This window comes from Dongia sp. P2_B8, assembly GCF_056404715.1.
Map to the genome: position 1 here is coordinate 1 of NZ_JBFUDM010000008.1, position 56,643 is coordinate 56,643.

56 protein-coding genes and 1 pseudogene (1 of these 57 only partly in view) are annotated in these 56,643 nt (G+C 61.7%); 10 read left to right on the forward strand and 47 right to left on the reverse strand.

The window, feature by feature from the left end:
* Position 1 precedes the first annotated feature (1 nt).
* The 4 genes and pseudogenes from tuf to rpsL all read right to left on the reverse strand — a co-directional run bounded on the left by tuf (position 2) and on the right by rpsL (position 3,989).
* Positions 2–1,192 (reverse strand): elongation factor Tu, encoded by a 1,191-nt coding sequence (gene tuf, locus AC1DWZ_RS19895; RefSeq protein WP_477170690.1) that lies wholly within the window; start codon positions 1,190–1,192, stop codon positions 2–4.
* A pseudogene (gene fusA, locus AC1DWZ_RS19900) lies at positions 1,192–3,114 on the reverse strand (elongation factor G); the annotation flags it as partial. The gene tuf and the pseudogene fusA, both read right to left, overlap by 1 nt.
* Positions 3,115–3,134: 20 nt before the next feature.
* Complete coding sequence (rpsG, locus tag AC1DWZ_RS19905) at positions 3,135–3,605, reverse strand: 30S ribosomal protein S7 (protein WP_303980740.1); 471 nt, start codon at positions 3,603–3,605, stop codon at positions 3,135–3,137.
* Between the two features lie 12 nt (positions 3,606–3,617).
* Positions 3,618–3,989, reverse strand: coding sequence for a 30S ribosomal protein S12 (gene rpsL / locus AC1DWZ_RS19910; RefSeq protein ID WP_133613816.1), 372 nt, complete (start codon positions 3,987–3,989; stop codon positions 3,618–3,620).
* Between the two features lie 587 nt (positions 3,990–4,576).
* Here rpsL and AC1DWZ_RS19915 point away from each other — a divergent pair.
* From AC1DWZ_RS19915 to AC1DWZ_RS19925, 3 genes are all read left to right on the forward strand, one after another.
* A complete protein-coding gene (locus AC1DWZ_RS19915) occupies positions 4,577–6,304 on the forward strand; it encodes an SUMF1/EgtB/PvdO family nonheme iron enzyme (RefSeq protein WP_477170691.1) in 1,728 nt (575 codons plus the stop codon).
* A gap of 211 nt (positions 6,305–6,515) precedes the next feature.
* Positions 6,516–7,340, forward strand: a complete 825-nt coding sequence (locus AC1DWZ_RS19920) for an alpha/beta fold hydrolase (protein ID WP_477170692.1) — start codon at positions 6,516–6,518, stop codon at positions 7,338–7,340.
* Positions 7,341–7,439: 99 nt separating this feature from the next.
* Positions 7,440–8,945 (forward strand): diguanylate cyclase domain-containing protein, encoded by a 1,506-nt coding sequence (locus AC1DWZ_RS19925; RefSeq protein ID WP_477170693.1) that lies wholly within the window; start codon positions 7,440–7,442, stop codon positions 8,943–8,945.
* Here AC1DWZ_RS19925 and AC1DWZ_RS19930 read toward each other — a convergent pair.
* From AC1DWZ_RS19930 to folK, 15 genes are all read right to left on the reverse strand, one after another.
* The gene (locus tag AC1DWZ_RS19930; protein WP_477170694.1) at positions 8,914–9,270 is read right to left on the reverse strand and encodes a hypothetical protein; all 357 of its coding nucleotides are present in this window, start codon (positions 9,268–9,270) and stop codon (positions 8,914–8,916) included. The two genes, AC1DWZ_RS19925 and AC1DWZ_RS19930, sit on opposite strands and share 32 nt — an antisense overlap.
* The gene (locus AC1DWZ_RS19935; protein WP_477170695.1) at positions 9,267–11,564 is read right to left on the reverse strand and encodes an FdhF/YdeP family oxidoreductase; all 2,298 of its coding nucleotides are present in this window, start codon (positions 11,562–11,564) and stop codon (positions 9,267–9,269) included. The genes AC1DWZ_RS19930 and AC1DWZ_RS19935 overlap by 4 nt, the downstream gene beginning before the upstream one ends.
* Positions 11,565–11,897: 333 nt before the next feature.
* Positions 11,898–14,141, reverse strand: coding sequence for a DNA topoisomerase IV subunit A (parC, locus tag AC1DWZ_RS19940; protein ID WP_477170696.1), 2,244 nt, complete (start codon positions 14,139–14,141; stop codon positions 11,898–11,900).
* Positions 14,142–14,280: 139 nt separating this feature from the next.
* On the reverse strand, positions 14,281–14,826 hold the full coding sequence (locus tag AC1DWZ_RS19945) for a GNAT family N-acetyltransferase (RefSeq protein WP_477170697.1): 546 nt from the start codon (positions 14,824–14,826) through the stop codon (positions 14,281–14,283).
* Between the two features lie 3 nt (positions 14,827–14,829).
* On the reverse strand, positions 14,830–16,071 hold the full coding sequence (locus AC1DWZ_RS19950; protein WP_477170698.1) for an NAD(P)/FAD-dependent oxidoreductase: 1,242 nt from the start codon (positions 16,069–16,071) through the stop codon (positions 14,830–14,832).
* 111 nt (positions 16,072–16,182) lie between these two features.
* Positions 16,183–16,500, reverse strand: coding sequence for a hypothetical protein (locus AC1DWZ_RS19955; protein ID WP_477170699.1), 318 nt, complete (start codon positions 16,498–16,500; stop codon positions 16,183–16,185).
* A gap of 47 nt (positions 16,501–16,547) precedes the next feature.
* The gene (locus tag AC1DWZ_RS19960) at positions 16,548–18,071 is read right to left on the reverse strand and encodes an RNase A-like domain-containing protein (RefSeq protein WP_477170700.1); all 1,524 of its coding nucleotides are present in this window, start codon (positions 18,069–18,071) and stop codon (positions 16,548–16,550) included.
* A gap of 91 nt (positions 18,072–18,162) precedes the next feature.
* Positions 18,163–18,888: a DNA repair protein RecO gene (gene recO, locus AC1DWZ_RS19965; protein ID WP_477170701.1), complete on the reverse strand. Its 726-nt coding sequence runs from the start codon at positions 18,886–18,888 to the stop codon at positions 18,163–18,165.
* An 18-nt stretch (positions 18,889–18,906) separates the two neighbouring features.
* Positions 18,907–19,845 carry a GTPase Era gene (era, locus tag AC1DWZ_RS19970; RefSeq protein ID WP_477170702.1) on the reverse strand — a complete coding sequence of 313 codons (939 nt, stop codon included), beginning with the start codon at positions 19,843–19,845 and terminating at the stop codon, positions 18,907–18,909.
* 40 nt (positions 19,846–19,885) lie between these two features.
* Positions 19,886–20,656 (reverse strand): ribonuclease III, encoded by a 771-nt coding sequence (gene rnc / locus AC1DWZ_RS19975; RefSeq protein ID WP_477170703.1) that lies wholly within the window; start codon positions 20,654–20,656, stop codon positions 19,886–19,888.
* Between the two features lie 3 nt (positions 20,657–20,659).
* A complete protein-coding gene (gene lepB / locus AC1DWZ_RS19980) occupies positions 20,660–21,463 on the reverse strand; it encodes a signal peptidase I (RefSeq protein WP_477170704.1) in 804 nt (267 codons plus the stop codon).
* Positions 21,464–21,632: 169 nt separating this feature from the next.
* The gene (acpS, locus tag AC1DWZ_RS19985; RefSeq protein ID WP_477170705.1) at positions 21,633–22,034 is read right to left on the reverse strand and encodes a holo-ACP synthase; all 402 of its coding nucleotides are present in this window, start codon (positions 22,032–22,034) and stop codon (positions 21,633–21,635) included.
* 8 nt (positions 22,035–22,042) lie between these two features.
* Positions 22,043–24,184, reverse strand: coding sequence for a RelA/SpoT family protein (locus AC1DWZ_RS19990; RefSeq protein ID WP_477170706.1), 2,142 nt, complete (start codon positions 24,182–24,184; stop codon positions 22,043–22,045).
* Positions 24,185–24,295: 111 nt separating this feature from the next.
* Positions 24,296–24,685, reverse strand: a complete 390-nt coding sequence (gene rpoZ / locus AC1DWZ_RS19995) for a DNA-directed RNA polymerase subunit omega (protein ID WP_477170707.1) — start codon at positions 24,683–24,685, stop codon at positions 24,296–24,298.
* A gap of 146 nt (positions 24,686–24,831) precedes the next feature.
* The gene (gene folK / locus AC1DWZ_RS20000) at positions 24,832–25,389 is read right to left on the reverse strand and encodes a 2-amino-4-hydroxy-6-hydroxymethyldihydropteridine diphosphokinase (RefSeq protein WP_477170708.1); all 558 of its coding nucleotides are present in this window, start codon (positions 25,387–25,389) and stop codon (positions 24,832–24,834) included.
* A gap of 149 nt (positions 25,390–25,538) precedes the next feature.
* Here folK and AC1DWZ_RS20005 point away from each other — a divergent pair, with 149 nt between their 5' ends.
* Together AC1DWZ_RS20005 and AC1DWZ_RS20010 are read left to right on the forward strand one after the other, a co-directional pair.
* Positions 25,539–26,159, forward strand: a complete 621-nt coding sequence (locus tag AC1DWZ_RS20005; RefSeq protein ID WP_477170709.1) for a LabA-like NYN domain-containing protein — start codon at positions 25,539–25,541, stop codon at positions 26,157–26,159.
* A 17-nt stretch (positions 26,160–26,176) separates the two neighbouring features.
* The gene (locus AC1DWZ_RS20010) at positions 26,177–26,824 is read left to right on the forward strand and encodes a uracil-DNA glycosylase (RefSeq protein ID WP_477170710.1); all 648 of its coding nucleotides are present in this window, start codon (positions 26,177–26,179) and stop codon (positions 26,822–26,824) included.
* Between the two features lie 176 nt (positions 26,825–27,000).
* Here AC1DWZ_RS20010 and smpB read toward each other — a convergent pair whose 3' ends face one another.
* Together smpB and dapA are read right to left on the reverse strand one after the other, a co-directional pair.
* Positions 27,001–27,477, reverse strand: a complete 477-nt coding sequence (smpB, locus tag AC1DWZ_RS20015) for an SsrA-binding protein SmpB (RefSeq protein WP_477170711.1) — start codon at positions 27,475–27,477, stop codon at positions 27,001–27,003.
* 32 nt (positions 27,478–27,509) lie between these two features.
* The gene (gene dapA, locus AC1DWZ_RS20020; protein ID WP_477170712.1) at positions 27,510–28,388 is read right to left on the reverse strand and encodes a 4-hydroxy-tetrahydrodipicolinate synthase; all 879 of its coding nucleotides are present in this window, start codon (positions 28,386–28,388) and stop codon (positions 27,510–27,512) included.
* Positions 28,389–28,667: 279 nt separating this feature from the next.
* Between dapA and AC1DWZ_RS20025 the strand changes: the two genes are divergently transcribed.
* Positions 28,668–30,731 carry a lytic transglycosylase domain-containing protein gene (locus AC1DWZ_RS20025; RefSeq protein ID WP_477170713.1) on the forward strand — a complete coding sequence of 688 codons (2,064 nt, stop codon included), beginning with the start codon at positions 28,668–28,670 and terminating at the stop codon, positions 30,729–30,731.
* A gap of 74 nt (positions 30,732–30,805) precedes the next feature.
* The gene (locus AC1DWZ_RS20030; protein WP_477170714.1) at positions 30,806–31,828 is read left to right on the forward strand and encodes a threonine ammonia-lyase; all 1,023 of its coding nucleotides are present in this window, start codon (positions 30,806–30,808) and stop codon (positions 31,826–31,828) included.
* A gap of 20 nt (positions 31,829–31,848) precedes the next feature.
* On the opposite strand, the gene AC1DWZ_RS20035 is transcribed toward AC1DWZ_RS20030, so the two are convergent.
* The 26 genes from AC1DWZ_RS20035 to AC1DWZ_RS20160 form a co-directional block, all read right to left on the reverse strand.
* The gene (locus AC1DWZ_RS20035) at positions 31,849–32,307 is read right to left on the reverse strand and encodes a bactofilin family protein (RefSeq protein WP_477170715.1); all 459 of its coding nucleotides are present in this window, start codon (positions 32,305–32,307) and stop codon (positions 31,849–31,851) included.
* On the reverse strand, positions 32,291–33,922 hold the full coding sequence (locus tag AC1DWZ_RS20040; protein ID WP_477170716.1) for a M23 family metallopeptidase: 1,632 nt from the start codon (positions 33,920–33,922) through the stop codon (positions 32,291–32,293). Before AC1DWZ_RS20040 ends, AC1DWZ_RS20035 begins: the two co-directional genes overlap by 17 nt.
* A 334-nt stretch (positions 33,923–34,256) precedes the next feature.
* Positions 34,257–36,155, reverse strand: coding sequence for an adenylyl-sulfate kinase (gene cysC, locus AC1DWZ_RS20045; RefSeq protein ID WP_477170717.1), 1,899 nt, complete (start codon positions 36,153–36,155; stop codon positions 34,257–34,259).
* Positions 36,155–36,949, reverse strand: a complete 795-nt coding sequence (gene cysD, locus AC1DWZ_RS20050; protein ID WP_477170718.1) for a sulfate adenylyltransferase subunit CysD — start codon at positions 36,947–36,949, stop codon at positions 36,155–36,157. The genes cysC and cysD overlap by 1 nt, the downstream gene beginning before the upstream one ends.
* Before the next feature lie 115 nt (positions 36,950–37,064).
* On the reverse strand, positions 37,065–37,304 hold the full coding sequence (locus AC1DWZ_RS20055) for a hypothetical protein (RefSeq protein WP_477170719.1): 240 nt from the start codon (positions 37,302–37,304) through the stop codon (positions 37,065–37,067).
* A 1-nt stretch (position 37,305) separates the two neighbouring features.
* Complete coding sequence (locus tag AC1DWZ_RS20060) at positions 37,306–37,683, reverse strand: hypothetical protein (RefSeq protein ID WP_477170720.1); 378 nt, start codon at positions 37,681–37,683, stop codon at positions 37,306–37,308.
* A gap of 3 nt (positions 37,684–37,686) precedes the next feature.
* Positions 37,687–37,935 carry a hypothetical protein gene (locus AC1DWZ_RS20065; protein WP_477170721.1) on the reverse strand — a complete coding sequence of 83 codons (249 nt, stop codon included), beginning with the start codon at positions 37,933–37,935 and terminating at the stop codon, positions 37,687–37,689.
* Between the two features lie 23 nt (positions 37,936–37,958).
* Positions 37,959–38,168: a hypothetical protein gene (locus AC1DWZ_RS20070; protein WP_477170722.1), complete on the reverse strand. Its 210-nt coding sequence runs from the start codon at positions 38,166–38,168 to the stop codon at positions 37,959–37,961.
* Positions 38,169–38,172: 4 nt separating this feature from the next.
* Positions 38,173–38,691, reverse strand: coding sequence for a DUF4376 domain-containing protein (locus AC1DWZ_RS20075; protein WP_477170723.1), 519 nt, complete (start codon positions 38,689–38,691; stop codon positions 38,173–38,175).
* Positions 38,691–40,193: a hypothetical protein gene (locus AC1DWZ_RS20080; protein ID WP_477170724.1), complete on the reverse strand. Its 1,503-nt coding sequence runs from the start codon at positions 40,191–40,193 to the stop codon at positions 38,691–38,693. Before AC1DWZ_RS20080 ends, AC1DWZ_RS20075 begins: the two co-directional genes overlap by 1 nt.
* Before the next feature lie 29 nt (positions 40,194–40,222).
* Positions 40,223–40,858: a hypothetical protein gene (locus AC1DWZ_RS20085; protein WP_477170725.1), complete on the reverse strand. Its 636-nt coding sequence runs from the start codon at positions 40,856–40,858 to the stop codon at positions 40,223–40,225.
* Positions 40,855–41,373, reverse strand: a complete 519-nt coding sequence (locus AC1DWZ_RS20090; protein WP_477170726.1) for a hypothetical protein — start codon at positions 41,371–41,373, stop codon at positions 40,855–40,857. The genes AC1DWZ_RS20085 and AC1DWZ_RS20090 overlap by 4 nt, the downstream gene beginning before the upstream one ends.
* An 11-nt stretch (positions 41,374–41,384) precedes the next feature.
* Entirely contained in the window at positions 41,385–41,810 is a 426-nt protein-coding gene (locus AC1DWZ_RS20095; RefSeq protein ID WP_477170727.1) for a hypothetical protein, read from the reverse strand.
* A 2-nt stretch (positions 41,811–41,812) separates the two neighbouring features.
* On the reverse strand, positions 41,813–44,083 hold the full coding sequence (locus AC1DWZ_RS20100; RefSeq protein WP_477170728.1) for a phage tail protein: 2,271 nt from the start codon (positions 44,081–44,083) through the stop codon (positions 41,813–41,815).
* Between the two features lie 3 nt (positions 44,084–44,086).
* Positions 44,087–44,662: a phage connector family protein gene (locus tag AC1DWZ_RS20105; protein WP_477170729.1), complete on the reverse strand. Its 576-nt coding sequence runs from the start codon at positions 44,660–44,662 to the stop codon at positions 44,087–44,089.
* A 73-nt stretch (positions 44,663–44,735) separates the two neighbouring features.
* A complete protein-coding gene (locus AC1DWZ_RS20110) occupies positions 44,736–45,161 on the reverse strand; it encodes a hypothetical protein (RefSeq protein ID WP_477170730.1) in 426 nt (141 codons plus the stop codon).
* Positions 45,162–45,232: 71 nt separating this feature from the next.
* Positions 45,233–46,093, reverse strand: coding sequence for a phage capsid protein (locus AC1DWZ_RS20115; protein WP_477170731.1), 861 nt, complete (start codon positions 46,091–46,093; stop codon positions 45,233–45,235).
* 173 nt (positions 46,094–46,266) lie between these two features.
* Complete coding sequence (locus tag AC1DWZ_RS20120) at positions 46,267–47,091, reverse strand: hypothetical protein (RefSeq protein ID WP_477170732.1); 825 nt, start codon at positions 47,089–47,091, stop codon at positions 46,267–46,269.
* The gene (locus AC1DWZ_RS20125; RefSeq protein ID WP_477170733.1) at positions 47,081–47,371 is read right to left on the reverse strand and encodes a Bbp19 family protein; all 291 of its coding nucleotides are present in this window, start codon (positions 47,369–47,371) and stop codon (positions 47,081–47,083) included. Before AC1DWZ_RS20125 ends, AC1DWZ_RS20120 begins: the two co-directional genes overlap by 11 nt.
* Positions 47,368–48,960, reverse strand: coding sequence for a portal protein (locus AC1DWZ_RS20130; RefSeq protein WP_477170734.1), 1,593 nt, complete (start codon positions 48,958–48,960; stop codon positions 47,368–47,370). The genes AC1DWZ_RS20125 and AC1DWZ_RS20130 overlap by 4 nt, the downstream gene beginning before the upstream one ends.
* Before the next feature lie 115 nt (positions 48,961–49,075).
* A complete protein-coding gene (locus tag AC1DWZ_RS20135) occupies positions 49,076–49,762 on the reverse strand; it encodes a hypothetical protein (RefSeq protein WP_477170735.1) in 687 nt (228 codons plus the stop codon).
* Positions 49,763–49,771: 9 nt separating this feature from the next.
* On the reverse strand, positions 49,772–51,055 hold the full coding sequence (locus AC1DWZ_RS20140) for a terminase large subunit domain-containing protein (RefSeq protein ID WP_477170736.1): 1,284 nt from the start codon (positions 51,053–51,055) through the stop codon (positions 49,772–49,774).
* A gap of 288 nt (positions 51,056–51,343) precedes the next feature.
* Positions 51,344–52,720 (reverse strand): MFS transporter, encoded by a 1,377-nt coding sequence (locus AC1DWZ_RS20145; protein ID WP_477170737.1) that lies wholly within the window; start codon positions 52,718–52,720, stop codon positions 51,344–51,346.
* Positions 52,721–53,067: 347 nt separating this feature from the next.
* Positions 53,068–53,337 carry a hypothetical protein gene (locus tag AC1DWZ_RS20150; protein WP_477170738.1) on the reverse strand — a complete coding sequence of 90 codons (270 nt, stop codon included), beginning with the start codon at positions 53,335–53,337 and terminating at the stop codon, positions 53,068–53,070.
* Positions 53,334–53,894, reverse strand: coding sequence for a hypothetical protein (locus tag AC1DWZ_RS20155; RefSeq protein WP_477170739.1), 561 nt, complete (start codon positions 53,892–53,894; stop codon positions 53,334–53,336). Before AC1DWZ_RS20155 ends, AC1DWZ_RS20150 begins: the two co-directional genes overlap by 4 nt.
* Complete coding sequence (locus tag AC1DWZ_RS20160) at positions 53,891–54,160, reverse strand: hypothetical protein (RefSeq protein WP_477170740.1); 270 nt, start codon at positions 54,158–54,160, stop codon at positions 53,891–53,893. The genes AC1DWZ_RS20155 and AC1DWZ_RS20160 overlap by 4 nt, the downstream gene beginning before the upstream one ends.
* Before the next feature lie 372 nt (positions 54,161–54,532).
* On the opposite strand from AC1DWZ_RS20160, the gene AC1DWZ_RS20165 reads away from it, so the two are divergent.
* From AC1DWZ_RS20165 to AC1DWZ_RS20175, 3 genes are all read left to right on the forward strand, one after another.
* A complete protein-coding gene (locus AC1DWZ_RS20165; RefSeq protein WP_477170741.1) occupies positions 54,533–55,219 on the forward strand; it encodes a LexA family transcriptional regulator in 687 nt (228 codons plus the stop codon).
* A gap of 172 nt (positions 55,220–55,391) precedes the next feature.
* Positions 55,392–55,694, forward strand: a complete 303-nt coding sequence (locus AC1DWZ_RS20170) for a hypothetical protein (RefSeq protein WP_477170742.1) — start codon at positions 55,392–55,394, stop codon at positions 55,692–55,694.
* Between the two features lie 231 nt (positions 55,695–55,925).
* Positions 55,926–56,643, forward strand: the start of a protein-coding gene (locus tag AC1DWZ_RS20175) for a TonB-dependent siderophore receptor (protein ID WP_477170743.1). The gene runs 1,670 nt beyond the window's last position; only the first 718 of its 2,388 coding nucleotides appear in the window; its start codon is at positions 55,926–55,928; its stop codon lies beyond the right edge, outside the window.

The following is a 56,643-nucleotide window of genomic DNA, read 5'->3' on the forward strand; positions in this document are numbered from 1 at the left end:
CTTACTCGACGATCTTGGCGACGACGCCGGCGCCGACGGTGCGACCGCCTTCGCGGATGGCGAAGCGCAGACCTTCATCCATGGCGATCGGGGCGATCAGGTTGACCACCATCGCGATGTTGTCGCCGGGCATCACCATTTCGGTGCCTTCCGGCAATTCCACCGTGCCCGTCACGTCCGTCGTGCGGAAGTAAAACTGCGGGCGATAGTTGGAGAAGAACGGCGTGTGACGGCCACCCTCTTCCTTGGTCAGAATGTAGGCTTCCGCCTTGAACTTGGTGTGCGGGGTGATCGAACCGGGCTTCGCCAGAACCTGGCCGCGCTCGACGTCCTCGCGCTTGGTGCCGCGCAGCAGCGCACCGATATTGTCACCGGCTTCACCGCTGTCCAGCAGCTTGCGGAACATTTCAACGCCGGTCACCGTCGTCTTCACCGTCGGCTTCAGGCCGACGATCTCGACTTCCTCACCGACCTTCACGATGCCGCGCTCGACGCGACCCGTCACCACCGTGCCACGACCYGAGATCGAGAACACGTCTTCGACCGGCATCAGGAACGGACGGTCCTTGGCGCGTTCCGGCTGCGGGATCGAGGCRTCGACCGCCTCCATCAGCTTCAGGATCGCRTCATGGCCCAGCTCCGGGCTCTTGTTCTCAAGCGCCATCAGCGCCGAACCGCGGATGATCGGAATCGTCTCACCCGGGAAYTCGTACTTCGTCAGCAACTCGCGGACTTCCAGCTCAACCAGGTCGAGGAGCTCAGGGTCGTCCACCATGTCGCACTTGTTCATGAACACGACCAGTGCCGGCACGCCGACCTGACGCGCCAGCAGGATGTGCTCGCGGGTCTGCGGCATCGGGCCGTCGGCCGCCGACACCACCAGGATGCCGCCGTCCATCTGCGCCGCACCCGTGATCATGTTCTTCACGTAATCGGCATGGCCCGGGCAATCAACGTGCGCGTAGTGGCGGTTCTTCGTCTCATACTCAACGTGCGCCGTCGAAATCGTGATGCCACGAGCCCGCTCTTCCGGCGCCTTGTCGATCTGGTCATAGGCCGTGAACGTCGCACCGCCCGTCTCCGCCAGAACCTTCGTGATCGCCGCCGTCAGCGACGTCTTGCCGTGGTCAACGTGGCCAATCGTGCCAACGTTGCAGTGCGGCTTGTTACGCTCAAATTTAGCCTTCGCCATACACGGGCGTTGCCGCGGCTGTCCATGCCCTGGACCTGGCCACGACGAGAATTCAGATCGCCGATGACGTCGCCCATGTAATCCTCGGGCGTCACCACTTCGACCTTCATCATCGGCTCGAGCAGCTTCGGACCAGCCTTCGGAATACCTTCGCGGAAGCAAGCGCGCGCCGCGATGTCGAAGGTCAGCACGTTCGAGTCAACGTCATGATAGGCGCCGTCGATCAAGGTCGCCTTGAAGTCGATCAGCGGGAAGCCAGCGATGACGCCGGTTTCCTTGGCGAGCTTCAGGCCTTTTTCGACACCCGGCACATATTCGCGCGGCACCGAACCACCGACCACCGAGTTCTCGAACACGAAACCGGCGCCAGCTTCCAGCGGCTCGAAGCGGATCTTCACACGGGCGAACTGGCCCGAACCACCGGTCTGCTTCTTGTGTGTGTAGTCCTGCTCGACCTTCTTGGTGATGCTCTCGCGATACGCCACCTGCGGCGCACCGACGTTGGCTTCAACCTTGAATTCACGACGCATACGATCGACGAGGATTTCGAGATGGAGTTCGCCCATCCCTTTGATGATCGTCTGGCCGCTTTCCGGGTCGGAATTGACACGGAAGCTCGGATCTTCCTGCGCGAGGCGGTTCAATGCCACGCCCATCTTTTCCTGATCGGCCTTTGATTTCGGCTCCACCGCGACTTCGATGACCGGCTCCGGGAATTCCATGCGCTCGAGAATGATCGGGTGCGCGGGATCGCAGAGCGTATCGCCGGTGGTGGTGTTCTTCAGACCGCAGAGGGCGACAATGTCGCCGGCGCGGGCTTCCTTGATGTCTTCGCGGCTGTTGGCATGCATCAGGAGCATGCGGCCGACACGCTCTTTCTCTTCCTTCACCGTGTTCAAGACGGTGGTGGCCGAGTTGAGGATACCGGAATAGATGCGCACGAAGGTGATCGAACCCACGAACGGGTCGGTCATGATCTTGAAGGCGAGGCCGGAGAAGGCTTCTTCATCCGAGCTCTTGCGGGTCAGCTCGGCATCGCTGTCGACGGCAACGCCCTTCATGTCCGGCACGTCCAGCGGTGACGGCAGGAAGTCGACGACGGCGTCCAGCATCGGCTGCACGCCCTTGTTCTTGAAGGCGGAACCGCACAGTACCGGCACGAAATTGCCGTTGTTGGTGCCCTTGCGGATGAGCTTCTTCAGCGTATCAACATCCGGCTGCTTGCCGTCGAGATAGGCCTGCATGACCTGGTCGTCGAGCTCGACGCACATCTCGACGAGACGGGCGTGATATTCTTCGGCCTTTTCCTTCATGTCGGCAGGAATATCGCCAACCGTGAATTCGGCACCGAGGCTTTCATCCTTCCAGATGAGGCCCTTCATGGCGACGAGATCGACCAGGCCGGCAAATTCGCTTTCCGATCCGATCGGCAGATGAATGACCAGCGGCTTCGCACCCAGGCGGTCGACGATCATGTCGACGCAGCGGTAGAAGTCGGCACCGATGCGGTCCATCTTGTTGACGAAGCAGATGCGCGGCACACCGTACTTGTCGGCCTGGCGCCACACCGTCTCCGACTGCGGCTCAACGCCAGCAACCGAATCGAACACCGTCACGGCACCGTCGAGCACGCGCAAGGAACGTTCGACTTCGATGGTGAAGTCGACGTGGCCCGGGGTATCGATGATGTTGATGCGATGGTCGTTCCAGAAGCAGGTCGTGGCAGCCGACGTAATCGTGATGCCGCGCTCTTGCTCTTGCTCCATCCAGTCCATCGTCGCCGTGCCTTCATGCACTTCGCCGATCTTGTAGGACTTGCCGGTGTAATAAAGGATGCGCTCGGTCGTGGTGGTCTTGCCGGCATCGATGTGGGCCATGATGCCGATATTGCGGTATCGCTCGAGCGGAGTGGTGCGCGCCATGATCTTAGGTCCTTCCGCCCTTACCAGCGATAATGCGAGAAGGCCTTGTTGGCCTCCGCCATGCGGTGGGTGTCTTCGCGCTTCTTCACCGAGGCGCCGCGATTGTTGGCGGCGTCGAGGATTTCGGCAGCGAGGCGGTCGGTCATGGTCTGCTCAGAGCGACCACGGGCAACCGTGATGATCCAGCGAATGGCCAGCGCCTGGGCGCGGTCCGGGCGAACCTCGACCGGCACCTGATAGGTGGCACCACCGACGCGACGCGAACGCACTTCCAGGTGCGGCTTCACGTTGGTGAGGGCTTCGTGGAACAACTTGATGGGATCGCCCTTGGACTTCTTCTCGACGCTTGAGAGAGCACCATAGACGATCGTTTCTGCCGTCGACTTCTTGCCGGCATACATAAGGCTGTTCATGAACTTGGTGAGCACGATGTCACCGAATTTGGCATCCGGCAGAACTTCGCGCTTTTCAGCTGCGTGACGACGCGACATCTCGTGATCTCCTTACTTCGGCCGCTTGGCGCCGTATTTCGAACGACGCTGCTTGCGGTCCTTCACGCCCTGGGTATCGAGCGTGCCGCGGATGATGTGATAGCGAACGCCGGGCAAATCCTTTACGCGGCCACCACGGATCATGACGACCGAGTGCTCCTGCAGGTTATGGCCTTCGCCCGGGATATATGAGGTGACTTCGAAGCCGTTGGTCAGCCGCACGCGCGCGACCTTACGCAGCGCTGAGTTCGGCTTCTTCGGCGTCGTGGTGTAGACGCGGGTGCACACGCCACGCTTCTGCGGGCTCGCTTCAAGCGCCGGCACCTTGTTGCGGGCCTTCAACGGCTCGCGGCCCTGGCGGATCAGCTGGTTAATGGTCGGCATTAGTTCTTCCTCACCTCGTTGCGCGTCCGGGCCGAGCCCATTGGCGCAGATTTGCGACATGCAAATGTTGCCATATGCAAAAGCGACCTCATCGAAGGCCGACGCTTTCGCGTCTCGATGCGGTCGAAAAAACGCCAGATTGCTCATGCTCAGAGGCAGAGGAGCCCTATGTCGCTTCAGATGCTTAAGTCGGGACAGCGTCTAGACTGAAGGGCGCTTCCGCGCCGGGTCATCTACCACCAGCCCCCTTAAAGGCGGGCGGAATATATTGATTCGATATCCCGGGGTCAAGCAGAAGAATCCGGGGTGAAATCGACATTTTTCAAGGGCTTAACCTGGATGCAGCACCGCACGCATGGCTACCATACGATGGGGGCGTAGGGGTCTTCCACCCCTATGCATAGACCGACCCGGTGTTTCCAATCCGGCCGACCCCACAAATGGGTACTTTAATTACCTAAAATACTATCGATCTCGAGGCAACCGGAGTCGAAGCAGCTTGTCACCGAGAAGGCTGGGGGCCTAGCCTCCTCATGCCCGCTCAAAGATAGTCCCAGAGATAGTTGGGAGATAGCCGGGGAGCCCGGATGCGCAAAGCGATCCAGATCCCATGTTACCGGGTCTTCTTCTGCCTGGTGTTCGGCGCTTGGCTGGCCGGCTGGGCACCTTGCCCGGCCGAAGCGGCGCCCCGTGTCGCCCTGATCATCGGCAATGGCGGCTATGGCGAGGCAATCGGCAAGCTTGCAAACCCGACCCACGATGCTGAACTGGTCGCCCAGGCCCTGGCCGAGGTAGGCTTCGATGTCACGACCGTGCTCGACGCTGATCAAAAGGGCATGAAGCGCGCCATTTCCGAATTCGGGAAGCGGCTGGTCGCTGCCGGGCCCGAGGCCACCGGCCTTTTTTATTATGCCGGACATGGCGTGCAGATCAGCGGTACCAATTATCTCATTCCCCTCGATGCCAAGATCGACAGTGAAGCCGATGCGGACATGGAAGCGGTCGATGCCGGCTGGGTCCTCAGGCAGATGGAGTTTGCCGGCAATCGTGTGAATGTCGTGATCCTGGATGCCTGCCGCAACAATCCGCTGTCACGCGGTTTTCGCTCTGCAACCAACGGCCTAGCGCGCATGGATGCACCGAAGGGGAGCTTCATCGCCTATTCGACGGCGCCTGGCGAGGTGGCGCTCGACGGCAGCGACGGCAATAGCCCCTATGCGACCGCTTTGGCAAAGGCCATCGCCGGCAAAGCGACGCCGATCGAAGAAATGTTCCGGAATGTGCGGGTCGATGTGATGGCAGCAACGGGCGAAAACCAGATTCCGTGGGATTCTTCGTCGCTTACTGGGGCCTTCTATTTTCGCGAAGCTATTGTGCCGGCAGAACCCGGCGCGGCGACCGCGGCTCCTGCGCCGGCAATCGTCGCCGAAACAACCGACAGCGCGACACGCAGCCAGATGGGTCAAGGGCTCCCGCCTGCCGGCACTGTCTTTCGCGACTGCCCGGATTGCCCTGACATGGTGGTGATCCCTGCCGGCCGCTTTGTCATGGGCGCACCCAAAGAAGATGAAGACCGGCATCAGGATGAAGCACCAATCCATAAGGTCGCGATCGGCACACCCTTCGCCCTCGCCACCACGGAAGTGACGCGCGACCAGTTTGCCGCCTTCGCTGAAGATACCGGCCACGATATGGATGACGGTGATTGCTATCTGGCCGATGACAAAGGCGGTCACAGCGATGACAAAGCGAACTGGCTGGCACCCGGCTTCGCCCAGACCGGCAGCGAACCCGCCGTCTGCGTGAGCTGGCGCGACGCCGAGGCTTATGCCGCATGGCTAAGCGATCGCACCGGGCAGAATTATCGTCTGCCCACGGAGGCGGAATGGGAATATGCCGCCCGCGCCGGCCGGCGCGGTTTCTTCCCCTGGGACGAGGACAGCGATGACGATGCCTGTCGCATCGGCAACAGCTTCGACAAACAAGGCCTGACGCATTTCCCTGCTCAGGAACCTTCACCCTGCGATGATGGCGTGATTTTCACGGCGCCCGTCGGCAGTTATCAGCCCAACCGCTTCAAGCTGTTCGACATGGCGGGAAATGTCTGGGAATGGGTCGAGGATTGCTACCGGCCCAACTACAAGAATGCACCTTCGGACGGCAGCGCTGTCATCAGCGATTCCTGTGCAGAACATGCGGCACGCGGCGGCAGCTGGATTGACGGGCAATGGGATTTTCGCTTTGCCCGTCGCTACAATGTCGATGGCTGGGGTCGCGAAAATATCCTGGGCTTCCGCTTGGCGCGTGATCTCTAAATCCCGTGGAGTGGCCGCCCGACAATCTGCGATCGGCGCCAACCCCAGCGCGTGCGCCAATCGACGGTCCGGCCGGATAATCATCCAGTTCGTCTGGCAATCTTCATTTTTAGATATCGTTAACCGGAACTGTTTCATTCTGGAGAGGCGACCGGCCGAAAGGTGCCGCGGCTCCAAAATCTAGCGTACATCAGTAGAGAGACGGATGCGCATGGCGACGAACTTCCAACTACCTATGGAGCTCAGCCGCAAATGCCGGATGCACCGGGTGACGGCACGCGGCCAGACGGGACCGCTGCTGGTCCTGATGCATGGTTTCGGCACGGACCAGGATATCTGGCGCCGCGTCCTGCCCGGCCTCATCGATCGCTTTCGCATCATCACCTACGATCTTGCGGGTGCCGGACCCAATGCTGGCATGACGTTCGACCCGCTGCGTTATGCCGATATCGAAGCCCATGCCGACGATCTGCTGCTCATCCTGGACGAACTTGGAATCGAGCGCTGCTACTATGTCGGGGCATCGCTGGGGGCCATGATCGGCGCCTTGGCGGCGATCGAGCAACCGAATCTGTTCCGACGGTTGGTCATGTTGGGTGGTTCACCCCGCTATCTCAATGACGACGGATATGTCGGTGGTTTCGATCAACCCTCGATCGACGGTCTCTATCGGGCCATGAGCAGCAACTATCATGAATGGGTGTCGGGCTTTGCGCCTCTGGTCGTGCGCGGTGGCAACGATGGGGTCCGGGAGTTTGCTGAAAGCCTGATGGCGCTGCGGCCGGACATGGCGCTGTGCATGGCCAAGTCCATTTTCCAGTCCGACCTCAGGGATCGCATGCCCCTCATCAAGGTGCCGACCACGATCCTGCAAATGCAAAGCGATATCGCCGTACCTCTGGATGTTGGTCAATACCTGCATGCCCATATTGCCGGATCGACTCTGGAGGTCATTGCAGCGGAGGGTCATTTTCCGCATATTTCCGGACCTGCCGTCGTCATCGACGCCGTGCGCCGACATCTGCAGGAGACCTAGAATCTGATGGTTGTGTCGGCTGCTGACCGCGCTCAAATCGATAACATTCACTCGCTCTTAGGCCTTTTAGGCCGCGAGAGCGGGGCTAGTGGTGTTGCCTTGCTCGGCTTCGAGACGAGTGGCGAATCCGTATTGGTCCTCGGCTGCGAACCGCAAAGCCTGGCCGGCCGGCGCATTACGGTCAGTGACCGCTTCATCCAGATCGCTGATCGCGGTGTCATCGGCAGCGAAGAAATCATCATGCCGACCACTTTCACCCGCTGGCTGGGACAACGGCCTCGCCATGTTGCGCTGCAGACCTTGCAATTTCCCGCGTTCACCGGCTACCTGCTATTCTGCTGGCAGGAGGATCTACGTAGCGACCTGCCCCTTGCGCGCATCATGGCCGGTGCCAACAGCCTGTTGCCGCCCTTGCTTGAGCGGCATCTGGCGACGCTTGAGCAGCGCCGCCTCGCCGACCAGTTCAATGCGATCATGAGCAATGTCGGGCTCGGCATTGCCTTTACCGATGCCACCGGCCACAGCACCGTCAATCCGGTCGCGGCCAACCTGCTTGACATTCCCAGCGGCTCCGGCGATGCGGCGACTTTGGCTGCTGCCATGCATGAGAAACGCACCCATTGCATCGTGCGGCCTAGCCACGACGTCGAGGGCGGCGGCATGGCCGCGGCGTCCGGCACCAATGCGCAAGGTCCGACTGAATACTGGCTGTTTCCAGCCAAGAAGGAAGATGGTGCCAAAGTTGTCCGCCTGGAAAGCCATGCGGTCGGTGATTTGCAGAATCCCGGCCGCTTCTGGATGTTCACGGATGTGACCCAATTGTGGGACGCAGCCGAACGCATGCAGTCGATCAACAACGAGCTGCAAAGGAACAACACGCGGCTGGCTGCCGAGATCGAGAAGCGCGCCCAGGTCGAGACCGCTTTGCGAGAGCGCGAGGCGGAACTGCAGCGGTACGCCGAAGATCTGGAAATGAGCCGCTCCTCGATCGAACAGCAGGCCCATCATGCCGTTGAGCTGGCCGAGGAGTTGGCGCAGCAAAAGCAGGAACTGGAAGATTCAAAGCGCCAGAGCGACTACCTCGCCAATCACGATCCGCTGACTGGCCTCTTCAACCGCCGCGCCTTTCGCCATCACTTGCAGCAGATGATGGACATTGCTCGCGGCACCAGAGCCCAGGTCGCAGTGCTGTTCATCGACCTCGACAAATTCAAGGCAGTCAACGATACGCTGGGTCACGATGCCGGCGATCAGTTGTTGAAAAAAGTGGCCACCGTGTTAACCGAAGCTCTGCGCGACACGGATCTGCTCGCGCGCTTTGGCGGCGACGAATTTGCCATTGCAACCCGCATTCCTGCGTCCGGTGATCTTGCCAAGATCACGGGCCTCGCCGAGCGCATCCGGCAGAAGCTGCAGATCCCGATGCCGGCACCCACCGGTACCATCGATGTCTGCGGCACGATCGGCATCGGTCTTTACCCGGCAGATGCCGACGACATGGACAATCTGTTCATCCGTGCCGATCAGGCCATGTATGCCGGCAAGAAGGCCGGCCGCAACCGCGTAGTCCTGTTCAAAGACCTGCCGAAGGCACCTGATCAATAAGATGGCTCGAGCGCAGCAAGTGCGCGAAACACGTGGCGCTCTTTTCGCTGGGGTCAAACGTCACACGCTGCGTACGCCGGTCGCGGGCAGTGATATCGACAAGTCCGTGTTGGACCGACAATTCGGTGAGTGCACGAAGCACCAGCGCATGCGCGATGTCAAAGATGCGAGCGAAGCTGCGACTGTCACTGGCAATGCCCAGATGCCTTGCCGCCAGGATACCGGCTGCGAGCGGTGAAAGAGGGGACGACGCCGCCTGCCGAATCGCCGCTACCAGCGACAGGTAATCCGCCTCGGTCACATCCGTGTTCGGACCCTCTGTCACGCTGCTTTCGCCCGCGCCGCAAAGCGCACCAGGACGGATTTGGAGGCTGGCGTATCCGACATATCGCCGGCAGTACCGAGCGGCACCAGCACGTTGAGTTCCGGATAGTAGCCAGCGACGCAACCGCGCGGGATATCATAAGGTACCAGACGGAAATCCGCTGCCACGCGCGGCCTTCCGTCTTCGTGCACGCCGATGACGTCGACGCGGTCGGCAATCTTGGCACCGATGGCCTCGATATCCGCCTTGTTCATGAAGACGACATTGCGTTCACCATAGATGCCGCGATAGCGATCATTCATGCCATAGACGGTCGTGTTGTACTGATCATGGGAGCGGAAGGTCTGCAGCACGAAGATACCCTCGCCCGTCCGCGCCGTCTGGTGTTCGACCGATTCCGGCAAGGCGCCGGCCCAGAAGGTGGCGCGGCCGGTCGGCGTATGCCATGCACGCGCAGCTGCCATATTGGGCAAGTAGAAGCCACGCGGCTTGCGGACGCGGACGTTGTAATCCTCAAAACCTGGAAGGACACGGGCGATGTGATCGCGGATGACGTCGTAATCATCGGCAAGCGCCGCCCAATCGACTTTGGCTGATCCCACTGTCGCTGCCGCCATCCCAGCGACGATGGCGATTTCCGAGCGCAACTCCGGCGAGGCAGGCTCGTTGATGCCGCCGGAGCCATGCACCATGCTCATCGAATCCTCGACCGTCACGATCTGCGAAACGCCTTTGGAGTTAAGATCGATCTCCGTGCGGCCGAGACAAGGCAAAATGAAGCTCACCTCGCCTGGCAGCAGATGCGAATGATTGAGCTTGGTACCGATATGGACGGTAAGTTTCTGGCGTCCCAGGATCTGCGCCACCAGGGCACTGTCCGGCGTCGCACGGGCGAAATTTCCGCCGAGCCCGATGAACGCCTGCGCGCTGCCATCCAGCATGGCACCGATCGCGCCCAGCACATTGTGACCGTTCTCGCGCGGCGGCTCAAAATCGAACTCGTGCGCCAATGCATCCAGGAAGGCTGCTGGCGGCTTCTCATTAATGCCGACGGTGCGATCGCCCTGCACATTGCTATGGCCACGGACAGGGCAGAGGCCTGCGCCGGGACGGCCGAGATTGCCCCGCAGCAGCATGAAATTGGTGATCTCTCGGATTGTGATCACCGAATGCCGATGCTGGGTCACACCCATCGCCCAGGTGCAGATGACGTTCTTGGCGTTGAGATAGATGTCCGCCGCCCACTCGATCTCGGCACGGCTGAGGCCGGACTGGTCCTCGATCTCGGCCCAGGATGTTGCTTCGACGGCAGCGCGGTAGGCGTCGAAATCGGCTGTGTGTTCTCTGAGGAAATCATGGTCAAGCAGGCTCGGCTGACCTGCAGCCAGTGCCACCACATCGGCGGCGAGGGCCGCTTTGCTCATGCCGCGGAATGCCGCCATGTCGCCACCCAGGCGCGGCTGCAGATAGTCGCTGGCGATGGCCGTGCTGCCGCCGCGCAGCATCTGCAATTTGTCCTGCGGGTCGGAGAAGCGCTCCAGTCCCCGTTCGCGGATTGGGTTGAAGACCACGATCCGGGCGCCCCGCATCGCCGCCTTACGCAGGTCGCCCAGCATGCGCGGATGGTTGGTGCCAGGATTCTGCCCGACGACAAAGATGGCATCCGCCTGTTCGAAATCCGCCAGCGTCACCGTCCCCTTACCGACGCCGATCGCCTGGCGCATGGCAACACCACTCGCCTCATGGCACATGTTCGAGCAATCGGGAAAATTATTCGTGCCGTAGAGGCGGACGAACAACTGATAGAGGAAAGCCGCCTCATTGCTGGCACGGCCCGAGGTATAGAACTCGGCGCGATTGGGGTGATCCAGGCTGTTGAGGACACGGCCGATCTCGGCAAAGGCATCGTCCCAGCTGACGCGCAGATAGCGATCGCTGGCTGCGTCATAGCGCAGCGGATGCGTGAGGCGCCCCTGATGCTCAAGGTCGTAATCCGACCATTGCCTTAGCTCGCTCACTTTATGCGCGGCGAAAAAATCTGGCGTGGTGCGCTTGTCGGTGGCTTCCCAGCTGACTGCCTTGACGCCGTTCTCACAGAATTCAAAGGAAGAGCCATGTTCCGGATCGCCCCAGGCGCAGCCCGGGCAATCGAAGCCGTCCGGCTGGTTCGCCTTCAGCATCGTCTTGGCGCCGGTCAACGGCGCACCGCCCGCCAGCAGATGCTTGCCGCAGCTCTTCAGCGCGCCCCAGCCACCTGCGGCCTTGGACTTCTTGCCGATAAATTGCCGACCCATGTGACGCACAGCTCCTTGCCAGCCCCCGATCGGAAACAAGCACGGCCGCCCGCGCGTGCAGGGCACGCGTGTGGTCGACGTTTCCGTCCCATGATGGCTGGAGCTTCGTGAAATGCGGCGAGACAGCGCGGTCTGGCGACCGACTTCAGGATACGCACGCAATGAGCTTGGCTTCTTGTTCTTGCCGATGAATATAGCCCGCCAGCGCGGCGTTCCAAGTCAAATCGCGACACATGCGCACACGATCGCGTCAAAATATGCTCTTGGAACAAGTACTTGATAAGCGGCCGCAACGTCGTGATCAGCGGCGCTTATCAAAGCACTCAAATGGCCCTATCCGAACTTGTTGGCCTTCGGAAAGCCATTGGGCGGCAAGCGGCCGGCCTGGGCACGTTCACCGATCCAATCCTTGAGGTTGCTGTGTGTTTCGGTGCGGATCTTGTCGCCGAGGCGCCAGGTCAACCCTTCGGCCTTGGTATAGACCTTGGCATCCGAGAGACCGCCATCCTTGTACTTCTGCAGCATGACGCCGCGACCGCGGGTCATTTCCGGCACTTCATTGAGCTTGAAGATCAGCAGTTTCCGGTTTTCGCCGATGACCGCCAGCATGTCGCCATCCGCCGGTACGCAGACATTGGCTTCGATCCCCTCCGGCACGCTCAGCACCTGCTTGCCGTTCTTGGTCTGGGCGATGATTTCGTCGGTCGAGACCACGAAGCCGCGCCCGTCATGTGCGGCCACCAGTAGTTTGGCGCCGGGCTTGTGGATCATCATGGCGACGATGTCATGTTCGTTGCCGAGATCGACATAGAGGCGCACAGGCTCGCCATGACCGCGGCCGCCCGGCAGCTTGTCGCACGGAATCGTGTAGAACTTGCCATTGGTGGCAAAGATCACCAGCTTGTCCGTGGTTTCGGCCTGCAGCTGGAACTTCGCCCAATCGCCTTCCTTGAACTTGATCTCGGCGCCTTCGTCGACATGGCCCTTCAGGGCGCGGATCCAGCCCTTGGAGGAACAGACCACGGTAATGGGTTCGCGCTCGATCATGGCTTCCAGCGGAATGACCATGGCCGACGGCGCCTCGCCCAATTCCGTGCGGCGCTTGCCCAGAGCGGTCTTCGGTCCATAGAGCTTTTTCAGCTCCTGGACTTCCGTGCCGATCGCTTCCCATTGCTTGTCATCGGAGGCGAGCAGGCTCTGAAGCGTCTTGCGCTCGGCCGACAATTCCTTGTGCTCGCCCTTGATCTCCATCTCCTCCAGCTTGCGCAAGGCCTTCAAGCGCATGTTGAGGATGGCATCGGTCTGGATGTCGGAAAGCTTCCACTTCTTCATCATGACGGCCTTGGGCTCGTCTTCGAAGCGGATGATGCGGATCACCTCATCGATATTGAGATAGGCGACCAGATAGCCGTCGAGAATTTCCAGGCGCCGCTCGATTTCAGAAAGGCGGAATTTCGAGCGCCGCTGCAAGACCACGCGGCGGTGATCAAGATAGGCCTGAAGGACCTCGCCAAGGCCCATGACGCGCGGTGTCTGGTTGGCGTCGAGCGCGTTCATGTTGAGGCTGAAGCGGGTCTCGAGGTCCGTCTGGCGGAAGAGCTGCTCCATCAGATGCACAGCCTCGATATTCCTGGATTTGGGCGTCAACACCAGCCGGATATCGGTCGTCGACTCGTCGTTGATGTCATCGAGGAACGGCAGCTTCTTGTCCTGCAGCAGCTCGGCGATCTTTTCAATGAGGCGCGACTTCGCCACCTGATAAGGGATCTCGGTAACGACGATCTGATAGCCGCCGCCCTTCAGATCCTCCGTCTGCCACTTGGCGCGCAGGCGGAACGAGCCGCGGCCGGTGCGGTAGGCCTCGACGATGGTCTCGCGCGTTTCACAAAGCAAACCGCCGGTCGGGAAGTCCGGCCCCGGCATCAAATTCACCAGCGTCTCGATGCGAGCATTGGGCGTCTTGAGGAGATGCGCCAGGCAATCGCAGATCTCGGCCACATTGTGCGGCGGGATGCTGGTCGCCATGCCGACCGCGATGCCTTGCGATCCGTTGGCCAGCAGATTGGGGAAGGCCGCCGGCAGCAAGGTCGGTTCCTGATTCTCACCGTCGTAAGATGGGCGGAAATCGACCGTATCCTCATCCATGTTCTGCAGCATCAGGGCCGCGGCTTCGGTCAACCGCGCTTCGGTGTAGCGCATGGCGGCCGGATTATCGCCGTCGATTGACCCGAAATTGCCCTGGCCCTCGACCATCGGATAGCGGACCGCGAAATCCTGTGCCAAACGCACCATTGCATCATAGATCGAGGCATCGCCATGGGGATGGAACTTACCCATGACGTCACCGACCACGCGGGCGGATTTCTTGAAGCCGGATCCCGGATCAAGACGCAATTGCCGCATTGAATAGAGGATCCGCCGGTGCACCGGCTTAAGCCCATCGCGCACATCGGGCAGCGAGCGGGACATGATCGTGGACAAGGCATATGACAGATAGCGCTCGCCCAGGGCCTCGGCGAGGTTGGTCAGCTTGATCTCGCCAACAGGCGGCGGGGTGGTGGCGGCTTTTTTGGCCATGCGGGTGATCTACTTTTCGGCTAGGTCGCGATTCGGGCGCCATCCTAGGCAGCATCGTCCCCGCGTCAAGCCTGCGCCAACGCTTTCTTTTATCATGCGATCAAGATGTTAGAGGAAAGGCCCAGCTCAGGACTGGGAATTACAGCCGATCCAGCATCAGTTGCCGATGCTGTTTGGGATGCGACTCGTGCCCGATACGGAGCGCATCCTGCTCCATCCCGAACACCTCAAAACCTAGCCGATCGTAGAGCTGTTCCGCGGCCGGATTGGGAATGGTCAGGGTCAGTTGGATCTGCCGCATGCCCGCCAAGTTGCGCGCGTAGTCGATGACATCGACCATCAAGGCGGTGGCAACACCCTGGCCCTGCCAGTCAGGCGCCACCGACAGGCCGATCACTTGCCCGATATGCTGGCGCTTGACCCCTGCCTCGCGGCGGAAACCGACGGCACCAATGAGTACGCCCTGCATGTCGAAGGCACCCTGCCAGCGGTTGAGCGGTGTCGGACTGAGCCGCCGTTCGGAGGTCGCCAGCGGCTTCAGCGATTCTTCGCCGGCATCGGCACGGAACAGGGTCGGATAGAGCCGCAGATTGTTGAGCCGGAAGGCGCGGTACTGCGTCGCGTCGGAGGGCAGCAGCAGCCGGAGCGAGAACCCACCATTCGATGGCTTGTCTGGCGCGCGCATCTCTCAGAACCGGTCGATACGGAAGGGCTGCATGTCGAGCCCCGGGTCGCGGCCCGCCGCCAGGTCGGCAATGATCCGCCCGGTGACCGGTCCCAGCGTGAGGCCGATATGGCCGTGACCGAAACCGAAATAGGTATTCTTGAAACGCCCGCCCTGGCTGATCACGGGCACCGAATCCGGCATCGAGGGACGGAAGCCCATCCAATCGCTCCGCCCGGTTTCGTCCATCTCGCCGAACATGCGGCGGCCGTGGATCATCAGCTTTTCGGCCCGCGCATAATTGGGTGCTGCCTCCAGCCCGCCCAGCTCCACCGTGCCGGCAAAACGCAAACCGACGTCGAGCGGGGTGATGGCAAAGGAATGATCGCCGGAATAAAGTGGCATCCGCGGCCGCTTCTGCGCATGTGGCAAGGTCACGTGATAACCACGCTCGGTATCCAGCGGCACCTTGTGGCCAAGCTCGGCACTGAGCTTCTTCGACCAGGCACCAGCCGTTACCGCAACTGCATCGCAGGGGTAAGTCTTGCCACCCGCCCGGACGGCAGTGGGGCCATCCGGCCCAATCTCAAAACCTTCGACCGGCGCCTTCACCAACGTTCCACCCTGTGCCACGAACTGGTTAGCAAGGCGCTGCACCAGCGCAAAATTGTCGGTCACATAGCTGTTTTCCGGATAGTAGACCGCATGGCGATAGATCGGCTGCAGGCTGGGTTCGAACTGGCGGATCTCCTCTTGGCGCAGCACCTGGTATTTGACGCCGCGCCGCGTCTGCAAATCCAGATCCCACTGATAGTTTTTGAATTTCTCTTCACCCTCGAAGACGCCGAGCCAGCCGGTCTCCTTGATCATGAGCGATTGACCGGCGAGGGCCGCCAGTTCCTTATGCGCCGCCAGTGCCTGCACCAGGGCGGACCGTAGGGTGATCGAGATCTGCTCGACCCGCTTTTCACCGCTCGCCGCGATGAAGCGCAAAAGCCAGGGCGCGATCTTTGGCAGATAGGCCCAGCGGATGGCCAGCGGCCCCAGCGGGTCCATCAGCATCTTCGGCACATCCCACAACACGCCGGGCGTCGCCACGGGAATGCAGGATTCGGTGGCGATGACGGCAGCATTGCCCTTGGAGGTTCCTTCGCCCGGATCGCCCCGGTCGATCACGGTCACGCGGTTTCCGTCCTTCTGCAGATAAAGGGCGGTGGAAACGCCAACGATGCCGGCGCCGATAACGATGAAATGACGATTGCCCATGACGGCCCCGAAATACCTGTTCGGGCCGGAGCATGGCGAAGGCAGCAGCGCAAATCAAGGTTGCTGCAACCGGCCGCCGGTGGCGTGCCGTTGCAGCCCGCGCCAAAACGCTTACTTGGCCGGATGCTTTGCCAATCCGGCAACAAGCCCTTTGTGCAGCGTCGCCAGGAAGTCGCGGGCCGCGTCTGGCGTGGTGAGATCGTAATTGGTAAGATCGCTGAGATCGTCGTGATTGGCGGCCAATTGATTGCCCGTGGCATCGATCTGATTGGCCGCCACAGCACGTGCGGCTTCGCCAGCCACCTCATTATATTCTCGGACGGCCCGGTCGAGCCAGTCGGCGTAATATTGATTGGCCGCCACATAGGTCAGGAGCTGGTAAAGCTCCGGAGAATGCCGCTCAAGCGATTGCTCGAATTGCTTAGACATGGACTCGTTTCCTTTTAGCTGGGGGCGAAACGCATCGCGGCCCTCTCTCAATTGTCCGGGTAAGCCGTAAAATAATAGAAACCTCCGCGCCCGTCTTTGCGCAAAAGGATTTTTGCCGAATTTCTCTGCATCACATTTCCTGCCTTGTCGACAGATATGCCGATGGCGGCATTCCCACTGTACGACAATGTCAGCTGGTCGCCACGCGGCGCTTTCAGCCAGTCCAATATCACTTTGCTGTTTTCAGTGATCGAGGTATGGATCACCCGTTCAGCTGTCTCCATATCGGTGAAGGTTGACGAATAGCGAACACGCGGCTCTTCCTGGAATCTGGCCCGCAGCTCTTCTTGCGTCTTGCCGACATGCTTTGAGATGACATGGCCGTCGGCGCCTTCATTCCCCTTGATGGGTCGCTTGAAATACGCCTCGAGCGAAGCCGGGTCAGCCGGATCGAAGTCGGCTGGCCTGAAATCGGGCAGCGCCAAATCCGATGATACCGATCCCGGCTGTGTCTGTTCCGGCATCGCGCCTGCGTCAGTGCGCGAGGCGTCCGCCATATCCTCGGCCTGGCCGGCAGCCTTCGCTTCGACTTTCGCCATGCCTTCAACGGCATTGTCGACGTTCTTGAGGGTGCTCGCGAGGCTTGGCACGAAGGGCAGAAGTCCCATCAAAGTCTTGCCTGCATTGGTCAATGTGCGTGTGCGCGGATCATCGATGTACATCTTTGCATCGCCGGCGAGACCGAGAAGATCGCCGGCGCCAGGAACAAACTGCGGGGCAGATTCAATGAGAGCGCCAACGACACCGGATCTCTCGGTGGCCGCTTCAGTTCGCGCCTTTTCCTCGATCAGATTCCTGTCGTAGGTCGCACCGAAATCGCCGGCACTAAAGAGCGCGTTGCCGGCCGCAGCGATGTTATCGGCATATCCAAGCGTCGCGCCATTGGCGAGCAGACGAACGCCGTCGTCGATATGCTGCAGCACTTCCTGTGGCGACAGATAACCGGCTTCTTTCTGTGCAGCTGCCATATGAGCAAAGCGGCCGATGCCGGGTTTCGTCTGATCAGCGGTTGCGGGTGTCGCCTGTGTTGCCGGCCTTTCGACATCGGCGATGACCGGTGCCTTCTGCTGTGGAGGCTGCGCATTGTCATTGGTTGCTGGCAGCCGTGCCGGCTGCGCGGCCTTCTCGTGCCGCGCGGCGATCACATCCTCGCCAGGCATTTGCGGTCCGGTCAGCTCGGCGGCCTTCACACCTTGGAATGCGCGCCGGCGGTGGTCGCGTACCTCCTGCGGTTCGATCGTCTGCATGTTGGCAAACCGGTATTGCCCGTCGGGACCGCGAAAGATCGGGGCTGTCGGGCCGCCCAGATCGTTCAGCACGAGATCCCGTGTCTTGTCATCGACTGGGCTGCCGCGATGCCAGTCCGTGGCATGGACGCCGTTGCGGTAGGCTTCGACCGCCCAGCGCTGTTCTGCGTCCGGCGAATTGAATTTGAAGGTGCCGTTCTGCCACGTGCCTAGCTGGCTGTCGGCCGACGTCGGCGAACGTTTCGGACTGTTCAAGGGAGGCATGCGATTCACCCCAATTGCCTGGACAAATTTACGTATAACACATAAAGCGTAAGCGTGTCAAGAACAAAATGGGAACTGTAAGCTAGCAACGCTAGCGATTTAGCCTTTCAACCAGGCGATCACGCGCACTCAGGCGTTTTTCAGCTCCGGCGGTTGGTAACAGATGCGCATGCAGGAAATGTCCGGTGAGGCGCAGGCCCTGCGCCAGAGAGGTGGCATCGGCAATGATATCGTCGGCCAGCAGAAAAGCCGGCAAAGGCAGCAGACGTTCGGCATAGCGCCCTGCCCCTTCCTTGCTGACAGCGCGGCCGGTTTTGGGTGAGACGAAGACCAACCCGTCGGTTGCCCCCGTGACGGCACAGCGGCCAAGATCGAGCCCGAAGCCGAGATCTGCGAGAAGCTTCAGCTCCCAGCGCAGATAGAGCCCGCCCCAATCCGGCACGGCCGCCACCAAGCCGGCAATGAGCACGGCAAAATCCTCATAGACATCCTGGTGCGGCTCGCGCTCGGGCAAGGTGGCATCGATGACGCCTGCCGCGGCACTCAGGGCGGTCAGCCGATCCGCATCGTCCATCAAATGGGCGATATGTGCCTCGGTGAGTTCCGCCTGGAAATTGCCAAGCTGTTCGGAGAGCCGCGCCCGCCAGGTGACAGAGAGCGCGTTGCCGGTCTCAAAGGAGGCGCGTTGCTTGCGCGCCGCGCCACCGCGCACCAGGCCCATATGCCGGCCATGCTCGCGGGTAAGGCATGAGAGAATGATGTCGCCTTCACCATGGCGACGGGCGGAAAGGACGAAGGCGGTGTCGGTGAAGTCCACCCGTACCTCGGTGTTTCGTCAGCTCTCGAAATCGAGGCCCATTTCGCGGTAGCGCTCGGGATCTTCGGCCCAGCTGCCGCGCACCTTGATGAACAGGAACAGATGCACCTTGCGCTCCAGCATCTGCTCCAGTTCACGCTGTGTGGCTTCGCGCACCGCCTTGATGCGGGCGCCACCCTTGCCAATGACGATAGCCTTCTGGCCTTCCTTGGCCACGAAGACGATCTGCGTGATCTTGACCGAGCCATCCTTGAATTCCTCCCAGCCTTCCGTCTCGACGGTAAGGGCGTAGGGGATTTCATCATGCAACTGGCGGAAGAGATGCTCACGCGTCACTTCGGCAGCGAGGAAGCGCTGCGGCGCGTCGGTGATATGGTCTTCCGGGTAATGGTGCGGACCCTGCGGCATGCGGCGGCAGAGTTCGGCCACCAGATCCTCGACCCCATCACCATTCTCGGCAGAGATCATGAAGGTATCGGTGAAGAGATCGCCTTCCTCATTGCCGAGCGCGTTGATCTCGGCGGTCTTGGCCAGCAGCCGTTCGCGTTCCTTCACCTGGTCGATCTTGTTCAGGACCAGGACAGCCTTGCGCTTATGCTGCTTCAAGCCATCGATGATGCGCCTGGTATCGTCATCGATGCCCTTGCGGCTGGCATCCACCAGGAGGAGGACCTGATCGGCATCCCCCGCCCCACTCCACGCCGCTGCCACCATGGCGCGGTCGAGCCGGCGCTTGGGCGCAAAGATGCCTGGCGTATCGACGAAAATCATCTGTGCGGTGCCGGCGGTGCCTTCCTTCATGACGATGCCCAGCACCTTGGCGCGCGTGGTCTGCACCTTGGGACTGACGATCGATACTTTCTGGCCGACGACGCGGTTGACCAGCGTCGATTTGCCGGCGTTGGGGGCGCCCAGGACTGCGATGAAGCCGCAGCTGGTAACGGAATCGGAACTCATAGCGAGCCTGCTTTCTATAGACGCGCCATCAGGCCGGTCCTCAATTCGGACCAACCTCTACGCTCATATCTTGGACCAGACCCAGCGGTCGCACCAGGGCCAGCAATTGCGTGGCGGCAGCCTGTTCGGCGGCCCGTTTCGAGCGACCGGCGCCACGGGTTGGCGGATGGCCATCGACATGGGCCTCGACCTCGAACACCGGGTCATGGGGCGGGCCTTCGCTGCGGATGACCGTGTAGCGCGGCAAGCTGAGGCCCGCAGCCTGGGCCCATTCCTGCAGCGCTGTCTTCGCATCCTGCGGCGGATTGAGTTCGGCGGACATCATCGGCCGCCAGTGCCGTTCGACAAAAGTCCGCGCGCATTCGATGCCACCATCAAGATAGAGGGCACCGATGATCGCCTCGCAGGCATCGGCGAGCGTCGCCGGATTTTCCCGGCCACCGCTTTCCTCTTCACCCTTGGAGAGGGTGAGGAAGCGGCCAAAGCCGAGATTGAGCGCCACCTGCGCCAACCCATCCTGGCGCACCAGAGCGGCCAAGCGCTTGGCCAGCGCCCCTTCATCTTCCAGCGGGAAGGTCGCAAACAGCATTTCAGCGACAATCAGACCCAGCACGCGGTCGCCAAGGAATTCCAAACGTTGGTTGTCGGCAAGTTTCGCGTCAGCAGCCGCACTCTTGGCCGTGCGGCGCGTGCGCTTCACACGGCCGCGCCCGGTGGCGCTGGGATGCGTGATAGCCGTTTCCAGCAGGTCCGGCTGCGCAAAAGCGTGGCCGACAATCTGCGCCAGTTCGGCGATGGCGCCCTTGGCCACCAATCACTCCACAAGATCGGCGAGGCGCCGCCAGCGGAGGGCTGTCACCCAGGTAATGGGATTGGTCAGCTTCAGCGTATTGTCGTAGGACCAGAACAGCACCTCGGCCGGACCGATCAAATTTTCCGCCGGCACGAAACCGACATTGCCCATCTGCGCCGGGTCGGTGATCCGTGTGTTGGCATCGAATTGCACAAGGCCGTTCATGACGCGGCTGTCGCTCGAACGGTCGCGGTTATCGCCCATCATGAAGTAATGCCCTTCCGGCACGACATAGATGGGGGTGTTGTCGAGATCACCCTGATCGCCGCGCGCCTCGATGATGCGGTGGCTGACGCCGCCCGGCAGGGTTTCGATATATTGCGGCACGGGGGCAGCGACGATGCTGTCAGCATCGACGAAATCCTCGATGCGCTGGCGCTTCACCGGCTGGCCATTGATATAGAGCAGGCCTTCCTTGACCTGGACAGTATCGCCGGGGAGGCCAATGAGGCGCTTGATGAAATCGGTCTGCGGCTCGCCGGGCGGGCGAAACACGATGACATCGCCACGTTCCGGCTTGTCTTCCCAGATGCGGCCCTTGACCGGCACGATGCCCCACGGAAAGGAATAGCGGCTGTAGCCATAGGCTGTCTTCGAGACGAACAGATAGTCGCCGATCAGCAAGGTGGGGATCATCGATCCCGACGGGATGCTGAAGGGTTCGTAGGCGAAGGTGCGGATGACCACGGCGATGACCGCGGCCCACACGATGGTTTTCACGGTCTCAGCGATCTGGCTGGGCTCGGAATCTGTCTTACGCGCCATGGTGGGTATAGCGGCCTTTGGACATGGGATAACACGCCCTTGCGGCGCGCCTTTAGGGCCGGATCAAGCCAGCCAGACCCCTTAAAGTCAAGGCTTTCAGCCCGGCTTTTTGTCGCGGCACGGCGGTTTTTCCAAGCTTTTTCGCTGGTTTAGGCCGTACGGTCGATTTTCAGGGTGCCGGATTGGCCGAAATGATGACGATGGCCTGGGCGAGCGGGAAATCATCGGTGATGGTAAGGTCGATCTGCACCACCATGCCAGGCGGCGTGATCTCCTGCAGGCGCCGGAGCGCGCCATTGGTCAACTTCAGGGTCGGCTTGCCGCTGGGCAGGTTGACCACCCCCATATCCTTCATGAAGACCTGGTCGCGAAAGCCGGTACCGAGCGCCTTCGAGCAGGCCTCCTTGGCGGCAAAGCGCTTGGCATAGGACGCTGCCCGCTGCGCCCGCCGGTCCGATTTCTGCCGCTCCACCTCGGTGAAGACACGCTGGATGAACCGGTCGCCAAAGCGCTCGATCGATTTCTCAATGCGCCGGATGTCGATGAGGTCGTTGCCGATGCCGAGGATCATGGAAGGCTCTATCCCCGCGCCCGCTCGACCGAATTGACCGAAGGGGTTGCGCGCAGGGCAGCGATGATGTTGGTCAGGTGCTTGAGATCCGTGACCTCGACATCGACAATAATCTCAAAGAAATCGATCGATCGATTGACGATCTTCAGATTCGAAATATTGCCGCTGTTCTTGCCGATGACGGTAGTGAGCGATCCCAGGCTCCCCGGTTGATTGGCGATGACGACATCAAGGCGCCCGGTGTGCTGCTCCTGTGCGTTCTTGTCTTGGTCCCAGGCGACATCAAGCCAGCGTTCCGGCGTGTCGGCAAAACTCTCCAGCGTCTCGCAATCGATGGTGTGGATGGTGACGCCCTTGCCGGTGGTGACGATGCCAACGATACGGTCACCGGGCAGCGGATGGCAGCAGCCCGCAAAATGCATTGCCATGCCGGGAATGAGACCGCGGATCGGAATCGCATGACCACCCTTGGCCTTTTTGGGATCGCGCTTCAGCGGTACGATCTTGTCGTTGGGGATCTGCGTCTTGTTGCCGGGGAAGACGGAATTCACGACTTCGCGGGCGCCAATGATGCCTTCGCCGACCTGGGTGATGAGATCCTCGATCTCCTCAGCCTTGAACTTCTTCAGGACGCCATCGATCGCCTTCTCGGCATATTCATAGCCGGCATGGGCGAATTCCTTGTGCAGCATGGCGCGCCCAAGTTCCAGATATTGCGCGCGCTGCTGGGTGCGGATGAATCGGCGGATGCAGGCCCTGGCCTTGCCGGTGACGACGAAACGCTCCCAGGCCGGCGACGGTGTCTGCGCCTTGGAATTGACGATCGCGACCTGGTCGCCATTCTGCAATTCGGTGCGCAACGGCATGATGCGCCCATTGATCTTGGCGCCGACACAGGTATCGCCGACCTCGGAATGGACCGCATAGGCGAAATCGACCGGCGTCGCGCCGCGCGGCAAGGCGATGAGATCGCCTTTCGGTGTGAAGCAGAACACCTGGTCCTGGAACATCTCGAGCTTGGTATGTTCGAGGAACTCTTCCGGTCCCGAGGCATGCTCCAGAATGTCGAGAAGTTCCCGCAGCCAGCGATATTGCCTGCCGTCGATCTTGGTAGCGCCCTGCTTATAGCCCCAATGTGCAGCAACGCCCATTTCAGCGATTTCATGCATATTGTCGGTGCGGATCTGCACTTCGATGCGCATGCGCTGCGGGCCGATGATGCCGGTATGGAGCGATTGGTAATTATTGGGCTTGGGCGTCGAGATGTAATCCTTGAAGCGGCCCGGGATCATCGAATATTTGCCATGGAGCGCACCCAGCGCCTGATAGCACTGGCCGATATCCTTGACCATCACGCGGAACGCCATGATGTCCGAGAGCTGCTCGAACTCCATGCGCTTCTTCTGCATCTTGCGCCAGATCGAATAAGGCGTCTTCTCGCGGCCTGACACGTCGGCGTCGAGATCCGCCTCCTTCATCGTCTTCTGCAGCTCGGCGATGATCTTGGTGCAGATGTCGGTGCCCTGCTCGCGCAAATAAGAAAGGCGCTGGATAATCGACTGATAGGCATCGGCATTGAGCTCTGCGAAGGCCAGATTTTCCAGCTCGTCCTTGAGCTGATGCATGCCCATGCGCTCGGCGAGCGGCGCATAAATTTCCATCGTCTCAGCCGCAATGCGCCGGCGTTTATCCGCATTCTTGATGAAATGCAGCGTCTGCATGTTGTGCAGACGGTCGGCGAGCTTCACCAGCAGCACGCGAATGTCGTTCGACATGGCGAGCACCAGCTTGCGGAAATTTTCCGCATGCTTGGTATTGTCGGATTGCAGCTCGAGGCGCGAGAGCTTGGTGACGCCATCGACCAGCTGCGCCACTTCCGCACCGAACATCGACTGGACCTGTTCCAGCGTCGCTTCGGTGTCTTCGACCGTGTCGTGGAGGAGGCCGGTGGCGATCGAAGCGGAATCGAGCTTCAACCGCGTCAGGATTTCGGCAACACCCAGGGGATGCGAGAAATAGGGATCGCCCGAGGCGCGCGCCTGGCTGCCATGGGCCTTCATCGAAAAAACATAGGCGCGGTTGAGGAGGTCCTCATCCGCGCCTGGATCGTAAGATTTCACCCGCTCGACCAGTTCGAATTGCCGGATCATGCGGTCCTCAACTTGGATCTCGCCGCACGCTCGGCGCTCTCAGCTGTAATTGGGTGAAACCAATCCTTTCCGTATTTCAGGAAGCTGGCAACCGACGGAAGCGATTTCCGCTCAGTTGCCGTCATCGGCCTCCGCGGCATCCTCGAACTCGCCGTCGATGGTCATATCGGCTTCTTCGGCTTCGTCGTCCGAAATCTGTGCCTGTTGCATTTCGGCCAGCAGATCGCCGGCGCCAGTGCCAAAACCGGTACCTTCTTCTTCCGGCTCGTCATTCTCGACATGCTTCTGCAGGCCGGTGATGAGGCTGTCGGTGAGATTGGCCAGCACCACGGTCTCGTCCGCGATTTCGCGCAGCGCCACGACCGGGTTCTTGTCATTGTCACGGTCGACCGTGATCTGCGCGCCGGCCGAAACCTCCCGCGCCCGCTGAGCAGCCAGCATGACCAGCTCAAAGCGGTTGGGGATTCGTTGAACGCAATCTTCGACTGTTACGCGCGCCATTTTCGATAGTCTCCAGGAATTCGCCTAATTGCCTGAACTTACTCTATTGATTTTCAGGGTTCAAGCAGCGGGGCCGTGCCGCGGCAGGGCAGCCATTATGCCGCAGGCGCATGGCGCGATCCATGCCGGTGACCCGTCCAAGGGCCTCAAACCAAACGGATTTCCTGCCCCGGCGGCATGTCACGGATGAGTTCTGCCACCGTGCGACCCAGGACCGGGTGCCGCCAATCCGGGGCGATGGCCTGCAGCGGCAGCAGGACAAAGGCCCGCTCCGCCATCCGCGGGTGCGGCAAAAGCGGGGGATTTGGCCCGCCATTGACCCGCTCACCATAGGCGATGATGTCGAGATCGAGGGGGCGCGGCGCATTGGCAACCGACCGCACGCGCCCACTCTCAGCCTCGAAACGCTGCAGGATAGCAAGGAGTGCTGCCGGCTCCAGCGAGGTTGCCACCTCGACCACGCCGTTCACATACCAAGGCTGGTCATCTACGCGTGGGACCGGGGCCGATTCATACCAGGGCGAGCGGCGCAGCAGCTTGACCCCGGCCGCCGCAATATCGACGAGCGCCGCCTCCAGCGTCTCGACCGGGCTGCCGGCCGCGCTGGGCAGGTTGGCACCAAGCCCGATATAGATCCCGCCGCCATCGATTCCCCCACCATCGATTCCAGGCAACCTGTCGCTGTGATTTGACGTGCGAATCATCCGACTCTTCCGGCGCGCGGCGACACGGTTTCATTAAATCTTGCTTGGCGCCGCCTATCGGCACTAAGGTCCGCCCAGTACGTCTTATAAAGACGCCAAAATTTCCACACAGCATATCTTTCAGTCATATTTCCGACGAGGACAACATTATGGCCCTTCGCTTTTACGCCCAGGAACGGGTTGGCCTTTTCATCGACGGCGCTAATCTGCATGCCGCAGCCCGCGCCCTTGGCTTTGACATCGATTACAAGCGCCTGCTGAAGCATTTCCAGGAGCAGTGCCGCCTAATCCGCGCCTTTTATTATACCGCCTTGGTTGAGGACCAGGAATATTCGCCGCTGCGCCCGCTGGTGGATTGGCTCGACTATAACGGCTTCACCATGGTGACCAAGCCGACCAAGGAATTCACCGACGCCATGGGGCGGCGCAAGATCAAAGGCAATATGGATATCGAGCTTGCCATCGATGTCCTGGAAATGTCGGCCCATCTCGACCATGTGGTGCTGTTCTCCGGCGATGGCGATTTCCGCCGCCTGGTGGAAGCCGTCCAGCGCCGCGGTGTCCGCGTCTCCGTGGTCTCGACCGTGCGCTCGAACCCGCCGATGGTGGCCGACGAATTGCGCCGGCAGGCCGACATGTTCGTTGAACTGGAAGACCTGGCCTCGATCGTCGCCCGCGCCCACAACCCGCGCACCACGCCGGTCCGTGAAGCACCGAAAGAGCAGCCCGGCCGCGAAGCGTCGGCTGACGACGAACCGCAAAACGCTTAAGATCAGCCGCCAACATCATGCCAGCCGCCAACGCGATTGTCGGGCCAGCGCCAGACTGCCAACTCTGTCCGCGCCTGGCGGAATTCCGCGCCGACAACCGGCGCAAGTTACCCGACTATTTCAACGCGCCGGTCCCGGCCTTTGGCGATGCCAAGCCAAAGTTCCTCATCGTCGGCCTCGCCCCCGGCCTGCACGGCGCTAACCGCACCGGCCGCCCCTTCACCGGCGATTGGGCGGGCGATCTGTTGTTCGCCACCTTATTGGAGTTGAAGCTGGCGACGGGCGTTTATGACGAGCGGCCGGATGACGGCCTGATATTGAAGGGCTGCCGCATCGTCAATGGCGTGCGCTGCGTCCCGCCCCAGAACAAGCCGACACCGATCGAAATCCGCACCTGCAATATTTTCCTGAAAGCGGAGATCGCGGCTTCGCCAGCGCGCGTCTATCTCGCTTTGGGCGCCATTGCCCATGACGCCGCACTGATGGCGCTCGGTGAAAAACGCAGCGCCTTCAAATTCGGCCATAACCGCCGCCATAACTTAAGCGACGGCCGCATCCTGATCGATAGCTATCACTGCTCGCGCTACAACACGAATACCGGCGTGCTCACGCCGAAGATGTTCAAGGAAGCGATGGCGCATGTGAAAGAAGCGGCGGGACTATAGCCCCCTCACCCCAACCCCTCTCCCGCAAGGGGAGAGGGGCTTTTGCCACGCTCCCACATCCAGATAGGTTTACGTCGCTGGGCGTTGCCGCCAGATCTCATTCCCTCTCCCCTTGCGGGAGAGGGTTAGGGTGAGGGGGGTGTCAGAGCAAATTCGTGCGCGTGCGAAGGCTGCGCTCAATCCCCGCCGCGGTTCCTGAGCATGCGGCTCTGGTCGCGCTTCCAGTCGCGGTCTTTGATCGCGGCGCGCTTGTCGACTTGCCGACGGCCTTTGGCGATGCCGAGATTGCATTTGGCGCGGCCGCGTTCATTGAAATAGATCGAGAGTGGCACCACAGTCACGCCGTCGCGCTGCGTAGCGTTCACCAGTTTCACGACCTCGCGCTTTTTCAGCAGCAATTTCCGCGGCCGGCCAGGCTCGTGATTGAAACGGTTGGCCGCCTCATATTCCGGGAAATGCGCATTGAGCAGCCAGAACTCGCCATCGCGCTCGGCGGCAAAGGCCTCGGCGATACTACAACGGCCAAGGCGCAGCGACTTCACCTCGGACCCCATCAACGCAATGCCGGCCTCGATCTCGTCACTGATCGAATAATCGTGGCGCGCCTTGCGATTTTGCGCGGCGAATTTGTTGGTCGAAATATCTCGCGCCATGATTGTTCCGCTTCACTGCCAGCTGAATTCGGCTATTGGCCGATCAGGCCAGCCTTCTTCAGCGCAGCCTCGACCTTCTGCTTCGACGCTTCGGAAATCGGCGCCAGCGGCAGGCGCAGATCCGACTGGATATGCCCCATCAAGGAGAGCGCATATTTCACCGGGCCGGGGCTGCTTTCGCAGAACATGGCATCGTTGACCGGCATCAGCCGCTCGTTGATCTCCATGGCCTTCTTGATGTCGCCGGCACGCCAGGCGGCATGCATCTGCGAGGTGAGCTTGGGCGCCACGTTCGAGGTAACCGAGATGCAGCCGACACCACCCTGGATCAGGAACGGCAGGGCTGTCGCATCTTCGCCGGAGAGCTGGCAAAAATCGGCCCCGATCGCGAGCTTGGTGCGCGCCGGCCGCGCGAGGTCCGCCGTCGCATCCTTGACGCCGATCACGCGCGGCAGCTGAGCACAGCGCGCCATGGTATCCACCGACATATCAACGGCACTGCGCGGCGGCACGTTGTAGATGATGATCGGCAGGTTGGTGGCGTCGTGAATCGCCTTGAAATGCTGATATTGGCCTTCCGGCGTCGGCCGGTTGTAATAGGGCAGTACCACCAGGGCGGCGCTGGCGCCGGCCTTTTCGGCATGGCGCGTGAGGTCGATGGCCTCGGCGGTCGAATTCGACCCCGTCCCGGCGATCACCGGGACACGGCCCTTGGCCACCTCGACCGCCAGTTCGACGATACGATGATGTTCTTCATGGCTGACCGTCGGGCATTCGCCAGTGGTACCGACCGGGACCACGCCGTCGATGCCTTCCGTGATCTGCCAATCGACGAATTTCTGGAACGCAGCCTCGTCCACCGCATTGTTGCGGAACGGTGTGACCAAAGCGGTCATCGAACCCTTGAACATGGCGCACTCCATCAATTTCGGCCCGGGACCAGCATTTCACTGCCCGGGCAACTTTCAATCGGGCCCGGAAAATAGCTTCTGTCTCTGGGGTCTGCAAGCGTTCTGCCGTAAAAACCGACGAATCGCCACCTGTGACTATTGATCTCCATTTACCGCTTAGAAATGAATGTTCTGCATTACTGTGTGATGGGCAACACATTGAATCCATTGAGCGTCAATGAATCCGCTCCTACAATGCGGGGGCTGTGTTCGCCGATTCGCGCGCAGCCGAGCGAGGAAATGACCCACATATCTCTGAATTTCGGCCCGGTATCTTTCACCAGAGCCAAGGCCCTGGCCCGTCTCTTCGGGATCTCTTCCTTGTTGCCACGCCTGATCGGGGCCTGCCTTGTCGCTGTTGTCCTCACGGCGGGCTGGTCGCAGGCCAGCCGGGCGGAGGACATCGCCCTCAGTGCCAAGGACAAACGGCTCTATCAGCAGGCCTTCCAGGCGATTGATAATGATCGTTGGAAGGAAGCAAGGCGCCTTGCAGACCTTGCCAAGGATCCCTTGCCCGGCAAGGTGATCCAGTGGCTGGACCTTACCCGTCCCGGTCCCGGCCGTTCCTTCGATGAAATGACCCGGTTCCTCAAGCAGAATCCGGACTGGCCGCTGCGCGACACGCTGACCGCCCAGGCCGAACGGACCATGCCGGAGATCTATCCGACCGCCTCGGTCCTTGCTTGGTTTGGCACCCGCGACCCGCTGACGGCACAAGGCGCCATCAAGCTCATCGGCGCGCTGCGAGCCGACAAACAGGTCGAGCGCGCCCGCAAGGTCACGATCCTTGCCTGGACCACCGAAGATTTCGCGCTCGACCAGGAGAACACTTTCTTGGCGCGCTTTGGCGACCTCCTCACCATGGCCGATCATGTCGTGCGCCTGGATCGCCTGCTGTGGGAGGATGAGCGGGACCAGGCCCTGCGCATGCTGAAGCGCGTGGACTCCGGCCATGCTGCCCTTGCCAGCGCCCGTATGCGCCTCCGTGACCAGAAGGTCACGCCCGATGCGGCCGGCGGCCTGGTGCCGCTGGAACTGCGCGACGATGCCGGCCTCATCTACGAGATGGCCCGCGCCTGGCGCAAGAAGGGCCAGATCGAGCGCGCGCTGCAGCTGCTCGACCCGCCACCGACCAATGTTTCACGCCCCGACCTCATGTGGGACGAACTCTACCGGGCCGCGCGAGAACTGCTGGCCAATGGCGATGTCAGCGCTGCCTATCGTCTCGCCGCCGCGCATAATGCCGATACAGGCGATGCCTTTGTCGAAGGGGAGTGGTTTGCTGGCTGGGTGGCACTCCGCTATCTCGACGAGCCCGACGTCGCCATGAAGCATTTCGCCAACCTCCATGGCGGGGCGAAATCCGTCATCAGCAAGACCCGTGCTGCTTATTGGATCGGCCGCGCCGCCGAAGCCAAGGGCGACATGGCGACGGCTACCGACTGGTATCGGAAGGCCGCCAAGAATCTCAGCATCTATTATGGCCAGCTTGCCGCAGCACGCCTCACTGATCCCAAGCACCTGGTGCTCGACAGCGGCATCCGCCCGACCGCCAACGAGAAAGCGACCTTCGCCAAGCAGGAACTGGTCAAGGTGGTGCGCTTGCTCGGCAAGATCGGCGAAGAGGATCGTCTCCGTCCCTTCGTCATGACGCTGACCGCCCGCGCCACCAAGGTGACCGACTATGCCTTGCTGGCGAGCCTCGCCAAATCCGTGAAGCGCGATGACCTTGCCATCGCTGTCGCCAAGGAAGCCCGGCAGAAAGGTTTCGAGCTTTCTGAATATCTGTTCCCGACCATCAAGCTGCCTGCCGGCAAACTGCCCGAGCCGGCCTTGGTGCTCGCCATCATCAAGCAGGAAAGCGCCTTCGACGCCAAGATCAGCAGCCCGGCCGGCGCCCAGGGCTTGATGCAGCTGATGCCCTCGACCGCTCGCCCGCTCGCCAAGGAGCTCGGCGTCAAGAAGCTGCAGGAAAAGAAGCTGACCAGCGATCCCGCCTTCAACGTGCGCCTGGGGCGGCTCTATCTTGAGAAGCTGATCGACCGGTTCAACGGCTCCTACATCATGGCAGTGGCCGCCTATAATGCCGGCCCCAGCCGGGTGCGTGACTGGGTCATTCTTTATGGCGACCCGCGCCTGCCGGAGACCGATGCCATCGATTGGATCGAGAACATCCCCTTCAACGAAACGCGGAACTACGTCCAGCGCGTGATGGAAAATCTGCAGATCTATCGCAGCCGCCTCTCCGACGGTGGCGCCCGCATCGCGCTGGAAGACGATCTCAACCGCCCAGCGATTAATTAGGGCATTAACTCGTGCGATCAACTGGGGCGATCGACTAAGCTCCAACCAAGACCACCAACTGAGGGTTTCCCAAATTGAGCCAGGCAATGCAGGCCGCCGCACCATTCGCTGCGACAGCGGCTGATATCCGAACTGCCGCCGAGCGCCTGCGCGGCCGCGCCGTCCTTACACCCCTGCTCGACTTCCCCTTGATCAGCGAACGGCTCGGCTTTCGCCTGCTGGTCAAGGCGGAAACGCTGCAGATCACCGGCTCATTCAAATTCCGCGGCGCCTGCAATCGGCTGCTGGCAGCCAAAGCGTCAGATCCAGGCTTGCGTGCCGTCGTCGCCTTCTCGTCGGGCAATCACGCCCAGGGGGTCGCGGCGGCTGCCAAGCTGCTCGGCTTCAAGGCGACCATCGTGATGCCCTCCGATGCGCCGGCGATCAAGGTCGCCAATACCAAGGGCCTCGGCGCCACTGTCGTGCTTTACGAACGGCACAAGGAAGATCGCGAGGCGATCGCCCGCAGCATTGCTGCCAAGGAAGGTGGGCTCATCGTGCCGCCTTACGACGATCCCTTCATCATCGCCGGGCAAGGCACAGCGGGCCTCGAGCTCTGCGCTCAGGCCGCCTCCCTCGGCGTAACACCTGACGTCGTGCTGGCACCATGCAGTGGTGGCGGCCTCGTGGCCGGCATCGCGCTCGCGGTCAAGGACGGGCATCCGCAGGCTGCGATCTATGCCGCGGAGCCGGCTGGCTTCGACGATCTCAATCGTTCGCTGGTCGCCGGCGAGCGCCTTGGCAACGCGCCCGGCAAGCCCTCGATCTGCGATGCCCTGATGGCGGAACGGCCAGGTGCCCTCACCTTCCCCATTCACCAGCGCCTGCTGGCCGGGTCAAAAGTCGTGACTGACGACCAGGTTCTGGACGCCATGAACTTTGCGCTTCGGCATTTGAAACTGGTGGTGGAACCGGGGGGTGCCGCCGCGTTGGCGGCAGCTTGGGCGATGCGCAGCGATCTGGCCGGCAAAAATGTCGTCGTCATCTGCTCCGGCGGCAATGCCGATCCGGATATGATAAAACGGGCCGCCGATAGGGACGACCCGCTTATCTCATAAACTGCAATCGGACGCGAAGATCAGCCGGAAACGGCTTTCTTCTCGACCACTTCCTTGACCGGCTCGACGATATTCGCGGCAACCGCAGTCACCGGATGCGTGTCGGTGCGGCGGCACATGCCTTCAAGATAGGCGCCCTGCTCGATCGCGAGCGACTTGTGGAGGATGTCGCCGGTCACCCGCGCGGTCTTCTCCAGCACCACCATGTCGGCCCGGACCTCGCCGTTGACGAGGCCGCAGATACGAACGGACTCAGCCTGCAGGCCGCCCTGGACAGTGGCGCCTTCGCCGATCGTGATGTTGCGGCTCTGAATATCGCCTTCGACCCAGCCATCGATCTGGACGTCGCCGCTGCACACCAGATCACCGGTGATACGGAGGTCTGCGCTGATGATGGAGGGAATACCAGCCTTAACGCTTGGGCGCGGCGAATCTTGAATGCCGGCCGGCTGCCCAGACTTGTTAACCTTTGAAAACATAGCGACCTGCCTTGAGAAAGCCCATGGGATCGAGCGGTTTATCGTTGTAGCGAACTTCATAGTGACAATGCGGCCCGGAAGAGCGCCCCGAAGAACCGAGCTTCCCAACCACTTGCCGGTAGTCCACCACATCCCCGACCTTCACGGCAACTGAATCCAGATGGGCATAAAGCGTATGTATGCCAAGGCCATGGTCAATTTCGACCACCCGGCCGTAATTTCCCTTCCAGCCGGCATGGACCACCGTGCCCGGTGCCGTCGCCAGCACGTCGGAACGCAGCGTCCCCACCATATCAAGGCCCTCATGGCGCGCGCGGGCGCCGTTGAACGGGTCGACCCGGGCACCAAACCCGCTGGAGATGTAATAATGGTCCACCGGCGCGGCCAGCGGGACCGAGCGCAGGACGACCTGCATCTTTTCCCAGCGGGCGACTTCGTCATCCAGCGTCGCCACATTGGTCAGCAGCTTCTGCTCGGTCTCGTCGGCCCCCGTCGCCGGATCCGGCAGGAACGGACCGCCCTTGCCGATCCCGTCTTTCTCGGCGGCGGAGATCATGCTCTCCACGTCGAGGCCGGTCATGACCAGCGTCTTTTCCATTTCCTCAAGGCTGTTGCGCGTCCGCTCGGTAACGCTGGCCACGAAATTGGCCTGGCTTTCCTGGACCGACGCCACCTTGTCGCGCAATTCGTCGATCGTGCGGCCAAGGTCCGACCGGCCGAGCTGCAGCGTGTTGCGCTGATTGATGACCGTGGTAAGCGCCAGCTTCGTCTGTGCCACCTGACGGGTCAAATCCGCATTGTTCGCCTGGGCGACCTGCAACTCGCTCTGCAGGGAGTCGACCTTCGCCGTGAGGCTCGCAACCTGTGCCGTGGCGGCCTGATGGTCGCGCCGCAAAATGGTCAGGCGGCCGGTCAGGTCAGCCACTTGCGTGGCCAGGCTGCCATTGCTCTGGCGGCTTTGTTCCAGCAAAGCGGTGAGTTCATCGCGCTCGGTCGCCATCCGGCGCCGATCACCCTCGATGCCACGGATTTCGGATTTGAGATCGGCGATCTGGTTGGTCAGCGACTGGTTGCGCGCGGCAATGCGCTTCAGGTCGCTGTCGAACGCCAGGAGCCGGTTTTTCAGGGCTTCACGCAGTTTTGCACGGAGCGGGTCCTCGCCCTGGACCATCGCCTTGTTGACAGCCTTGCCGTCAATTGGCGCCGGTCCTTCGATCTGGGTCGCGATCGAGCGCAGACCATCACGCATGCCGGCATCTTCGGCCGAGAGACCCAGCAGATAAGCCTCGTCATCGCCAAGCTTGCCGGTGCTGCCCTTGAACTGGTCGAAATAATCGGCCACCTCAGCCAGCAGGCCGGTGTAGGCGCCTTCCGCTTCGCGCACGGCAATATCACGGCCATGCAACGTCACCTGCTGCATGGCAAGGCCGATCGAGGTCGCCAGCGACAGGATGGCGATGCCGCCAAACAGCGTCGCGCCCACCATCTGGCTGCGTGTCGACAAACGGACATATTTGATTTTGCCATCGCTGCGTACGATCAGTTCGCGCGGCGAGAAATGCTTCGACAAGGACGCGGCAAGACGCGTCCCAAATTGATGCGGCGAGAATTTCACAGGATTTTTCCCGGTTACCACGATCCCATCCCCACGGTAGGACGCTCAATTGACCCATAGCCGCCCTAACGCTTACCGGCCGACCCGCTAACCCCTCGGATTGCCGGCGCCATAGGGCGCGTGACACATACCGGACCAAGTAACTTGGCCCCCCTGACGATCGCTTCCAAGCACCTGTTCGGCGTTGGGCAATCGTTAATTTATTATTAGCAGAAGTAACTTAGGCGGACCCTCCAGGGGACGCAAGCCGAATCAACCCCGTGACACTGTCTCCGCCCGATCTGTCACAGGAGATTATTGTTTTTCAATATGTTATCGGCAGGCTGTGACGAGCCTAAAGGACTCGGCGGAAGCGGCCTTCGACATAGCTCACGACCTCGGCCACCGCGTCGCGAATACTCAGCTTTTCCGTATCTACAACAAGTTCGGGATGCAGCGGCGGCTCGTAGGGCGCACTGATCCCGGTGAACTCCGGAATTTCGCCGGCCCGGGCCTTTTGGTAGAGACCCTTGGGATCGCGCCTTTCACAGGTCGCCAGATCGGCCTTGATATAGATTTCATGGAAGCTGGCGCCGCCTTGAACGGCAGAGGCAATTTGTGCTGCATCGCGCGCGCGCTGCCGGTCCGTGCGGTAGGGCGAGATGAAGGCAGTGATGACGATCTGGCCGGATTCTGCGAACAATGCGGCCACTTCGCCAACGCGGCGGATGTTCTCGGCCCGGTCGTCCGGCGCAAAGCCCAGATTGGCGCTGAGGCCACGGCGCACATTGTCGCCGTCCAGCACGAAGACATGAAAGCCGCGGCGGAACAATTCCTGCTCGACCGCCATGGCGATGGTTGATTTGCCGGCGCCAGAGAGGCCCGTCAGCCATAGGACACCGCCCATATGGCCATTGCGCAGCTTGCGCTGCTCGGGCGTCACACCGTGAGCAACTTCCGTCAGATTGCTCGACCGCACGGTCACCATGCGGCGCTGGTCGGGATAGTCGTCGAGCGCGATCGTGCCGCCGGCCAGGATGTTGCGGCCGTCAGAGAGCACGAAACGACCGGTCTTCGGATTGGCCTCCACGCCGTCCAATGCCAGCAGGGCTGTCGACCGCAGAATGACTTCGGCAATGTCATTGCGCTCGACAATGTCGCTGGGCCGGGCACTGAAACTCTCGGCGTCATAGATGCATACGATGCTCTCGACCACGACATTGACGTCCCGGGTCTGCAGGCGCAGGCGATAAGTCTCACCAAGTTTCAATTGTGTCTTGGCCAGCCAGAACAGCTTCGCCTTGAAGACATTGGTCTCGATAGGCGCTGCGTCGGCATGGCTTGCGATCTCACCGCGCTCGATGAACAATTGCTCATCCAGCGTGATGCCAACCGATTGCCCGGCCTCGGCATCCTCGCGCGCGGGCGCCGACCAGCCTTCGATCGAGGCGACCTTCGCCATCTTGTTGCTGGGCGAAAACAGCAAAGTGTCACCGACCCGCAGGCGACCGCTGGCGATCCGGCCGGCAAGAATGCGCCGCTCGTCGAATTTGTAGATGTCCTGGATGGGAAGGCGCAGCGGCAGAGCCGCCAACGGCGCGGCCGGCGTGAAGCTGTCCAAAGCATCGACCAGGGTCGGTCCTTGATACCAGGGGGTCCGTTGGGATCTCCCAACGATGTTATCGCCGTCGCGCGCGGCAAGCGGGATGATGTAATTGGCCTTGATGCCAAGCGAACCCAAATACGTGCTGTATTCCCGCGCGATCTCGGCAAAGCGTGTTTCCGAAAAATCGACGAGATCCATCTTGTTGACCAGGACGGCGATCTGCTTGACGCCGAGCAGGTTCAGCAAAAAAGCATGGAGGCGCGATTGCTGCTGGATGCCCTGGCCGGCATCGATCAGCATCAGGGCCGCTTCGGCACTCGAGGCACCGGTGATCATGTTCTTGATGAATTCCCGGTGTCCCGGCGCATCGATGATGGTGTAGTCGCGTGCCTTGGTCTTGAACCAGATCTGTGCCGTGTCGATGGTGATGCCCTGGTCGCGTTCCGATTGGAACGCATCCATCAGGAAGGCCCATTCGAACGGCATGCCGCGCCGTTCACACATGGCCTTGATCGCCTCGAACTTCCCGTCGGGCAAGGAACCGGTGTCATGGAACAGGCGGCCGACCAGGGTCGACTTACCGTGGTCGACATGGCCGACAATGACGATCCGCATCAGGTCGCGCGGCGCTGGCATTGCGGTGCCCATCACATGTACCCGGCTGCGCGCAGGCGCTCGAACGCATCTTCGGTTTCCCGGTCCATGGCGCGCCCGGAGCGTTCCGATGTCCGCGTCGTTTCCAGTTCGGTGATGATCTCGGCGATTGTCGCCGCGTCGCTTTTGACCGGGAAGGTAATGTCCTGGTCGCCCAAGGAGCGATAGCGTTCCCCATTCCTGGCAAAATAGAGATCGACCATCGGGATACCCTCGCGCTCGATATATTTCCAGATATCGAGCTCCGTCCAGGACAGCAGGGGGTGGACCCGCAGATGCGTGCCTGCCGGCAGGTCAGTATTGAAATAGTCCCAGAATTCCGGTGGCTGGTCACGGAAGTCCCAGGCTCCACTCTCGCCGCGCGGACTGAACACGCGCTCCTTGGCCCGGACACTTTCTTCGTCGCGCCGAATGCCGGCGATGATGCCGGTAAAGCCGTATTTGGCGAGCGTGTCCCGCAGCCCCAGCGTCTTGCGCGCCGCCGAGCGCGCATTCTTTGGCAGGGTAGGATCTGTTGCTTCCACGGGCGGGCACAGTTCGACGATCAGATTGAGGCCCCATTCTTTCGAATAGGTCTCGCGAAAGGCATACATCTCCGGGAACTTGCGTTCGGTATCGATGTGCATGACCGGAAACGGCACATGACCGAAGAAGGCCTTGCGCGCCAGCCACACCATGACATTGCTGTCTTTGCCCAGCGACCACAGCATGCCGAGCTTATCGATACGATTGAACGCTTCCCGCAGAATATAGACGCTCTGCGCCTCAAGTTGGTCGAGATGATCCATGGCGGCGATTTTCGGCCCCAAACCGGCAATAGTCAGATGAAGACGTTGCCCCGTCATTATAGGATGTCTGGGCAGGGGGCAATATTCTCCAGTGAAATATGCGCAAATGCGACTCCTAGCCGCCCTGGATGCCCGCTGAGCCCGTCTCACCAACCCTCGTCTCGCCATGCTCTGGCGACAGAGCGTGCCGCAAGGCGGCGAAAGCCAGGCGGCGCGCGTCTTCCGCCAGCCGCAGGTCGGATTCCGTAATGCTTTGGCCAGCCTGTGCCTTGACGGCCAGATTGCCTAGTTGCGCCAAGTAGGGGGCCAGGGTCGCGACGGCCTGGACGATCATGGCGACTGTTGCGGCATTCATGTCATTGGCCTCCGCTGATGGCCGGCAGCATCGGCTGCAGCCCGCCCAGTTGCTGCTCGGCTGCGTCCAGATTGCGCGATGCCATTTCCGGCAGACCGGCACGAAGCGCCGACCCCGCGCCGTCGAGGGACAGTTCCACCGCGTCGATCGTCTGGCCGATGGCTGCGGCCGTCTCGCTGCCGGGTTCGATTGCCCGGCTCTGTGTCGCCGTGACAAGTCCTCGCGCTGCGCTGGCTGCCAGGAGATTGGCAGCCGTGAGCCGCGCCGTCAGTCCCGCTTTCAGTCCGTCCGGACTGGCGGAACAACCGGCTATCAGCAGAATGGGCAGTACGATGATCAGGCTAAGACCGATCTTCCGGCCAATATGAATGATCCGCATGGCTCAGGCACCCATTTGGGTTGATGCGTCGCTGGCCTGCTGGGGCTCCAAATTAGGTACGCGATAGACCACCAGCCCCACCAGCAACGACACCAGCGCCATTTGCGCACTGTCTGGCATGGCGATGCGCGGCCCGTTCCACAGCGCGTCGGCAGCAATGCCGACCAGCCAATCGGCCAGGGGTGCCGCAATAGCAGCTGCCCAGGCCTTGTTGATCGTGCCGATGGCGGCGACGCTCTTTGCAATCATCATCTTTCTCCTGTCAAAATCATGACCTAGGCACCCAGATCGAGGAGCTTGGTGAGCCATCCGCCACCGGCGCCGGATATGCCGCACAGCACGACCAAGGCACCGACCATGAGCCAGCGCAGCCGCTGCAAATCTTCGATCCGGTCGCTCAGACGCGCGACGGCGTTCTCCAGTTTTTCGACACTGACCTGCAGGCGCCCGATGGCCTGGGATGTCTCGTGCAAATCACCTGTCATGGCGTCACCATCCTGTCTCGAAATTGTAGCCGGCGATGTCGGCACCGGTACCCAGGGCACGCAGCGCATCAACATGCAGCCATTTCACGCACCGCAATCGATAGACCTCAGCCTTGGCGGCCTCACCCAGCGCGACCATGTCATCCGGCGTCGGCACGGCGAGGAAGCTGTCGTCCGCCATGCGCCAGGCGAAATCGGTCGGCCATGCCCGGCCCACGGCCTTCGCCCAGCGCGCCTCATTGCCCATGGTGGTGAGGTTGGCCTGATCCTGCTCGCGGATCTGCAGAATCTTGCCGCCATAGCTCATGCCGGCCGCCAACGCGGCTTCATAGCGCAATGCGACGGCATCGATGACACTCTGCCGGATGATCTCCACCGGCCATTCCCAGCCGGTGCCGCTCCAGATCTGCCGGCCGTCATCTGGTGCCGATGCGGCGGGCAGAGCATTGGCGGGCAGCGCGGTGCTAGGTCCGAACGAACCCAGGCAGCGCCCGGATAGGGCGTCAAAATAGAAGGTCTGCATCACTTCCTCCACGCCTTGATGACCAACTTCCAATTGGCGGCAGGCATTGCCGTGACAACGCCGGTCGTCGCATGCGCGATCCACCACTTCGTTGCCCCTTGGACCGATCTCAAATTGGTCGCGTTGGCAAAAACCTGGACGTTGTTGCTTTCGTATCCATTGTAGAACGTGTAGGCGACTTCGATTTCATCACCGACCGCATGGCCAAGATCCGCCGTCTTGCAGCGGATGATGGTCTTGATGCGATCCGGCACGCCGCCCAGTCCATGGGCATCCGTCGAACCGGTGGCAGCGGCGATCGAAAGCTCCGCCGTCGTGTAGCTGTATTCACCGGCAACGGTGGCCCACACCGCCCCATCGCACCGAATGACCACCCGGTCTCCCGGCCGCAACGCACGCGTGGCCAGGCCGTCCAAAGTTTCACTGCCGTTCGGATCTATCGTGACATCGCCGCTTGTCGCAGCATTGCGGATGACCAATGTGGCACCGTTGCCTGCACTCGCGGCGGCGAGCAGGCTCAGCGTCGCACCTGCCGTGGTGAAAATAAGTTCACCACCTTTGTCCGCTACCTGCATGGCATAGCTGCCCGTCTTGACGCTGACGGGTATGCTGAGGCCGGTGCCGCCGCCGAACCAGCCGGGCGGTCCTGACACGCACCGCCAATTGTCGCCCCCTTCGCAGCGGAACCGTGCGATGTCGCCGGCTGCGGCCGAGATGTTGACACCGCCCGGCAAAACGAACGATGTCGCGTTATGCGTCAGGGTGAGCGCCGCTGCAAAGCGCAGCTCGATTTCGGTTCCCGCCGGTTCGCCGGCCCACAGCGCAGCGATGCCGGTATTTCCGGTCACCGTGTAATAGCCACCCAGGCTGCTATCGCCGGGCTTTGCCAATGCAGCAGCGCTGGCAATGTCGGCGCCTTTGCGCCATAGCGCCGCTAGGCCACGAGGCGTCACGGATTCCATGGCGGTCACACCCGTGCGTGTTGCCGCAATGCCGGCGTAGATGGCCGTATCGGCCGCGAGACTCTTGTTTTCCAGACCGGAAAGATCGGACCGCCAGCCCAGCAATGTGTCGGCTTCCGGATTCGGCAGGGTCAATCCGGTCACCGCGCTGGTGGGGCTGAGTGCCGCGGAGCGTCCGACCCTGTCATCCACTTCCTGGATCAGCGCGGTCAATCGATCGAGCGCGCGCTCATGGGTTTCCGCCGGAAACGGATCGTTCGGGGTGTAGTCAACCATCTGGGTGCGCTTGGTCCTGCGCGCGATGGTCCAGCTCTTGGTCGCATCCGGTGCCAGAAGTGCGGTAACCGTGCCCGTGGCACCGGCGCCGCCTGCCACGTTGTAATGCGTCGTCAGTACTTTCAGTGCCTCGCTGCCGCTCTCCAGGCTGCGTTCGATCACGTCGATCTCGTCCGCGCCAAAGAAGATGAAGGGCACGGCAAAGGACACAGTCATCCCATCGCCCGCATAAGTGATGCGGGACGTCGTCGTCGAAATTGTCATGAAGATCCCCTTTACGGGCGTTCGGCCCCTTAGGCCGGAAGCTGATAGGATTTCTGGGCGGCCTGCTCAGCCTCAATCCAGGAGCCGATCGCCGGCCTGATCTCCGGACGTGCTACCGGCAGCCAATCGGCAAAGCCGCGCCCCGCCATGAACTCGGCAAGACGGCCGCCAACCGATTCCTGGGCAAGTGGTGGCAAGACGGATCGTTCGCCGCCAAGCGACGCATGCGTCTCTTCAATCTCGGCAGTGACCGTTGCAAGCTCCCCCAGCAGGGGCGCTATGTCGCGGATCTGCTGTTCGATCGTGGCTACCAGCGCCAGCCTCGCAGAAAGTTTGCCCCGAAATGCGACGATAGCGGCTTCGCGGTTCTCCTGCGCGACCAGCGCTTCTCGCGACCCGATCTCCTGGGCGGCAACCGCCAGGCCTTGATCCAGGCTCGTTGCAACCAGCTGCAGACTGACTTCCCGGTCCGCCAGCCTGGCGATCTGTCTTTGCGCGGTCGTATCGCCACGCGCCGCCGCCAGCGCCCATGCCTGTCGCTTCTGTGCAAGCTGCTGGCGCTCACCATGGTTGGCATGCTGGCGCTGCTGGAGATCGGCCGCACATTGTCGCCATCCATCCAGTGTGGCCGGCGGCTTGGTGCTCACGGTCAGGGCATCGTTCATTTGCCACCACCGATCTGGGGGTCGAGCTCCGCCAAGGCTGCCAGGGTGCGAATGAGCCATGGATTGTTCCCTAGGCCGGTGCTTCCGAGGATCTCGGCAAGTTCCGCGGCACCGCCGCTCTTGGCGATCAGCGCTTGCGCGGCCGCCACCTTCCGCTGGTAGTCCGGACCCCATTCCTGGGCAAGCGTCGCCTGGATATTCTGCGGCTGGTCTGCTGGTTGCCCATCGGCGCAAAGATGTCGACAATATTCCTGGACAATACCACTCACCGCACTCTGCGGCAGGCCGGCACGGTGAAACCATTGCCGCGCTTTGGCCTCAAGCGCCGTGTCATGGTCCATGTCCGATGGCACCGCGATGTGGTACCGATCGGCAGCTGCAGGAGCTGCAAAAGCGTCGGCAAAGGAGTCGGCGGGAAGTGCTCGCGGATCAGCTGGTGCATCCTGCGGCGTCGGCATCCCGTGCGACATCAGAACCTGACGCATGACATCATCGAGTGATTCTGGCTTGGTCATTTTTGCAATCATCATTCTTTCCAATCTAAGCTAATCAAGTTGGACCCCAACGAACTTGTGTTGGAGAGTTGATCGAGCATCGAGCGGCGTCGGCGATAGCGTGCCTCCCGCTCCTTGGCCCGGGCCGATTCAGTCTGGCCGAATCTCGCCCACCGCGCCTCGACATCGTCTTCGCGTGCTGCATCCACCAGCATGTCTGTGGGTGAACCTTCCGTGGTCACCCCTCCTTTAAGGATGGCAACTCGTCGTTTTGCCTGATCGCGGTCGGCCTGTGATCGCAGGCGCCGCTCTTGTTCTAGGCCCTGTGCTTTGGCTACTTTGGCCTCGCGCTCAAGTCCCTTGCTTTCTTGTTTCGCCTGCTGTGCATCAGCAGCCATTTTGGCGCCTGTCGATATGACCATCGTTGCAGCCATGGCAGCCGCGGTCGGATTGCACATCTCTATCCATCCATCGTTGTCAGTTGCGGAATCAGGGCCACGATGGTGCAGGGCAAGGGTTGCTCCTGCAGGACCGTGACGATCGCGCGCGCGTCCCAGCCCTTGGGGAACGGCACGAATTTGTCGCCGGTAAACAAAGGCGGACTCTGGTCCATGGCGGTTCGGGCAGCCCGGAACACGACATCGTCGGTGCCGCTGGATTCATCACCCACGCGCATCCCCAGGCTGTTATTGAGCCGCACGATGACGCGGTGGATCCGTCGCCGTTTGCCTTGTGCAGAACCATCCAGCGCGCCAGCCTCGATATCCATGGTGCTAAGGCGGCTGGTATAGCCAAGACCGACATGCACCCATGCGCTGGGCCGTTCCAGGGTGATGCTGCCGTCGGGCGCCACCGTGCGGGGTGGATGCGTGGCACCATCCGCCAGGATTGTCACTTCTTCCCCAACAAGATGGGCAAGGCCGCTCACGACGACCGCGCTCAGTGACCATTTGCCAGCCGCGATAGTCGCCAGGGACGGGAAGCCTGCCAGAATCTTGACCGTCACATGGGTACTATCGGTGAACCCGGTGATGAGGGCGCGGGCCAAGCTATAGCCGTCGCCCGTTGCCGCCGGATAACGATGATGAATTTCGCGGCCGACATCACCGATGGCGAAGGCGGCCGCCCCGGCAGTGAAGACGATTCCCGTACTGCCGATGACGGTAGCATCGGTGCCAGGTGTCAGCGCAACGGCCCCCGCCCCATCATAGGTCAGCCCGCTATCGACAAAGAAGGCACCCCGCTTGTCAAACGGCTCCGTCGGTTCGAACGCCATCGCCATGCGTTCAATCGACCGTTTGGTCGCACCGTTGACACGCCGCTCCACCGCCAGCCAGCATTCATCCTGGCCGCTGCCGGGAATGACGGCCACGGACATCACCTTGGCATTGGTGCCGGCGATGCGATGCCGGTGCCACCCGACCACATCCTGGCCACGCATATAGGTGAGACCCAACAGCATGCCATCCGTGCGCACCACCCACAGGATCGACCAAGGTTCCGCCTGAAAGGCGATTTCCTTGATGCCGGCCTGTGTCACATGCCGCGCCAGCAGCGAGAGCTCCGGCGAATTGAACGCGTCGTTCTCGAAACTGTAGGCCATCTCATAGATCTTGCGGCCGGCACGCTGCACATAAAGCACCGCGGCACCGACGCGCTCCGGCCTGATATCTGCACTGCCATTGGTAGTCTCGCGCCGCACCGTAACGTTGCTCGGCGTCAGCGCTTCATTGAGCGAACTGGCCGTGAGATTGAACTCGCCACCCGTCGTGCCAAGTGCCAGGGATTTGCCGGCACTCATCCAGCGAATGGCATTCACCCGGTCATCGGCGATGGTGAAATTGAGGCCGTGATCGTCCTTGGTGATGCCATCCGTACCGGTGGGCGCGAAGCTCTCATAGGCGCCGGAGACCGAGGCCCATAATGTCTGCGGCTGCAGTTTCGAATTGGCCAGGAACAGGCGCTCTTCATGGAAGGTCACCGTGCTCGGCCAGCCAGACGTATCTGACCAGGCACCCAGCCGCCAGGTCGCGACGGCACCGGTGCCACCGAAATTGCTCTTGATGTCGACCTTGACCTGGGTGGCGCTGGTGAAGGTGATGATCTTCGCCCAGCCCCAGGTGCTGCTGTGCTTGATGCGCACCAGGCGCCCGACATCCGTTGCCGCGAACAAGGCGGCCGAGGCCGTCAGCGTGATGTTGGAACCGGTCGCGGCCGCCGGCGCCAGCGTGACGGTCCCGACATTTTCGTCGAGATAGGGCCCGTCCAGAAAGTCGATCACGGCAAGTGACCAGTTCGTATGCCCGCTGCGTGCCAGCTTGTAGGATGGAAATTTCGGATGACATAGATAGAGCACGTCGGCCGATTGCGCCCATTTGAGGCCGGCAAGGTCCGCGACTGCATAAGGCGTCGCGATCTCATAGGCCACGCCCGGTCCGGTCTCGATCCGCCCGCCATTCATATAGAAGCGGAAATATCCCGCACCGGCTTCGATGACATAGGCCTGCTCGGTCGAAAACTCGAACGGGATCAGGCGCACCGTGCCGTCGCTCTTGGTCGGCGCGATGAACTGCGTGCCGGGTCGCCGTGTGGCCGGTCCTTGGGCCAGCAGTACGAAATTCTCGATCGTCCGGCAGGCATTGCGATATTTGTCGAGATCGATCCTGCCGTAGAGGTCGGCCGACCATTCGCCGGCATTGAAGGTTGACAGCAATGATGAGGCGCGCGGCATCGTCTATCTCCGTGCCTGCAGCCAGGCGTCGACGACCAGGCTGGTCTCGCCACCTTCCTGTGCGTCGACAGCCTTGGCCTGCGTCAGGATATCCCTGAGATAGGTGCGCGCCGCCTCGATGCGCGATCCGCTTTCGGTGAGGTTGCCGGCAAGATGCACGGCCAACTTTGCCGCCACCGCTTCGGCGAGCAGCGGATCATAGGCCGCTGCATCGGTGATGCGGCCGATATAGAGAATGTCGAGTGGCGGCCCATAGTCGGCCAGAATCCGGCGACCCTCGACCCGGTAGTCGGCGCCATTGTCGATCTCAAGAAGCCGCAGGCAGAAGGCTGGCTCCGGTCCTTCCGGCATCTGGTATTGATAGAGATAGCCCCAGGCCGGCGCTTCCTGCAGCGCTGGCAGGCGCGCACGCCGCAGGGCTGCGTTCCAGGGATAGAGGCGCAGCACCGAATCTGCCGACGGATCGAAATTGCGCAGGCACAGATTGGCCGATTTCGATCCATCCTCCAGCGAGGTGATCGGGTCGGCGCCAAGAAGATCCAGCGCCCGGTTGCAGATCGAGACGATCGAGATGGCCATGCGGTTTCAATCCTGCTGAATGACGGTGGGAGGGCTGCGGGTTGCGGGGTTTCCCCAGCAACCCGCTTGCATCTCAATCGAGCGAGTAGAAAATCATCACCCGCAGGCTGCCGCTGGCCGGCAGGGCCGCGGCAGCGATGGTCAGGATGACGATCTCCTCGGCCGCCAGCGCTTCGCCAGCCACCGCGGCGGGAACGAAGACGGTCGGCGTGTCGACCGCGGCGAAGACCGCGGCTGCACGGTATTTGCCGGTATTGCCGGCAATGCCGACCGCAAGCGTCGACGATCCCAGCGAGACGGTGCTGTTGAGGATGCCATAGAGCACGCGCGCACCCTTGGGCAGGCGCGCCACTTCGACGATATCCGTGGTCGGCTGGGCAGCCAGCACGACCTTCTCGTTAAAGACGCGCACACGGCCGTGCACATCTCCCGCCAGCGGCAGGTCGACCGGCGCACTGTTGCGCAACCGGCCCATCTGCGTTCCATATTGAGTAGCCATGATCTCTCCTTCTTGTTTAAGAAATCATCGGCATCGTGGGGTTGGTGGGGCGGCCACGATGCCGATGATCATCACGCCAGCGTCGCGATCTCGACGACGCCTTCTTCTTCCATGCGGGTGGCGCCGACCGACATCGCGCAATAGACCTGCGTCGCGTAGGATTTGTCGGGTCGTTCGGTCACCTTCACCTTCGGCGTCTGGCCAATGGCCAGCACCAGCGCCGACTGGCGCCAGGCAAGACATGCACGGTCGCCGCCCGGGGTAAGACCCAGGCGCTGCGTGCGGATGAATTTGAACCCGAGGAAGGTGTCGATCTGGCCCGCGGCCAGCGCCTTCACGCTGTTGTAATCGCTCGACGTCACCTGGGTGTTGGACAGCAGCACGGTGATGTCCTTCGCCGGACAGGCGATGTAGCGCGGTTCATCCGGATCATTCTCCGCCGCGTCCAGGATCTCCTTGGCCTGCAGCAGCTTGGCCAGCGTGAAACCGGTGCCGCCCACGGCGATCTTCTGACCCGAGGGCAGCGGCACGCTGGTCTGGCCGGTCTTGCCGCTGCGCGCCGTCCCGTTCGCATTGGCGATGATGACGTCATCCATCGCGCGGCCCAGCGCATGGGCCGCCGCCTGGGAATAGGCGCTGGTCGGATCGGTCAGTGTCTTGACCTGGTCCAATCGGTCGATGAGGTCGGAATATTCGTAATCTTCCAGCATGACCTGGCGACGCGCATGCGGCGTTTCGGTCAGGGGCGTATCGGCATGGCGCGACTGGCGCTTGATGGCACTGCCGGCACCGATCTGGTCGAAATAGGCAATCTCGCCCTCGACCACTTCCTGGCGCACCGCATCCTTGAGGCGGCTGCCCTTCTGCTGCACCAGCAGCATGATGTTGGCACTGTAGAGATTGTTGAACGCAATCTGGATCTGCGAGGACATGGGTCCACACTTCCTTTCTTCTCGGATATCAGGATGTTCAGCGTTGATCGGCGAGGTTGCCCACGGATGGACCTCAAGCCTCGATGCACACGCGCATCGTCAGCGGCCGTCTTTCCGAGCCGTCAGCCGGGCCTCAAACGACGAGGTTGTCCGGGCTTTGATTGCCGATTTCGTCACCCGCCATACGCAACCGCGAACAGATCCTCCATCCGTTTCACCGAAGCGGCATGATCGGGGTGCATCTTGTTGACGTAGGGGTGCTTGGCATCGGCCTTGGCGGCCCGCTGCAATTTTGCAATCTCCGAGAGCGCTTCGGCCGGCGAGCGTGGCCCCGCGCCACTGGCATCGGCACGCGCGGTGATGCTGTCCTCGCCGATCGCGTTGCCGACCTTGGCGAGAAGCTCCATGAGCGCGGTCTCACCGAGCCCGTCGGCGATATCGTGAAAGGGTGCCGCATCGCCCATGAACGCTGCAAAGGCCCGCCGCGCCGATGCCATCTTGCGATCATACTGCCGGCCCCAATGGTCGCGCAGATCGGCTTCGGCCTCCTGCGGCGACGGCATCGTCACGTCGGGCGCGTCTGCCCCTGCCGGCGCTGCCGGATACCGCACCAGGAACGCATCATGGAGCTTCTGCGCCTGCTCGTTGCTGAGGCCAAGCTCAAACGCCGTTTCGCGAAACCAATCCGCCGCGGCCGTGTCATAGGCGCCTTGCACGGGCGGCGTGAGCGCATAGCCCGCCGCATCCTTGGGGCGGCCCAGCTTTTCCCAGACCGGCGCCCAGGCATCCGGCCCGGCATCGCGTGCCGGCAAGGCCAGGCGATCGGCGCCGACCAGCCGTTCCAAATTCTGGTAGCTGGCCAGCACATCCTGCGCCGAGCGCCAACCTTTCTGCGCCACCAGCTGCCCGAGATCACCTTCAAGGCCTTGCTTCCAATCCGGGCCATGGTCCGGCACGCCGCCTTGTTCCAGCTCTTTGATGGGACGCTCAACGGTCATCGATCACCTCTTGAATGAGTGCGGCGAAATCCGCCGGTACCAGGCCGCACATTTCCGCGACATGCAGGAACACATCCCGTGCTCCTTCATTGAAGGCGGTCTGGTGCGGATCGCCGGCCACGAAACTGCTCTGTCCGGCACGGCAATAATGGGCAAGGTCGGCGAGAATGAGCCGCGCCAGCACATCATTGCCATCCAGGCGCTGGCGATAGGCTTCGGCCACCCGCCTCGCCCGGCGCGCGCCATGAAGCCGCAACAGCCATGTGATGCCCGCCTTCATGCCGCACCGCCTGAGAGCATGGCGCCAAGATCACCCAATCCTGCTATGCCGCCCTCAGCGCCTGCTGGCGCCCCCGTCTCCGCTTTCTTGCGCAGCTTGGTGACCGCGGCCGGTGTGCGCAGCAGATTGTTGGGCACGCCGAGAGATTGCGCGAGCAGCCTTGCTGCCGCGTCCGCATCGATATTGTCGTAGATCTCCGGCTTGATGGCGCCGAGCGGCGCCAGCGATTCCAGGGCACGCACGATGGCAGCGCCTTCGCCCGCCCGCTGCGCCCTGGCCAAGGGCGAGACATATTCGATGCGGATGCCCGCGCGCATCAATTGTTTCGGAGGTGGCGGCAGCAAATTCGCCCGCCGCATGATGCCGAACTGCCGGCGGATGAGCGGGTCCAGGAATTCCGATTGGATGCGCCCAAGATGCGGGCCCATCAGGCGCAGCTTTTCTTCCTGCCGCGCCAGCACCTCGGTCGCCGTTTGGTTGGGCTGCTGCACCATCATCAGCAGCGAGTAATAGAAGGCCTGGCGCACGGCTTCGCGGCGCTGCTCCTCCAGTTCCAGGCCCAGCCCGACATTGCCGCCGCTATGGAGCGGCTCATATCGGCGCCGGCCATTCTCATCAAGGCCGCCATAGATGATGCCGCCGGGATGGGTGCGCAGGCCCCGCACCGCCACCTCATCCACCGCGAGCAAGGGCGGATCGACCGCCTTTTGCGCAGCTATGATCGTGGTCTTTGACATCGCGTTCAGCATTTTGACGTCCGGCAGGGCCAACATCGCCGGTGAATCGCCATAGAGTCCACGCGAGGCTGTCGACCAGCGCGGCACCTGATAGGGGAAATCGTGATAGCCGCCTTCCGACAGCAGGGTCCGGTTCTCGACATCGACATAGAAACTGGCAAACCCCATGCCGGCGGCATCGAACCGGCCGCCCTTCACCTCCTCGCGCGGCATGACCGCATGCAGGAAGGTGAAGGACCGGTCCGGTTCCTTGTCGAGTGCGCGCGGGATGCTGGCATGGCACTTGTCGCCCCAGCGCTTCTGCGCCTGGCGGGCGGTGAAGGTGAACCGGCGAAAGACCGTATCCACCTCGTCGCGCTCATTCTCCGCCACAAAACATTCCGCCAGATGCCGGCAGGAATAATGAACGCGCCCCGTGGCCGCATCTTCCTCGGAATAGAAGATGCCGGTGCCGAACGTCACCAGATCAGCATAAAGCTCCATCACCCGCGAATAGAAACGCTGCCCGTTGCCGGCAAAGCTCGCCTGCATGCGCCGCGTCACATCGTCGAGCCATTCCTTGGTCGCCTGGTCCTCGTCGGCTTCCGCCAAATCCGAGCGCAGGGTGAACCAGTCATTGGCGGCATTGGTGACCATGCCCCAGAGGCCCGCGGCCAGATTGTCGGCGGCAAGACCCGCCGTCGCATCGAATACTTTCTGCGACCGTTTATCGCCCGGCACGCGGTGAAAGGTGAAATCCGCCCGCATCGGCTTCATCAATTCGGCAATCTCCTGCCACAATTGATCGAGCGGCGCGCGTTCCGACGCCAAACTTTCCTGCCGGCGGATGAGGTCCTGGGCGATATTGTCCATAAAGACGAATCCTTTGGTGGTGGGGCCATGGCGAGGCTATTGCATTTCCAGATTCGTCAAGCCCGGGGATGACGAACTAAGAAGCGACTGCAAGCGAGTCTGATCCCGCCAATAGTCAGGAGCCGAGCAGGTTCTTCGGCGCTGTCGGCGCGGTGCCCAGCGCTTCACGCTCCGGCGTCAGGATGGTGGCGCGCCGGCCATAGAGCGTCCGCAGGCGCCGCAATTCCTTTTCCGCCGCTTCATCGGCCACCATATCGCTGGCCGCTGGCGTGGCACGCGTGTCGGTGCTGGCATCGGTCGTCGTACGGCGGCGTTTCTTCGGGGTGGCACACATATTGTCTTCTCCATAAATGACAAAACCAACAAAGCTCTCGCCGCCTTTACCAAAGGCGGGATAAATCGCCTCGATCTCGGCGCCGAGGAAGATGAGCCAACGATGCGCCACCTCATGTGCGAGCGCCGAGCGGCATTCACCACGGCGCAGTCCCAGGCGCTGCAGCACGGGCCACAGGATGCGGCGTGCAAAGCGCGTCGTCTCGGTGGCAACATCCGGCCAACGGTCGGTCGCAAACATCCAGACCGACCAATTTCCCGGCCACATTTCGATGCCACCCAGTGCTGCCACCGGTGTCCCATCATCTGCCGCGATCACGGCACCGATGGGATCGCTCTCCATGAGATCCGCCACCAGCAATCCGACATCCTCATCAAAGCGCGTGGCGAAAATCTCGCGCCGGTCGGCATCGCGCATGCCTTCGCCGATCGCCAGAAGGTCGGCGTGATTGAGCGCGCGCACAGCCATGTGGCGGCCCTACCAGATGAACGGATCGTAGCGGCGCGGCGCCGTCATCTCGGCAAACGGCCGCGACGGCGCCTTCAGTCCGGTGGCGAGATAGCGAAACGCGTCCGCGGCATGGCTGGTCCAGTCATGCAAGGGTCGCACGCTGAACACATGGCGCTTGGCATCGAATTCCGGCCGGTAGAGCCGCAGTGCATCGAGGCCACGCGCGCATTTCTCGGCGTCGAACCAGCAACGCGGAATGACGTTGCGCACCGCCTCGATCCCGTCTTCGATTGCATTCTGTCGCAGCACGCGCACCTTGACGCCAAGGCGCCGCAAGGTTTCCAGCCGTGTCGTGCCGCTGCCCAACTCACGGACCTCGACATCATGGGGCAGCAGGTGATCGGCATAGACATAAGGCAACTCGCCAAGCCGCTTCACATAATGGCCAAGGCCCGCACCGCTCGCTTCGTAATAGTCGATGATCCGGATCTCGCGCCCAACTTCTTGCGCAAACCAGATCGCGGTCGCATCGCCGATGCCAAGATCCCAGGCAGTGAAGACGGGCAAGCGCGGCTCCCATGGCACGCGGCCGATGCGCCCTGCCTGTTCCGCCTGTTCCAGCAGTGTGGCGTAATAGGCGCCAGGCACGCCGGCTGCGAAACTGCATTCAAATTCCTGCGCGAACTGCTGGCTCGACATGTCGCGCCGCGCTGCCGCCAGTTCGTCCGCAGGCAGGATGCCGGTCTCGCTCGCCGGAAAACGCTGCGCATGCCAATCCGCCTCACGCGCGGCCTGTTCGTAAAGCGCGCAGAAATGATTTCGTCCCATCGGCGTGCCGATGAAGAGCGCCCAGCCCTGGCGGTCGGCCAGCATCGGCCGGATGATTTCCGGCCAGACACGCGGGCTCATCTGCGCATATTCATCGAGCACGATGCCGTCGAAATAGAGCCCGCGCAGACGGTCGGCATTGTCGGCGCCGTAGAGCCGGATGCGCGCCCCGTTGGGCAGATCGACCCACAATTCGGTTTCGCTGAATTTGATCCCAGGGATCGGTGCCGTGAAACTCTTGAGATAATGCCAGGCCACATCCTTGGCCTGCGTCAGCAACGGCGCCACATAGCCATAGCGCGGTTCGGGGCGCGGATTTGCCGCCGCCTTGGCAATCAATTCGTTGATGCAGAAGACCGTCTTGCCAAAGCGCCGATGCGCCACCAGCACATTGAACCGCTGCAACTGCCGGTGCAGTTCAGCCTGATGCGGCCGCGGCGCATAAAGATGCACCTCCACAGCCTGCTTGCGCGGTTTGGTCATGCTGATCCTGAAATGGTGGTGGTGTTGCCAATTGACCCGTCATGCCCGGGCTTGACCCGGGCATCAGGTACGACCGGACGCGCTGTTCATTGGTTGCCGGCTGATCCCCGGGTCAAGCCCGGGGATGCCGGTGAATCAAGAGACCCGGTCCTAACCAGCCCGAAACGAAAACGCCCCACCGGACGTGATCGTCCGTGGGGCGCGATATCGCAGTCTATATTTAGATATTAGCAAATAATTCCTATCCTGTCAAGCATTCATGCGCGAATTCTTGGTTTTTCTTGAGCGTCATGAAACCTGCCTGGGCCAACGCCAATCGACCAAAGCCGCGCAAAGGGCTGCCAACAAGGCAAGCGACGCCGATACGAGCATCATGCCGAGCAGCGCCTGGATTGCACCTGACCCCGCCAGAAACAGGCCGGCGCCAGAGGCGATGAGCGCGCCGCCGGCGATTGTCATGGCAGCGGCCAGCCCCGCCGCGGTGCCGGCGAGATCGGCGCGCACGGGGAGGACACCTGTGTTGGCGGCGGGCATGGTCAATCCATTGCCGATGCCGATGAACATGCAAGACCCAAAGAAGGCAAGAACCTCGGTGATGCCCGACATCGACAGGGCCAGGCCAACCGACAACCCCAGGCATGTCAGGAGACGCCCGAAAACAAGGATCGTGTTCAGCGGGCGCCGGGACGCGTAGCGGCCGGCCAGATAGCTGCCCAAGATGAAGCCTGCCGGGATCATACCCATATAGAAGCCCAGCTTCGCACTTGATCCGCCGAGCGATTCACCGCCGAGCGATTCACCGGCGGCCAACGGCGCGCCGCCCAGGAAGATGTAAAGCGTCCCCATGGAGCAGGCCATGCACAGGGTGTAGGCCCAGAACCGTGCCGACTTCAGGAGCTGTCCATATGCAGCAAGGTAATTGCCCGTCGATCTCGACGTGCGCGCGGCGGTTTCTCGGAGCCCGCGCACCGATAATGCAAGGGCAGCCACGCCAAGGATGGCAAGAACAACGAAGCTCGCTTGCCATCCGAACAGCTCGTCCAGCAACCCGCCAAACATCGGACCGAGCATCGGCGCAACCGCCCACCCCATGGCGAGGTAGCCAAATTTGCTTGCGGCTTTACGCGCACCCGATGTTTCCTTGATCATGACCAGCGCGACGGAAAAGCAGGCAGCAATGGACGCTTGCATCGCGCGACACAAAAGGAAAACGCCAATATTGCCAGCCAGCGCGCAGCCGAGAGACGCGACAATGAAGATAGAGACAGAAATCAAGACGACCGGTCTGCGGCCGTACCGATCCGAGATGGCCCCCGCGACAATTTCTGTGAGGGCTGTGGCAATCGCATAGCCAGCAACCGACAGGTTGACGAGGGCAAAATCAGCTTGGAACGCCGCGGCAATATTCGGCAGCGACGGCAAAATCATGTTCACCGGCAACACGGAGAGCGCCGTCAGCAACATCAGCGTTATCAGTCGGGGTGGGGCAGGTGTCGGGGTCATGACCCCTGCCCTTGCCGGTTCCGTACGCGCGGCCCCAATCGAATTGTCGCTTGTCATGGCCTTGTCCATCTTGTCTGCGGGATTTGGTAAAAGACTGACGGGGGTGCCACTCAAACTCCGGGCATAAAAAAAGACCCCGTCAGGAGCCTGCTTACCGCGCATGGGTGCTTTCGCCGGATGGTTACACCATCCTGCCCATGCGCCCACTTACAACGACAAGAACCATTGCGATCTTCATGATGATCAAATGCTAGACAGAGATTTGCACATCGTCAATGCATCGTCCGGTGAGTGCGGCTGGCGCCAAAGCTTGATCACACAATCGGCACGGACGCCCACACGAGATGGCCTTTCAATCGTCATGAACAATCCCTCTCAATCGTCATGCCCGGGCTTGACCCGGGCATCAGGTGCGACTGGGCGCGATGTTCATCAGTTGCTAACTCATCCCCAGGCCCCATGTTTCTAGATTGGGCCCGAGCATGACGTGAGGTGGAGTAGCCCCAGACTCAAGCACCCCATGTCAGGCGAACCAGCTGTTCGCCGCCCTCGCTGGGCTTGCTTTTCCCTTGCGTCCCGGGGCGGCCATAGCCCCATTGCAGCAGCGCGGTCGCGGCCGAAATCCGCACCGCCGGCGTTGCGGTCTCATCGACCAGCACCGAAGCCAGTGCCGAGACGGCCGCCGCCGCATGACGCCGTGCCAGACTCTCAATGGCACGGGGGCCCGTCTCGGCAGGCTTGGGCCGCAGGACCTCCTTCATCTTGTCGCGCATCATCATGGCATCACCTGCAACAGGACATTGTCATTGGCATGCGCGGCCGTCACCAATCGTGCCAACCCGCGGCACAACAGGTCGAGCTCGCGGTGCGCGCGCGTCGTGCGCCCCATCGGCCAGTTCGGCCAGGCGCCATAGACCACCAATCGCTCGGTGATGCCGGCCACCACCGGCCCTTCGGCGCGCAGCATGGCCTGCGCGTGGCGGAAACTCTGCTGTGCCAGATGCAAGCCGTCGTCATCGCCATCGGCCTTCGCGGTGCACCCGTTTTCACCGCATAGGCCAGCATAAAGCCTGCCATAGCTCACATCCGTGCGGCCGATGACACGGCGATAGAGCCCGGCATAGCGCCAACCGGCGCGATGTGCCTGGGCCGAAATCAAACCTCGAGCCAGCAGCAGGTCGAGGGGATGCGCCGTCATTGCCGGATCGGCACCTTGCGCCAGGGTGGCGCGCTTCAGCTGCAATTCCTGTGTGCCGAAATCCTGAGGGCCATTGTCATTGGCCGCCTTCACCTTTTTCGGCCGGCCGCGTTTGCTGCCCACGATCGCTCTCATCATTCCATCTCCACTTCATCCAGCCCCATGGCCCAGCGCTCGGCCCATTTCACCAGCCACAGCGCGCGCTCAGCCGTCATGTCGCTGTTGACCACCTCGAAATCTCCCGCCTCGGTGATGCCGATCCCTAGGAACTGGGTCCACCGCGTCTTCATGCAGGTCCCCACCGCCTGCTCCGGCCGCAAGGTCGGGCTTGGTGGAAAATCGACGATCTCGGCCATGTGCAGCACCTCCCGTTCCAGCCCCGTCGTTTCAAGGTCAGTTGTCATTAGCGGCCTCCCGTCCATGGAGGGCGAAATCGGCCTCGCCGCTCTGCCATTCCTCGCTCTCCTTGCAGGTGGGGCAGATCCGGATGAACGGCCCCTCGGCGACAAAGGCGGCGCCACAGCCCAGGCAGGGCCGCATTTTTGGCCCGGTGTCTCGCCTTTCTATTTGTATGTTGCTATTTTGTTCCATTATTTTCCTCCCTTTTGGCCGGACCCGGCCGCTAACAGGCATTGCGCGTTATGGGATTAGGCGATAATACGCATATTTTGGTTACGCCGTCAAGCTTTAAAAACGTATTCTGCGGACATATATTGCTGCGATGGATCGGCAGCGGCGACTCTTGGCGCTGCGATGGCCGATAAGGAGTATGCGCCATGACAGAAATTTCAGAAGCCGCGCGACGGTTGAAGGAGTTGCGCGAACAAGCCGGCCTCACCATGCGCTCGGTCTCCGAAGCGCTGGGCTGGAGCCTCACCCGCTATCAGCATTACGAGGATCGCTACAAGCGCCGCTTCCTGCCCTTCGAGCTTGCCCGCGAACTCGATGCCTTGTTCAACCAGCACGGTACCGAACCAGGTGCCGTCCTCCAACTCGCCGGCATCGAGCAGGGCCAGCAGGTCACCCATCGCCGCGAACCGGTGGCACCGCGGCCAGCCAGCGTCGGCAGCGGCCACGGCCAGCGCGACTTACCAGTGATTGGCGCGGTTAAAGGCGGCAGCGAGGGTTTCTACTTCAATGAGGGCGAGGCCAAGGAATTTGTCGAGCGCCCCGCCAATCTCAAAGGCGCCTTCAACGCCTTCGCCCTCTATGTCGACGGCGATTCCATGGAACCGCGCTACTTCGCGGGCGAGTTGCTTTACGTCAACCCCAACCGCCCGATCACCAAGAACTGTTTCGTGGCGGTCGAACTCGCCGACGGACAGGGGTTGATCAAGCAGTTCCTGCGCCGGAGCGATGATGAAGTGGTGCTCCACCAGTTCAACCCGGCCCGCGACATCGCCCTCAAGGCCGGCGACGTAAAGCGCATCTACCGCATCACCGGGGCCGGCGAAGCTGGCTGAAGACCGGCCCCCGCCGGGCCCCGAATAACGCGAACCAGGGCTGTCCCGACCGCAAGCGTTGGCTGGTCAGGTTTTTTGTTGACGGAAGTTAACGTATTATGCGTTGACATTTCTGCGTATGTTCGCTATAAGTTCCATCTTAGCTTGACCCAAACTCTGTCGGGAGGGGAATATGAGCTTCTGCGCCCAGGATCTTAGCGTGCTCGCCTACGCCAACGGCTTCACGCATTGGCACTACCGGACCACGGATTCGCTCTGGCGCCTGACCGATGAGCCCGGCTATTTCGCCGCCGCGGCTGAGATGCTGCGCCCGGGCGATCAGATCACCGTCAATCTCCTGGGATCCCAGCGCGACCCGCTGCGGATCCACCTCGCCACTTTGGTGGTGCTGGCACTCCCAACGCCGCTGACGCCGGAACTTGGCCTCGTCGCCGCCAGCCTGGCTGCCGATCCGCCGGCCGCCCTCGCCGCCTGAGCCCCAGCTTCCTGAGTCCCAGCACGGACAAAAATCCCACCCAGGGCGGCTAGTTGTTGCAACTCATTCGCAACTATGCTCTATGATTTCCGCAATTGCGAGTCAGTCGCATTTAAGAACAGTCAATATTACCGTTCTTAAACAATCGCTTACACATGGGGATGTGGGATGTGGTGTGCTTTTTTGGAACCTGACCAACCAGGCCGGGCGGGCTGGGGGTTGCGTGGGTTGATGGCCGGTACGGCGCTGGTGTCCTTGACGATCGCCTTGCCGGCTGGCGCCCAGGCCGACAGCGGGGTGGCTGAGGGGGCGATTCTCCAGATCGCCCAGGCTGACAGCGTTCCGTTCGCGATTCCGGCGCAGCCATTGGCCGATGCCATCAGCGCGTTCCAGGACCAGTCCGGCTGGACGCTGGAGATCGACCCGGCCCAGCTCACCGGCCGCGTTAGTGCGGGTGTCACCGGCACGATGGCAGCGGATCAGGCGCTGGCAAAACTCCTCTCCGGCACCGGGCTCGCCGCCACGGTGACGGCGTCGGGCCATGCGACCGTCGCGGCTGCCACGGCCGATACCCTGGCCCCTCTCAACGTGGAGGACCGTGCCACCAACGAACTCGGCCTGCTCGGCAATCTGCCGGAGGTCTATGCCGGCGGCCAGACCGCGCGCGGCGCGCAAGTAGGCATGCTGGGCAACAAGGACATGATGGAGACGCCGTTCAGCGTCACCGCCTATACGGCGGAGATGATCAAGAACAAGCAGGCGCGCAGCATGTCGGACGTGGTCGACAGTGACCCTTCCGTGCGCGTCATCTCCGCGCGCGGCAGCTATACCGACCAATATATGATCCGTGGCTTCCCGGTTTATAACGACGATTTCGCCTTGAACGGCCTTTACGGCGTGCTGCCGCGCCAGGTGATCGCGCCCGAATTTGCCGAGCGCGTCGAGGTCT

Excerpts from the sequence above, each read along its gene's own strand:
- rpsG (WP_303980740.1), bottom strand. The coding sequence starts at position 3,605 with ATGTCGCGTCGTCACGCAGCTGAAAAGCGCGAAGTTCTGCCGGATGCC.
- rpsL (WP_133613816.1), bottom strand. The coding sequence starts at position 3,989 with ATGCCGACCATTAACCAGCTGATCCGCCAGGGCCGCGAGCCGTTGAAG.
- AC1DWZ_RS19915 (WP_477170691.1), top strand. The coding sequence starts at position 4,577 with ATGCGCAAAGCGATCCAGATCCCATGTTACCGGGTCTTCTTCTGCCTG.
- AC1DWZ_RS19920 (WP_477170692.1), top strand. The coding sequence starts at position 6,516 with ATGGCGACGAACTTCCAACTACCTATGGAGCTCAGCCGCAAATGCCGG.
- AC1DWZ_RS19935 (WP_477170695.1), bottom strand. The coding sequence starts at position 11,564 with ATGGGTCGGCAATTTATCGGCAAGAAGTCCAAGGCCGCAGGTGGCTGG.
- parC (WP_477170696.1), bottom strand. The coding sequence starts at position 14,141 with ATGGCCAAAAAAGCCGCCACCACCCCGCCGCCTGTTGGCGAGATCAAG.
- AC1DWZ_RS19945 (WP_477170697.1), bottom strand. The coding sequence starts at position 14,826 with ATGCGCGCGCCAGACAAGCCATCGAATGGTGGGTTCTCGCTCCGGCTG.
- AC1DWZ_RS19950 (WP_477170698.1), bottom strand. The coding sequence starts at position 16,071 with ATGGGCAATCGTCATTTCATCGTTATCGGCGCCGGCATCGTTGGCGTT.
- AC1DWZ_RS19955 (WP_477170699.1), bottom strand. The coding sequence starts at position 16,500 with ATGTCTAAGCAATTCGAGCAATCGCTTGAGCGGCATTCTCCGGAGCTT.
- AC1DWZ_RS19960 (WP_477170700.1), bottom strand. The coding sequence starts at position 18,071 with ATGCCTCCCTTGAACAGTCCGAAACGTTCGCCGACGTCGGCCGACAGC.
- era (WP_477170702.1), bottom strand. The coding sequence starts at position 19,845 with ATGAGTTCCGATTCCGTTACCAGCTGCGGCTTCATCGCAGTCCTGGGC.
- lepB (WP_477170704.1), bottom strand. The coding sequence starts at position 21,463 with ATGGCGCGTAAGACAGATTCCGAGCCCAGCCAGATCGCTGAGACCGTG.
- acpS (WP_477170705.1), bottom strand. The coding sequence starts at position 22,034 with ATGATCCTCGGCATCGGCAACGACCTCATCGACATCCGGCGCATTGAG.
- AC1DWZ_RS19990 (WP_477170706.1), bottom strand. The coding sequence starts at position 24,184 with ATGATCCGGCAATTCGAACTGGTCGAGCGGGTGAAATCTTACGATCCA.
- rpoZ (WP_477170707.1), bottom strand. The coding sequence starts at position 24,685 with ATGGCGCGCGTAACAGTCGAAGATTGCGTTCAACGAATCCCCAACCGC.
- folK (WP_477170708.1), bottom strand. The coding sequence starts at position 25,389 with ATGATTCGCACGTCAAATCACAGCGACAGGTTGCCTGGAATCGATGGT.
- AC1DWZ_RS20005 (WP_477170709.1), top strand. The coding sequence starts at position 25,539 with ATGGCCCTTCGCTTTTACGCCCAGGAACGGGTTGGCCTTTTCATCGAC.
- AC1DWZ_RS20010 (WP_477170710.1), top strand. The coding sequence starts at position 26,177 with ATGCCAGCCGCCAACGCGATTGTCGGGCCAGCGCCAGACTGCCAACTC.
- smpB (WP_477170711.1), bottom strand. The coding sequence starts at position 27,477 with ATGGCGCGAGATATTTCGACCAACAAATTCGCCGCGCAAAATCGCAAG.
- dapA (WP_477170712.1), bottom strand. The coding sequence starts at position 28,388 with ATGTTCAAGGGTTCGATGACCGCTTTGGTCACACCGTTCCGCAACAAT.
- AC1DWZ_RS20025 (WP_477170713.1), top strand. The coding sequence starts at position 28,668 with ATGACCCACATATCTCTGAATTTCGGCCCGGTATCTTTCACCAGAGCC.
- AC1DWZ_RS20035 (WP_477170715.1), bottom strand. The coding sequence starts at position 32,307 with ATGTTTTCAAAGGTTAACAAGTCTGGGCAGCCGGCCGGCATTCAAGAT.
- cysC (WP_477170717.1), bottom strand. The coding sequence starts at position 36,155 with ATGGGCACCGCAATGCCAGCGCCGCGCGACCTGATGCGGATCGTCATT.
- cysD (WP_477170718.1), bottom strand. The coding sequence starts at position 36,949 with ATGGATCATCTCGACCAACTTGAGGCGCAGAGCGTCTATATTCTGCGG.
- AC1DWZ_RS20055 (WP_477170719.1), bottom strand. The coding sequence starts at position 37,304 with ATGAATGCCGCAACAGTCGCCATGATCGTCCAGGCCGTCGCGACCCTG.
- AC1DWZ_RS20060 (WP_477170720.1), bottom strand. The coding sequence starts at position 37,683 with ATGCGGATCATTCATATTGGCCGGAAGATCGGTCTTAGCCTGATCATC.
- AC1DWZ_RS20065 (WP_477170721.1), bottom strand. The coding sequence starts at position 37,935 with ATGATGATTGCAAAGAGCGTCGCCGCCATCGGCACGATCAACAAGGCC.
- AC1DWZ_RS20070 (WP_477170722.1), bottom strand. The coding sequence starts at position 38,168 with ATGACAGGTGATTTGCACGAGACATCCCAGGCCATCGGGCGCCTGCAG.
- AC1DWZ_RS20075 (WP_477170723.1), bottom strand. The coding sequence starts at position 38,691 with ATGCAGACCTTCTATTTTGACGCCCTATCCGGGCGCTGCCTGGGTTCG.
- AC1DWZ_RS20080 (WP_477170724.1), bottom strand. The coding sequence starts at position 40,193 with ATGACAATTTCGACGACGACGTCCCGCATCACTTATGCGGGCGATGGG.
- AC1DWZ_RS20085 (WP_477170725.1), bottom strand. The coding sequence starts at position 40,858 with ATGAACGATGCCCTGACCGTGAGCACCAAGCCGCCGGCCACACTGGAT.
- AC1DWZ_RS20090 (WP_477170726.1), bottom strand. The coding sequence starts at position 41,373 with ATGACCAAGCCAGAATCACTCGATGATGTCATGCGTCAGGTTCTGATG.
- AC1DWZ_RS20095 (WP_477170727.1), bottom strand. The coding sequence starts at position 41,810 with ATGTGCAATCCGACCGCGGCTGCCATGGCTGCAACGATGGTCATATCG.
- AC1DWZ_RS20100 (WP_477170728.1), bottom strand. The coding sequence starts at position 44,083 with ATGCCGCGCGCCTCATCATTGCTGTCAACCTTCAATGCCGGCGAATGG.
- AC1DWZ_RS20105 (WP_477170729.1), bottom strand. The coding sequence starts at position 44,662 with ATGGCCATCTCGATCGTCTCGATCTGCAACCGGGCGCTGGATCTTCTT.
- AC1DWZ_RS20110 (WP_477170730.1), bottom strand. The coding sequence starts at position 45,161 with ATGGCTACTCAATATGGAACGCAGATGGGCCGGTTGCGCAACAGTGCG.
- AC1DWZ_RS20115 (WP_477170731.1), bottom strand. The coding sequence starts at position 46,093 with ATGTCCTCGCAGATCCAGATTGCGTTCAACAATCTCTACAGTGCCAAC.
- AC1DWZ_RS20120 (WP_477170732.1), bottom strand. The coding sequence starts at position 47,091 with ATGACCGTTGAGCGTCCCATCAAAGAGCTGGAACAAGGCGGCGTGCCG.
- AC1DWZ_RS20125 (WP_477170733.1), bottom strand. The coding sequence starts at position 47,371 with ATGAAGGCGGGCATCACATGGCTGTTGCGGCTTCATGGCGCGCGCCGG.
- AC1DWZ_RS20130 (WP_477170734.1), bottom strand. The coding sequence starts at position 48,960 with ATGGACAATATCGCCCAGGACCTCATCCGCCGGCAGGAAAGTTTGGCG.
- AC1DWZ_RS20135 (WP_477170735.1), bottom strand. The coding sequence starts at position 49,762 with ATGGCTGTGCGCGCGCTCAATCACGCCGACCTTCTGGCGATCGGCGAA.
- AC1DWZ_RS20140 (WP_477170736.1), bottom strand. The coding sequence starts at position 51,055 with ATGACCAAACCGCGCAAGCAGGCTGTGGAGGTGCATCTTTATGCGCCG.
- AC1DWZ_RS20145 (WP_477170737.1), bottom strand. The coding sequence starts at position 52,720 with ATGCGCGGTAAGCAGGCTCCTGACGGGGTCTTTTTTTATGCCCGGAGT.
- AC1DWZ_RS20150 (WP_477170738.1), bottom strand. The coding sequence starts at position 53,337 with ATGATGATGCGCGACAAGATGAAGGAGGTCCTGCGGCCCAAGCCTGCC.
- AC1DWZ_RS20155 (WP_477170739.1), bottom strand. The coding sequence starts at position 53,894 with ATGATGAGAGCGATCGTGGGCAGCAAACGCGGCCGGCCGAAAAAGGTG.
- AC1DWZ_RS20160 (WP_477170740.1), bottom strand. The coding sequence starts at position 54,160 with ATGACAACTGACCTTGAAACGACGGGGCTGGAACGGGAGGTGCTGCAC.
- AC1DWZ_RS20165 (WP_477170741.1), top strand. The coding sequence starts at position 54,533 with ATGACAGAAATTTCAGAAGCCGCGCGACGGTTGAAGGAGTTGCGCGAA.
- AC1DWZ_RS20170 (WP_477170742.1), top strand. The coding sequence starts at position 55,392 with ATGAGCTTCTGCGCCCAGGATCTTAGCGTGCTCGCCTACGCCAACGGC.